The organism is Megasphaera vaginalis (ex Srinivasan et al. 2021), from assembly GCF_000478965.1.
Lineage (GTDB): Bacteria > Bacillota > Negativicutes > Veillonellales > Megasphaeraceae > Megasphaera > Megasphaera vaginalis.
The window spans coordinates 1-48,910 of record NZ_AWXA01000021.1 but is presented as its reverse complement, the minus strand read 5'-3'; the positions used below and the strand labels follow the sequence as shown (position 1 = coordinate 48,910).

Annotated in this window: 42 protein-coding genes, 1 other RNA gene and 1 pseudogene; 6 read left to right on the top strand and 38 right to left on the bottom strand. The window is 51.4% G+C overall.

The genetic code is table 11. The annotated features are described in order from the left end of the window. The 21 genes from HMPREF1250_RS04275 to uvrB all read right to left on the bottom strand — a co-directional run. Positions 1–3,601: TonB-dependent receptor domain-containing protein (locus HMPREF1250_RS04275; RefSeq protein ID WP_023053380.1), on the bottom strand; the 3,601-nt coding region annotated here is incomplete at its 3' end. Positions 3,602–4,040: 439 nt separating this feature from the next. Then, positions 4,041–5,129, bottom strand: a complete 1,089-nt coding sequence (locus tag HMPREF1250_RS04270; protein WP_023053373.1) for an LptF/LptG family permease — start codon at positions 5,127–5,129, stop codon at positions 4,041–4,043. A gap of 18 nt (positions 5,130–5,147) precedes the next feature. Further along, complete coding sequence (gene lptB, locus HMPREF1250_RS04265) at positions 5,148–5,867, bottom strand: LPS export ABC transporter ATP-binding protein (protein ID WP_023053371.1); 720 nt, start codon at positions 5,865–5,867, stop codon at positions 5,148–5,150. A gap of 15 nt (positions 5,868–5,882) precedes the next feature. After that, positions 5,883–6,611: an LPS ABC transporter substrate-binding protein LptA gene (locus HMPREF1250_RS04260; RefSeq protein WP_023053389.1), complete on the bottom strand. Its 729-nt coding sequence runs from the start codon at positions 6,609–6,611 to the stop codon at positions 5,883–5,885. Further along, complete coding sequence (lptC, locus tag HMPREF1250_RS04255) at positions 6,608–7,168, bottom strand: LPS export ABC transporter periplasmic protein LptC (RefSeq protein ID WP_023053374.1); 561 nt, start codon at positions 7,166–7,168, stop codon at positions 6,608–6,610. Before lptC ends, HMPREF1250_RS04260 begins: the two co-directional genes overlap by 4 nt. Continuing rightward, positions 7,169–8,083 carry a lysophospholipid acyltransferase family protein gene (locus HMPREF1250_RS04250; RefSeq protein ID WP_023053382.1) on the bottom strand — a complete coding sequence of 305 codons (915 nt, stop codon included), beginning with the start codon at positions 8,081–8,083 and terminating at the stop codon, positions 7,169–7,171. Positions 8,084–8,102: 19 nt separating this feature from the next. After that, positions 8,103–8,636, bottom strand: a complete 534-nt coding sequence (locus tag HMPREF1250_RS04245; protein WP_023053366.1) for a KdsC family phosphatase — start codon at positions 8,634–8,636, stop codon at positions 8,103–8,105. After that, positions 8,636–9,607 (bottom strand): KpsF/GutQ family sugar-phosphate isomerase, encoded by a 972-nt coding sequence (locus tag HMPREF1250_RS04240; RefSeq protein ID WP_023053392.1) that lies wholly within the window; start codon positions 9,605–9,607, stop codon positions 8,636–8,638. The genes HMPREF1250_RS04245 and HMPREF1250_RS04240 overlap by 1 nt, the downstream gene beginning before the upstream one ends. A 10-nt stretch (positions 9,608–9,617) precedes the next feature. Then, positions 9,618–10,457, bottom strand: coding sequence for a 3-deoxy-8-phosphooctulonate synthase (gene kdsA, locus HMPREF1250_RS04235; RefSeq protein ID WP_023053361.1), 840 nt, complete (start codon positions 10,455–10,457; stop codon positions 9,618–9,620). Next, complete coding sequence (gene kdsB / locus HMPREF1250_RS04230) at positions 10,454–11,194, bottom strand: 3-deoxy-manno-octulosonate cytidylyltransferase (protein ID WP_023053353.1); 741 nt, start codon at positions 11,192–11,194, stop codon at positions 10,454–10,456. Before kdsB ends, kdsA begins: the two co-directional genes overlap by 4 nt. After that, the gene (lpxK, locus tag HMPREF1250_RS04225) at positions 11,191–12,324 is read right to left on the bottom strand and encodes a tetraacyldisaccharide 4'-kinase (RefSeq protein WP_023053376.1); all 1,134 of its coding nucleotides are present in this window, start codon (positions 12,322–12,324) and stop codon (positions 11,191–11,193) included. Before lpxK ends, kdsB begins: the two co-directional genes overlap by 4 nt. A gap of 5 nt (positions 12,325–12,329) precedes the next feature. Beyond that, positions 12,330–13,670, bottom strand: a complete 1,341-nt coding sequence (locus tag HMPREF1250_RS04220) for a 3-deoxy-D-manno-octulosonic acid transferase (RefSeq protein ID WP_023053372.1) — start codon at positions 13,668–13,670, stop codon at positions 12,330–12,332. Continuing rightward, the gene (locus tag HMPREF1250_RS04215; protein WP_023053369.1) at positions 13,667–15,424 is read right to left on the bottom strand and encodes an ABC transporter ATP-binding protein; all 1,758 of its coding nucleotides are present in this window, start codon (positions 15,422–15,424) and stop codon (positions 13,667–13,669) included. Before HMPREF1250_RS04215 ends, HMPREF1250_RS04220 begins: the two co-directional genes overlap by 4 nt. Next, entirely contained in the window at positions 15,411–16,562 is a 1,152-nt protein-coding gene (gene lpxB, locus HMPREF1250_RS04210) for a lipid-A-disaccharide synthase (RefSeq protein ID WP_023053379.1), read from the bottom strand. The genes HMPREF1250_RS04215 and lpxB overlap by 14 nt, the downstream gene beginning before the upstream one ends. Before the next feature lie 11 nt (positions 16,563–16,573). Further along, positions 16,574–17,386 carry an LpxI family protein gene (locus HMPREF1250_RS04205; RefSeq protein WP_023053388.1) on the bottom strand — a complete coding sequence of 271 codons (813 nt, stop codon included), beginning with the start codon at positions 17,384–17,386 and terminating at the stop codon, positions 16,574–16,576. A 133-nt stretch (positions 17,387–17,519) separates the two neighbouring features. Then, positions 17,520–18,326, bottom strand: a complete 807-nt coding sequence (gene lpxA, locus HMPREF1250_RS04200) for an acyl-ACP--UDP-N-acetylglucosamine O-acyltransferase (RefSeq protein WP_023053396.1) — start codon at positions 18,324–18,326, stop codon at positions 17,520–17,522. Positions 18,327–18,506: 180 nt separating this feature from the next. Beyond that, positions 18,507–18,953, bottom strand: a complete 447-nt coding sequence (gene fabZ / locus HMPREF1250_RS04195; protein WP_023053385.1) for a 3-hydroxyacyl-ACP dehydratase FabZ — start codon at positions 18,951–18,953, stop codon at positions 18,507–18,509. Then, complete coding sequence (gene lpxC, locus HMPREF1250_RS04190; RefSeq protein ID WP_023053394.1) at positions 18,950–19,798, bottom strand: UDP-3-O-acyl-N-acetylglucosamine deacetylase; 849 nt, start codon at positions 19,796–19,798, stop codon at positions 18,950–18,952. The genes fabZ and lpxC overlap by 4 nt, the downstream gene beginning before the upstream one ends. Positions 19,799–19,881: 83 nt before the next feature. Next, positions 19,882–21,711 (bottom strand): excinuclease ABC subunit UvrC, encoded by a 1,830-nt coding sequence (gene uvrC, locus HMPREF1250_RS04185; RefSeq protein ID WP_023053360.1) that lies wholly within the window; start codon positions 21,709–21,711, stop codon positions 19,882–19,884. After that, complete coding sequence (uvrA, locus tag HMPREF1250_RS04180; RefSeq protein WP_023053368.1) at positions 21,701–24,565, bottom strand: excinuclease ABC subunit UvrA; 2,865 nt, start codon at positions 24,563–24,565, stop codon at positions 21,701–21,703. Before uvrA ends, uvrC begins: the two co-directional genes overlap by 11 nt. Continuing rightward, positions 24,565–26,718: an excinuclease ABC subunit UvrB gene (gene uvrB / locus HMPREF1250_RS04175; protein WP_023053381.1), complete on the bottom strand. Its 2,154-nt coding sequence runs from the start codon at positions 26,716–26,718 to the stop codon at positions 24,565–24,567. Before uvrB ends, uvrA begins: the two co-directional genes overlap by 1 nt. 212 nt (positions 26,719–26,930) lie before the next feature. On the opposite strand from uvrB, the gene HMPREF1250_RS04170 reads away from it, so the two are divergent. Then, positions 26,931–28,397 (top strand): ArnT family glycosyltransferase, encoded by a 1,467-nt coding sequence (locus tag HMPREF1250_RS04170; RefSeq protein WP_023053354.1) that lies wholly within the window; start codon positions 26,931–26,933, stop codon positions 28,395–28,397. Between the two features lie 112 nt (positions 28,398–28,509). Here the strand turns inward: HMPREF1250_RS04170 and htpG are convergent, their stop codons facing one another. The 11 genes and pseudogenes from htpG to HMPREF1250_RS04120 all read right to left on the bottom strand — a co-directional run bounded on the left by htpG (position 28,510) and on the right by HMPREF1250_RS04120 (position 39,079). Beyond that, the gene (gene htpG, locus HMPREF1250_RS04165) at positions 28,510–30,465 is read right to left on the bottom strand and encodes a molecular chaperone HtpG (protein WP_023053387.1); all 1,956 of its coding nucleotides are present in this window, start codon (positions 30,463–30,465) and stop codon (positions 28,510–28,512) included. A 179-nt stretch (positions 30,466–30,644) separates the two neighbouring features. Continuing rightward, positions 30,645–30,962, bottom strand: a complete 318-nt coding sequence (locus tag HMPREF1250_RS12135; RefSeq protein ID WP_269208540.1) for a hypothetical protein — start codon at positions 30,960–30,962, stop codon at positions 30,645–30,647. 186 nt (positions 30,963–31,148) lie between these two features. Then, positions 31,149–31,621, bottom strand: a pseudogene (locus HMPREF1250_RS12130) (PTS sorbitol transporter subunit IIB); the annotation flags it as partial. A gap of 10 nt (positions 31,622–31,631) precedes the next feature. Then, on the bottom strand, positions 31,632–32,159 hold the full coding sequence (locus tag HMPREF1250_RS04155) for a PTS glucitol/sorbitol transporter subunit IIC (RefSeq protein ID WP_023053367.1): 528 nt from the start codon (positions 32,157–32,159) through the stop codon (positions 31,632–31,634). A 49-nt stretch (positions 32,160–32,208) separates the two neighbouring features. Next, entirely contained in the window at positions 32,209–32,598 is a 390-nt protein-coding gene (locus HMPREF1250_RS04150) for a transcriptional regulator GutM (RefSeq protein ID WP_023053383.1), read from the bottom strand. Between the two features lie 237 nt (positions 32,599–32,835). After that, positions 32,836–34,347: a phosphoglucomutase/phosphomannomutase alpha/beta/alpha domain I gene (locus HMPREF1250_RS04145; protein ID WP_023053364.1), complete on the bottom strand. Its 1,512-nt coding sequence runs from the start codon at positions 34,345–34,347 to the stop codon at positions 32,836–32,838. 111 nt (positions 34,348–34,458) lie between these two features. After that, positions 34,459–35,379, bottom strand: coding sequence for a transketolase family protein (locus HMPREF1250_RS04140; RefSeq protein ID WP_023053362.1), 921 nt, complete (start codon positions 35,377–35,379; stop codon positions 34,459–34,461). Further along, a complete protein-coding gene (locus HMPREF1250_RS04135) occupies positions 35,379–36,197 on the bottom strand; it encodes a transketolase (RefSeq protein WP_023053355.1) in 819 nt (272 codons plus the stop codon). Before HMPREF1250_RS04135 ends, HMPREF1250_RS04140 begins: the two co-directional genes overlap by 1 nt. A 111-nt stretch (positions 36,198–36,308) precedes the next feature. Then, complete coding sequence (locus HMPREF1250_RS04130; protein ID WP_231391280.1) at positions 36,309–37,628, bottom strand: NAD(P)H-dependent oxidoreductase; 1,320 nt, start codon at positions 37,626–37,628, stop codon at positions 36,309–36,311. 72 nt (positions 37,629–37,700) lie between these two features. After that, a complete protein-coding gene (locus HMPREF1250_RS04125; protein WP_023053384.1) occupies positions 37,701–38,072 on the bottom strand; it encodes a PTS glucitol/sorbitol transporter subunit IIA in 372 nt (123 codons plus the stop codon). A gap of 17 nt (positions 38,073–38,089) precedes the next feature. Continuing rightward, positions 38,090–39,079, bottom strand: a complete 990-nt coding sequence (locus HMPREF1250_RS04120; protein WP_036242629.1) for a sugar-binding transcriptional regulator — start codon at positions 39,077–39,079, stop codon at positions 38,090–38,092. A 148-nt stretch (positions 39,080–39,227) separates the two neighbouring features. On the opposite strand from HMPREF1250_RS04120, the gene HMPREF1250_RS04115 reads away from it, so the two are divergent. The 4 genes from HMPREF1250_RS04115 to HMPREF1250_RS04110 all read left to right on the top strand — a co-directional run bounded on the left by HMPREF1250_RS04115 (position 39,228) and on the right by HMPREF1250_RS04110 (position 41,288). Then, complete coding sequence (locus tag HMPREF1250_RS04115; RefSeq protein WP_023053359.1) at positions 39,228–39,977, top strand: HAD-IIB family hydrolase; 750 nt, start codon at positions 39,228–39,230, stop codon at positions 39,975–39,977. Between the two features lie 165 nt (positions 39,978–40,142). Continuing rightward, positions 40,143–40,304, top strand: coding sequence for a hypothetical protein (locus HMPREF1250_RS11535; RefSeq protein WP_023053393.1), 162 nt, complete (start codon positions 40,143–40,145; stop codon positions 40,302–40,304). A gap of 82 nt (positions 40,305–40,386) precedes the next feature. Beyond that, positions 40,387–40,734, top strand: a transfer-messenger RNA (tmRNA) gene (gene ssrA / locus HMPREF1250_RS11060). An 83-nt stretch (positions 40,735–40,817) separates the two neighbouring features. Beyond that, the gene (locus HMPREF1250_RS04110) at positions 40,818–41,288 is read left to right on the top strand and encodes a GNAT family N-acetyltransferase (RefSeq protein ID WP_231391279.1); all 471 of its coding nucleotides are present in this window, start codon (positions 40,818–40,820) and stop codon (positions 41,286–41,288) included. 89 nt (positions 41,289–41,377) lie between these two features. Here the strand turns inward: HMPREF1250_RS04110 and HMPREF1250_RS04105 are convergent, their stop codons facing one another. From HMPREF1250_RS04105 to ispE, 6 genes are all read right to left on the bottom strand, one after another. After that, positions 41,378–42,775, bottom strand: a complete 1,398-nt coding sequence (locus tag HMPREF1250_RS04105) for a GntP family permease (RefSeq protein WP_023053357.1) — start codon at positions 42,773–42,775, stop codon at positions 41,378–41,380. A 318-nt stretch (positions 42,776–43,093) separates the two neighbouring features. Next, a complete protein-coding gene (locus tag HMPREF1250_RS04100) occupies positions 43,094–44,494 on the bottom strand; it encodes an FAD-binding oxidoreductase (RefSeq protein WP_023053365.1) in 1,401 nt (466 codons plus the stop codon). Between the two features lie 201 nt (positions 44,495–44,695). After that, entirely contained in the window at positions 44,696–45,991 is a 1,296-nt protein-coding gene (larA, locus tag HMPREF1250_RS04095) for a nickel-dependent lactate racemase (RefSeq protein WP_023053378.1), read from the bottom strand. Positions 45,992–46,006: 15 nt separating this feature from the next. Beyond that, positions 46,007–46,159, bottom strand: coding sequence for a hypothetical protein (locus tag HMPREF1250_RS11760; RefSeq protein WP_023053375.1), 153 nt, complete (start codon positions 46,157–46,159; stop codon positions 46,007–46,009). 17 nt (positions 46,160–46,176) lie between these two features. Then, positions 46,177–46,905, bottom strand: coding sequence for a GntR family transcriptional regulator (locus tag HMPREF1250_RS04090; protein ID WP_023053386.1), 729 nt, complete (start codon positions 46,903–46,905; stop codon positions 46,177–46,179). Further along, positions 46,895–47,767, bottom strand: a complete 873-nt coding sequence (gene ispE, locus HMPREF1250_RS04085; protein WP_023053390.1) for a 4-(cytidine 5'-diphospho)-2-C-methyl-D-erythritol kinase — start codon at positions 47,765–47,767, stop codon at positions 46,895–46,897. The genes HMPREF1250_RS04090 and ispE overlap by 11 nt, the downstream gene beginning before the upstream one ends. 184 nt (positions 47,768–47,951) lie before the next feature. Here ispE and HMPREF1250_RS04080 point away from each other — a divergent pair, with 184 nt between their 5' ends. Then, complete coding sequence (locus tag HMPREF1250_RS04080) at positions 47,952–48,887, top strand: YitT family protein (RefSeq protein WP_023053391.1); 936 nt, start codon at positions 47,952–47,954, stop codon at positions 48,885–48,887. Positions 48,888–48,910: the final 23 nt, after the last annotated feature.

The following is a 48,910-nucleotide window of genomic DNA, read 5'->3' as shown; positions in this document are numbered from 1 at the left end:
TCGCGTCACGTTGAAGAACCGTGCCGGTTACCTTTACAACTTGTCCGGTCACACGTCCCAGTTTTTCCCTGGGAAGTTCGCTGTGTTGATCCGAAAATTCCAAAGCCATTTTCACTGCATACCAATAAGACGATACGCGATTACTGGTCTTGACCATTTCCGAATGATATTTGCCGTGTTCATCTTGAACGGTTTGTCCAATCACAGCCACGTTTTCCGACATCGGAGTTGCCTCCGGCATAGCGGCCATCCGGTCCCGAACAAAGGCTTTCCAATCTGTTACCTCGCCTCCGTCCGGCTGTACCTGCGTTGCCCCTTTTTTCTCTAAGCGGGCCTTGATCGATTCCCAATGGGCTTGATACAGCTTAGCTGCTTTTTCCAAATTCCCATCCTTGGCCATCCATTCTCGCAAATAGGCCTTTTCCGACGGCGCGCCGATATAGCTTGTATCCAAAATACTTGTCTTATCTACCGTTGTATACACGTCTTGCTGCTGTTTCACATGATTTTTATCCACGTATGAATAGGTAAAAACAGGTCCGCTTACACCTATGTCCTTCAAATAGGGCCTCAGTTCTTCCCCATACGCCTGCTGCACAAGTTCTGTCATCCGTTTGACAATAGCCGCTTGCTCCGCTTCCGTCTTTGCCTTTTCCAATTGCTGATAAAAATTAATTGTCGGGCCGGCATCTTTAACAATAACGAAAGTTGGCCGTCCCATCTGCCCATCTTTGGTTCCTAAAAATTCCGCAACCGTAGGCACGCGGTAAAAGGGTTCTTGAACGGCACGGGTATAAGCAGAATCGGTAATCCCCGTACTGTGTTTAAAAGTGCCATAGCCGAAACGAACTTGTGATTTTTCACCGGTCCAAACAGCCCTTGCTCCATCAAATTCCTTGCCAAACCAATACCCCGTCACCCCCATAGGCTCGGTTAGACGACCTGCGGAAAAATCCCATTTTTTCACATGCCCGGTCACATCAGCAATATCAAGGCGCCGTCGATTCAAGCCTCTGCTTTCCGTCACGTCATGAGCGGCGTCGACACCGCTCATGCCGGATGCGCTGCCGAGGACGGTGACATTCATGTTTTCACCGATCCGGACATCCACACCGAGCCGAAGCCGCTGTTCAAAACCATGGTTTCCTTTGTCCAATATATTTTTAACAACGTCCCCTACGTGAGATCCCGCCGTTACCGTAGCAGAAGGCCGACTCATCCCGGTATAAGCGTTCCATCGGCTGCGATAATCTCCCAAGACCTTGATCCCTTCTTTCTTATCCGAATCAAACGGCCGGGTAATGAAGAAATCTCCCTGTCCGGCAACCGTATCCGCCAGGGGATCGCGGGCGCTCATATCTTTACGCAGGATGATATTTTCTCCATCAGCCTGTATCGGCTGACTACGTTGCGCCCCCTTCCGCGACGGATCGGCAGGATGATAGCCGAATTTTATATTGACACCGAATTTATAGACTCTTTCCTGCAGCGCTCTCTCATAATCGTGATGATTGAAAATGTTATCGATACCGAAATAAACGAGAGAGTCTTTATCGATCTTCTTCTGAATCAAAATGTTCCACAAACCAAATGTCTTCTTTTCATACCGTTGCGTGCCGCCTTCGGCAAAATGATATTTAATGACAGAACGCTGCTTATTATCCGGATCGGAATAGGAAACCATATAATTTCCTTTGCCGGCCACAGAATTGCTGTCGAGCATATGAATATAGTAATCGCCCCAGACAGAACCGCTCCAACCGCTTTTATCATTGGTATAGGTCAAGCCGATATCAACCTTATGCTGCGGCTTATCGAGCAGTTGTCGCGGCATCGTGGGATCGCTCTTATTGACGGCGTGCAAATACGTGTACCCCAGCTTAGCTTTCCAATGACTGCCCATCTTGTGTTCCGCTTCGGCTTCAATACCGAAAATCTCCGCCTTGCCTATATTTTTAAAGCTATAAATCATATCGGGCGGATTTAAAACCTTCCATGCGCCCGCCGGATTGGACTCATTGATTTCAGGATGGAAATCGAGCAAATTTCCTGTAAAATAGGTTGTCATATAGTCGTGTATACGATTATAAAAGAGTCCCGCTTTTGCATAGGTATGCTTATTCTCCCCTTCAACGGACAGATCTATATTGAAAGATTTTTCCGGCTTTAAACCGGGATTTCCCGTCCAATACCAGCCCAACCGTCCTGCAGACAACCCCATGGGACTGCCGCCGTACATTTCCCAGTTATAATAGAGTTCGCCCATGCCGGGCTCTGTATAACCTGTACCGGCGTTCATTTTAAGGCGACGTTTGCCGACACCATCAAGATTGTAGGTCATGCCCATATTGGCAGTTATATTGGTCCCAAAGAGATTACTATGATCAAGACGTAAAACAGGCGTCAAGATCATGCGATCTGTCATTTGCCAGGTATCCTGTAAAAAGAAGCTTTCCTTACGGATCTTGGCTTCACCGATTGTCTGTTCATTTGCGCGGTTGCGATATTCTTCTTTAAATTCCTTTCCGTTCAGCTTGGTTCCATAATATCCGCGATAATATCGCACCGGTAATACGGGGTCCTTATCGGCCCAGGGAGACTGGTTGGCCGGATCTGCCAACAGTTGCTTGCGAAAGGCCTCATATTTGGCATAGTCCTCCGGATTTTGCTGCACAGCAATCCAAGGCCCATAGGTACTGCCGTCGGCATATCGCAAATAATCGGCATAGGTAAATGCCGGCGCTACGGTCGTAGGATCTGCTTTATCATACCCGTAATACTCATAATCCGAATCCCAGCGGGGAATTCCGTCATCACCTTTAACAAACCGATGGTTATGAACAGTCGAAGACGGCTCTCCCGTCTCTGCATGAACGCCTAGGCTTTTGTCGTAATCCCAAGGATCAATGCGGCGTACATGCGTATCCGGCGCATTCTTCAGCCGACTTCCCCGTCCCCGTTCATCGGTATAGCTGAAACCATAGGTAAGCAAATGTTCATCACTCACCTGCGTATTGGCCGACGCTTTAAAATTATATTCACGGTGATCAATATCGTCTATGTAATTGAGCGTATTTTTGCCTTCATAAATGGACTTGTTATCATCGCTGGTAATAGTAATATCGTCTTCATTCATGCGGGAATAATTCATTTCCACATTCCAGTCGGTCTTCCCCTTATTTTTCCCTTTCCAGGAGAGGCCATACGTGTTCCTGTCTGCTGTCCGTTTAAATTTCTGATACGGTTCGAAAATAATATTCGTATGCTTGATGTCCCGTTTCAGATCTTCCTTATAATGATCGGCGTGTAATCCCAGCGTATTGTTTTCATCGAGGTCATATTCCGCACTTACGCCGACATTGGCAGCCGTCCCAAAATACCGGAGCGAATTTTTATACGTCCCCAGATCGGCCGTAATAATGCTCTCTGGCAAAAGGTGCAAACCAGCATTGTCATAGATCGGCATGATGTCTCGCTTGCCGCCATAAGCGGTAAAACGCATTTTACCGATCTGGCCGGAATCGGCGCGAAGGAAAAAACTCGGATACGGCAACAAATCGCCGTCACCGCGGACACGCCGCCCTTCGACATTGACCTGCATTCCCGCCGATTTTGCCGGTTTGCGCGTAATGACGTTGACGACGCCGCCGACAGCGTCGGCGCCGTACTTGGCCGAGGCAGCGCCGCGTCCGCCTGCACCTGGATATCGCGCGTCGTAACGCCGACACTCTCTGCAGGACTATCTGCCCCGTAGGCAGGCAGCGACATCCACAGTAAGACGGCACAGATAAGCGCCGTTTGTTTCCGGGCTATGCCGTATCGGTTCCTCATTCGTTGCTCCTTTCATTCTTTTGATTTTTATTATCATTTATCAATATGATTGTATTATAAATTTCTCCTAATTATTTTTCTACTCCATTTAGTTCTAAAAAGCTCCATTCAGTTCTAAAATTCAATGTTTTATGAAACTCCGCTTCCATTATCCCGTATAAAAAAAAACTATACTGCTTTCATCAAGCAGTATAGCCTTCATATATCCTTTATTTTGACTTTTTATATACCAAATAAATACCGGCAATGCCGCAGATGATATCCGGCAGAAAAGCCGCTATCCCGGCAGGTATTTTTCCGCCGTTTCCCAAAGCATTCCCCAGGGTCATGATCGTATAATAAATAAAAATGACGACAACGCTGATACCAAATCCGATCGATGAGCTGCCGCGCTGCTTCTGAAGTCCCAGCGGCGCGCCGACAAAAGCGCAGACCAAACTGGCAAGGGGCATGGAAAAACGATTGTACATTTCCACCTTCATTTTATTCGTATTGACGTCATTTTCTTCCAACAACCTGATCTGTTCCTGCAATTCACGAATTGTCAATTCATCGGGAGACTGCTGCGCGGCGTTGATTTTATTGGGCTTCTGCGAAATCGGCAGGGTCTGATTCCGGAACTTCATCGTCCGCGCCGCCTCCTGGCCGACGGAAACGTCATAAATGACACCTTCATGCATGACCCACTTTTCGCCGTCCCAATCGGCCCGATCTGCCTTTTCAACACGCATGAGCACGTCATTTTCAAATTCTTGAATCGTAATGTCCCGCAATTCCTTTGACTCGGCATTATATTGTCGGGCATACATCAGGCTGGAAATATCGGAACCCTTGATATTTTTCAAGATAATGTGGTCTTGCGTCGCCGGCGCTACGCTTTTTGTAATCTCTTCGTTAATGATCGTATTATACGCATTATTGGCTTTCGGCACAACATATTCATTAAACGCCGTCGTTCCCAGCGAGATGATAAGCGCCGCAATAAAAACGGGCATGGCCAACCGAATAAAATTCTGTCCTCCCGAACGCATTACGATGATTTCACTGGATCCGGAAAGCCTGCCGAAGGCCATCAATGAGCCCAGTAACACGGACATGGGAAAAGTCACGACGACGATGGACGGCAAGGCTAAGATCAGCACCCGCGCCGCGGCCCAAAGAGACGCGCCGTATTGGTTAATCAAATTGGCGATCCTGTATAGCGTCCCCGTACCGACAAAAACGCTGGTAAACGCACAGACGCCAAACAAAAAAGGACCGATAAATTCTTTTAATATGTATTTGTCTAATATGCGCATATTACCATCCTGTCTGCATTACATCGTAAATTTTTCACCTAAATAAAATTTTCTTGCCAACGGATTTTCGGCGATCATCTGCGGATCGCCTTCCAGAAGGATCTTTCCTTCACTCAGAATATACGCCTTATCGACAATACTTAATGTTTCCCGCACGTTATGATCCGTAATCAAAACACCGATTCCCCGTTTTTTTAAATGGCCGATAACACCTTGGATGTCATTGACCGCCAACGGGTCGATCCCGGCAAACGGTTCATCAAGGAGAATAAACGCGGGATCCATGACGAGACACCGGGCAATTTCCACGCGTCTTCTTTCACCGCCGGAAAGTTGGATTCCCAGTCGGTCACGCAGCCTGGTAATCGTAAACTCTTCCATCAGCGCCGCCGCTTTTTCGCGCTGCTCTTTTTCACTCAGTTCCGTCGTCTGTAACATGGCCAACAGATTTTCTTCCACCGTCAGCTTGCGAAAAATAGAGGCTTCCTGCGGCAAATACCCGATCCCGTAGGCAGCCCGTTTGTGGATAGGCAGACCGGTAATATCATGGCCGTCAATCGTGATCGTTCCCTTGCTGGGATGTTCGATGCCGACGATCATGTAAAAAGTGGTTGTTTTACCGGCTCCGTTCGGCCCCAGCAGACCGACGACCTGCCCTTGTTCGACGCGCAGACTGACGCCGTCTACAACATGCCGTTCTTTATACGTTTTTACGAGTTGGTCGGTCTGAATAAACATGACGGCTCCTCCGATTTACGATTCATTAGGAACGATGACGATCGTAGAACGGCTCATGGTCTGTGCAGAGTGGTCTGCCAGCCGAATCTGCACCTTATCGCCAACTAGGGAACTGCCGTTCTGACTTGCCTGCACATTCCCCTGTAAATAGATAACGCCATCATTAACACCCGGCGTCTGCGTATACGTCGCCTGATCGCTGTATGCCGACAGCCGTTCTTGCGGCGATTCGATATGAACATTGCCGGTACCGACGGCTTTAATGCTCTTGAACCAGCCGTCAATATGATCCGCCCACATCTGTGAGCCTTGCGCTTCCAAATATCCGTTCCCCGTAACGACACTGCGGTCCTGGTCCAAGTAATATTCCACTTGATCGCCGTTTACTTTTTTATCTTGGTAAACGCCTTTCACGTCCCCCGTCGCAACGACGTAGTTGCGATTCGTCGAATGCAGCTTATTGGCCGTCAAATGCATGTCCGGCTGCTCTACCGCAACGTTTCCTTCTACGTCCGCTTCAGCCGTTTTCAGGTGATAAACGGCCGTATCCCCCGTCATTGTCGTCTGATCGCGAACGATGACGACATTGCCCGACGCCGTAGCGACTTGCGTCTTACCGTCATAGGAAAGCCTGTCGGCCGTAACCGAAATAGACGGTCCCGCCGCCCAAGCGGCTACCAAAGGCACCGTCAGGAACGCGGCAGCCGTTACTGCCTTGTAAATATCGCGCAGCTTTCTTTTCATGTTGTCCCTTCTTCCTTCGTTACCTTGGCATGACCTGTCAAGGTGACGTTATCAAGTGCCGCATTCGTTTCAAACGCATCGCCGGCCAACGTTGTCCCGTCGTGACGGTTGATCGTAACCTTGCCGCCTGAAATTAAACGTGTGCTCATATTATAATATACGGCGCCATCTGTCTGCAATGCATCATTGGCGTCAGTTGTCGCCGCAACGGGCGGTTTGATTTCAATAACCTGCTCATTCCGTCTGACAATGCCCGTTTCGGCATGAATGTGGATTTCCGTCCCATCCGCATCGACAATAACAGCCTGCGGCTTCGTCAAATAAACAGTATTCGTGTCCGTATCAATCTGAATTTTTTCTGCCGTCAAACGCCATACCAGTTGGCCTGCCTGCTGTTCTTCCAGTTCCGATCCCTGAAACTCAACGAGGTGATCCGGTTTCTTTGCATTTCCGTCCGACGACGGCGTCACCAGCAGAAAATACCAAGCAAGTCCCAACAAAATGATTGTACAGCCGAAAAGAAGGGGCATCTTATTTTTTTTCATGTACGCAATCATTCAGTTCTGTTCCTCCGCTTTCTTCTGCAGCGCGACGATCTCTTCCGGAGCCGTGCTCCAACGATGCTGGAACCAAAGCCATTCCGTCGGATGATCCGTAATAAAGGACTCCGTCAAAACCGCCAGCTGCCTCGTAAATGCCGCAATATCGGCTTCTTTGTCGCCTGTATCGCGGTAATACAGCGCTTCACCGATAATGACGCGGTGACGGTGCGATTCATCGTGAATGACAAAGACGGGGACCACAGGAGACTTGAACTGTTTGGCAAACATGGCCGGCCCACGCGGTGTCGAAGCCATTTTGCCGAGAAACACCTGCGGAACGCCATAGAAGCCGCCGTCCTGATCCGCCAAAAAGCCGAGCAGTTTTTTCCGCTTCAGCGCCCTGGCGGCAATGATCATTTCATTGCCGCCGCGAGCAAAGACCTCCAATCCCATGCGCTCCCTGTTTTCATTTAAAAACCGCGTTACCTGGTCATTGGGTTGTTTTTTTACGATCGTCGTCGTCGGATAGCCGTACAACGCCAAAGCGGCACCCATCCATTCCCAATTACCAATGTGTCCGGTCAATACGATAACGCCTTTATTCTCGGCCAGCGCCGCCTCTAATCGTTCAGGATGATCGAGAACGACGTAATCCGAAATAGTTTCCCTTGTCAATCGGGGCGTATACAATATTTCCATCAACGATTGTCCCAGGTTACGGAATAACTCGTCAATGATTTCATTAGCCCGCTCCTCGCTGCAGCGCAACCCGCGCATGATATGAAAAACGCCGCGCTTCCGCTGCTTTTTCAGGACCTTGCCGATGAGCGGCCCCAACGCTCTGCCCCAGGAGATAATCGTTGAATACGAAAAGAGACAAACAAATTTTCCTACGGCTCGAACGGTATGATATTGCCAACCATTTGACACGATAGCGCTTCCCCTTCCATTACTGCCGCAACGGTGAAAATCCCGAACGGTATCGCTCCAGCACGGCATCCCACTGCGCTTGCTTTTTTAAGATATATTCGACAAACTCCCGTAACGCTCCGTGCCCGCCGGTACGGGTCGAAACCAGTTGCGCCGCTGCCCTTGCCTCAGCGCAGGCGTCGGCAGGCGCACCGGAAAAGGCAACGCCCGACAAAAGCGATAAATCATTCAGATCGTCACCCATATAAGCGACGTCATTGAACGACAACCGTTCTTTTACCAGTATCTTCGCCAACGCACCGTACTTGTCGCCGGCTGCCTGAACGAGATAATCAATATGCAGATCTGCCGCCCGGCGTTCCACCATCGGCGATTTCCGCCCCGTAAGAAAAACAACTTTCAAACCGGCGGCACGGGCCAAGGAAATCCCCATGCCGTCTCTGGCGGAAAACCCTTTCAAGACATCTCCTTCGGGACCGTAATAAATCGTTCCGTCCGTCAATACGCCATCCACATCAAGGGCCAACAAAGAAATATGCCGCCACGTTTCCATCAGACGACTCCCTGACGAAGCAAATCGGTTACATGTACCATACCGACCGCCTTACCGTCATCATCGACAACGGGCAGAACCGTAATCGGTCGCGGCTGATTTTTTTCCATGATATGCAGTGCTTCGGCGGCTAATTTCCCCTGCGTGATGCACCGCGGATTTTTTGTCATCATCGCATCGACAGGCCATTGCAAGAAATTCGACCCCGTTTCCAGACCGCGACGCACATCGCCGTCCGTTACGAGACCGGCCAGACGGCCGTCGTCATCAATGACGGAAACGGCGCCAAGCCCTTTTTCCGTCATCATGAAAAGGGCATCCTTGACGGTACTGTCTGCTGAAATCAACGGATTGTCCTTGCCCTGGTGCATGACTTTATCGACAGTGAGCAGGAGCTTACGCCCCAATGCGCCGCCCGGATGAAAGACGGCGAACTGATCCTTCGTAAAATGGTGCCTCGTAAGCAGAACGACAGCCAAAGCGTCACCCAACGCCAGGGCAACGGTCGTACTTGTCGTCGGCGCCAATCCCAAGGGGCAGGCTTCCTTTTCAACGGATGCGTCGAGAACGACATCGGCATTTTTGGCCAATGTCGAATTGTGGCTCCCTACGACGGCAATCAGTCTTGCCCCGATCCGCTTGAGCGACGGCAGAATATTCAAAATTTCCATCGTTTCACCGCTGTTGGAAAAAGCGATGACAATATCTTGCCCCGTAACCATCCCCAGATCGCCGTGAATGCCTTCACCGGGATGAAGGAAAAGAGCCGGCGTGCCGGTACTGGATAACGTCGCCGAAACCTTTCTCGCAATATGACCGGACTTGCCCATTCCGGTGACAATGACACGCCCTTGTGCTTCGAGAATCAGATTGACTGCATTGACAAAGCTTTGGTTCAGCGTCGGAATCAATGCTTCAATCCCCTTGGCTTCCTGGCGCAGAACCTCTTTTGCTTCTTCTAATATATCCACTACTTCCACCTCATTCTTCAGCCGTTTCTTTACTTTGTTGCGCAATTGCATGGATGGCCATGACATCACGCAGCAAATCCTCCACCTGTGTCAGATAGAGCATGTTCGGCCCGTCGCTGAGCGCTTCCTGCGGATTATCATGAACCTCCATAAAAATACCGTCTATGCCGGCGCCGGCAGCAGCTCTCGCCAAAGTTCCTACATACTGGCGCTGCCCTGCCGATTTCGTACCGGCGCCGCCGGGCAGCTGCACGCTGTGCGTGGCGTCGAAAACGACGGGATAGCCGAAAGAACGCATGATCGGAAAACTGCGCATGTCGACGACCAGGTTATGGTACCCCATCGTCACGCCTCGTTCCGTGAGCAGAATATTTTCATTGCCGCCATGCCTTATTTTTTCGACAACATTTTTCATATCTTCCGGCGCCAGGAATTGCCCTTTTTTAACGTTTACACATTTTCCCGTTGCAGCCGCCGCTTCCAAGAGATCGGTCTGGCGGCATAAAAAAGCGGGAATCTGAATAATATCAAGCACCGCCGCCGCCGGCTTGGCCTGTTCCGCTCCGTGAATGTCGCTGACGACGGGAACCTGCAATTCCTCTTTGATTTCTTGCAGTATGCTTAACCCTTCAGCCAGTCCGGGGCCCCTGTATGACGTGTGCGAAGAGCGGTTCGCCTTGTCGAAAGAAGCTTTAAACACATAGGTCAATCCCAAATTTTCACAAATCGCTTTCATCGCCTTGCCGATCTTCAACGTACGTTCACGGCCTTCAATGACGCAGGGCCCGGCCATTACGAACAGCTTGCCGTCATGGCCGACGTTTATACGGCCTATATGTACACCTTTCATGCCTTTTTCTCCTTTGCAAAATACGCTCGAATCCGCTGTAAGTCTTCCGGCGTATCAATACCGATAAACCGATGCGCCGTTTTGATCACTTTAATCTTATAACCATTTTCGAGAACCCGCAACTGTTCCAGCGATTCAGCTGATTCTAACGGCGTTGGCGCCATGTTTGCATATTTCAGCAAAAAATCGCGTCCATAGGCATAAATACCGATATGCTTACATGGTCTGCTTCCCGCCGTATAGGGGTTCCTGCCGTAGGGAATCAGCGATCGGGAAAAGTAGAGAGCTTCTCCGCAACAGTTGGTGACAACTTTGACGGCGCCGACATCGTCATACTCCTCTTCGGCCAGCGGTGTCGCTACCGTTGCCATCGTAAGGGACGCATCCTCTTCAAAAGCACGGCACAATGAAGAGATTACATCAGCCGTGATCAGCGGCTCGTCACCCTGAACGTTGACGATGACGTCGGCGTCCGGAAAGTGTCCGATCGCCTCTGCCAGACGATCGGTTCCGTTCGTATGGTCTTCGCGCGTCATGACAGCCTTGCCGCCGAATGAGACGACGCAATCATAGACGGACGGAGCATCTGTCGCGATGATGACGTCCGAAAGACACGCCGCCTGTTTCGCCTGTTCATAGACACGCTGAATCATCGGTTTGCCGGCAATGTCCAGCAACGGCTTTCCCGGCAGGCGCGTCGATGCGTAACGTGCCGGAATGATGCAGATAAATTTCATGACATATCCTCCATCGTACGTTTCAATAGTTTTTCCAATTCCTTACGGCCGGCGATGATCTCGATTTCAATGCCGAGCACGTACAGCTCGATTTCGTGTTCCATAATGAAGGTTCCGTCCATCTTTACGGCATCTTTCTCCGTCGTTACCAGGACGGCTTTTTTTTCGGCAGCAACAGCGGCGGCCTGCAGCAGGTCGTCGGACCCGTACCGATGATGGTCGGGGAAACGCACGGTATGGCGCACTTCATACTCCATTTCCCGAAGCGTTTCTTCAAAGGATGTCGGATTTCCCAAAGCCGACAACGCCACGACGCCGCTATCTTCGGAAAGCGAGCCGGCTGCGTTGCCCTGCAGCCAATCCGCAAAGGGCACGCACCACTTCGGTTTATGCACGGCCTCGGCAATGGGGGCCTCCTGATTGTAATGACGCAAAAGGGTATAAATTTTTTCTTTATCTTCCTCGTCGGCAATATCGGCTTTCGTGATGATGAAAATATCGGCGCGCTCCAATCCTTCCAACGGTTCCCGCAGGCTGCCGCGCGGCAGCACTTCCCCGTTACCGACAGGATCGGTGCCGTCTATCAGAACGATGTCCAAATTCCGGCCGAGCTGCCAATGCTGATATCCGTCGTCAAGCAACAGAACCTGTGCATGAAAATCGCGAATCGCCTTGCTGCCGGTTCGCCCTCGGTTTTTACCGACCAGGACGGGTACGCCGGGCAGACTTCTCGCCAACAGGCAGGCTTCATCACCGCCATCTTCAGGCGTAAGGAAAACTTGCCTGCCGTCTGAGACGACGGCGCCTTTTTTTTCGCCGGCAGATCGATATCCCCGATTCAGAACGGCGAGGCAGTACCGTTCCCGTTGCAACCATTTGGCGATCCAGCAGGCCATCGGCGTTTTTCCTGTGCCGCCCATCGTAATATTGCCGATACTGATAACCGGAACAGGCAGAGACTGCGTTGTCCGTTTTCCCGAGACATAGGCGGCATACCGCTTCCGAACACCGTGCTCATATACCTTGGAAACGAACTCCAGCAGTGTTAACACCGCTTTTTCCGGTATCGTATGATTTGCCCCGTTGATCAGGGACAGATACCAATCCGCTATTGATTGCTGCACAGACATTTTTTTCATCTCCACAATTGCAGATCACTTAACAACCGTTGTAGCTCTTGTAAATTGCGCGCCGTCGCACCTTGATTCTCACTGACGACGGAGAGACAGCTGGCCTTCATCCGGTCAGCCCGCTTCCTGTCAGTCAGGATATCAATACAGGTTGCGATAAATTCCGTTTCATTCTGCACCATGACACAGGCGCCGCGACTGCTCAACAGTTCGAATATTTCAACAAAATTGAACATATTCGGACCGACGACGATCGGTTTGCCGTGCGCTGCCGGTTCCAAAATATTATGACCGCCGACACGAACCAAGCTGCCGCCGACAAAAATCAGATCGCCTAAACTGTACACACGTCCCAACTCGCCGATCGTATCGAGCAGGATACCGTCATACGGTCCGGACGGAAGCTTTCCCTTCTGCATATCGCTCCGCTTGGCCATGGAAATACCATACCGCAATCCTTCATCATGGATGATATCGGCCTGATATACGTACCGCGGCGCAATAATCAGGCGCGCTTCAGGGAAATTCTCGCGCACGCGGCTGAAAGCTTTGTATACAGCGCCGTTCTCTCCTTTGTGCGTACTACCGGCAATCATGATCGGATACGGGTTGTCGGGAAACCCGAATTCGCGCAACAGTTTTTTCTTTTCTTCTGCCGTCACAATACCGTAGGTCTGATCATATTTCGTATTCCCCGTGATAACAACCTTTTCCGCCGCCGCGCCGATAGAAATGATATAGTCGGCATCGATCCGGCTCTGCATGCAAAAAACGCGGATCGTAGACAAAACACGGCGCGTAAAAAACGTGATGATGCGATATCGTTTGGCGCTCCGCACGCTGATGCGGCCGTTCATCATCATGACGGGAATATGCTTGTGCGCCGCAATGCGCAGAAAATTGGGCCATATCTCCGTCTCCACCAAAACGATAACCTTCGGTTTGACGATATTCAATATTCTGTTGGTAAAATACGGCAAATCGAGAGGAAAGTACAAAATCCCGTCAGCGCTGTCTATGATTTGGTGTGCCATGCGGAACCCCGTCGCCGTAACGACGGATACGATGAGAATCTCCTCCGGGTGATCGCGCCGAATCTCCCGGACAATCGGGCTGGCAGCCACTATCTCGCCGACAGAAGCCGCATGAATCCAGATCGCCTGACGATTGGCGATTTTCTGTTTCAAATCGGCGGGCAAATAACCGATGCTCTGTTTGATACGCTGATAAAAGCCTTCTTCCTTGACCAGTCTGTAAATCAGTACCGGTATCAACGAGGCCCAATACATGACCAACAGAATATTATAAAGCCAGTAAAGAGACTTTGCTTTCAAATTAGATATCATACTGCTTCCTCTGTACTTTTGTTGAACTGGACGGCATACAGGCTGGCGTACAGCCCTTGCCGCGCCAGCAAATCATCATGCGTTCCCATTTCCGCAATACGGCCATGATCGATAACGACAATTTTGTCGGCATTGCGAACCGTACTCAGGCGATGCGCGATGACAACGGCTGTACGCCCTTGCATCAGTCGATCTAAAGCTGCCTGAACGATTTTTTCGCTTTCCGTATCTAGCGCCGACGTCGCTTCGTCCAGAATCAGGATCCGCGGATTCTTTAAAATGGCTCTGGCAATAGCGATACGCTGCCGCTGGCCGCCGGAAAGAGCGCTGCCGCGGTCGCCGACAACGGCGTCATAACCGCCGGGCAACTCCATAATGAACTCATGCGCATTAGCAGCTTTTGCCGCGGCGACGACCTCCGCAGCGTCAGCGTCAAGCCGTCCGTAAAGGATGTTTTCCCGTATCGTGGCGTTGAAAAGCATCGTCTCCTGCGGCACCAGACCAATCTGATTGCGCAGCGATGAAAACGTGACGTCTCTGACGTCGATACCGTCGATCCGCAAGGCTCCGGCCGTGACATCATAAAAGCGCGGCAGCAAATTGGCTACCGTCGACTTGCCGGCGCCGCTGGGACCGACCAGGGCAACCACTTCACCCGGTGCGACGGACAGATCGAAATGATTCAGCGCCAAGTGCTCCTGATCATAAGCGAAAGATACGCAATCGAACTCGATTCGCCCCTGTACAGTTGCCAGCGTGACGGCATTTTCCTTCTCCTTGACGTCGGCAGTCGTATCCAACGTTGCAAAGACTCTGTCGGCAGCTGCCAGGGATTTCTGGATATCACCGTAAATCTCACTGATTCGCCGCACCGGATTCGCTAAATTAATGGCATAAATCAAAAAAGCAATCAACGCGCCTGCCGTCATTTTCCCTTCAATAACGCTCATGCCGCCGTACCAGATGATACCGGTGACGGCAATGGCGGCAAAAAATTGGATGAACGGTGTCAGCATGGAAGTCAGCTTCGTCGTTTTCATCAGGGCCCAGAAATTATTGTCATTCTGCACCATAAAACGCCTGATCTCAAAATCTTCACGATTGAAGGAGCGGATAATCCGAATGCCCGAAATCGCTTCTTCCAACAGCGACGTAATATCCGCCATCTTGCCCTGCACCTCGTGGCCAGCCCGGCGCAGACGGCCGCCGAAAAAATTGATCGTCACGACGACGAGGGGAACAATGACCAAGGTCAGCAGTGTCAACTTCCAGTACAAATAAACCATGGAGATCAGCGAGCCGATGAGAATGACTGCTTCCTGAACGAAAGAGATCAAATTCCCGGCAATCGCCGTCTGCAGCGCCGTGACATCATTCGTCAAATTGCTCATGATATCGCCCGTCTTGCGCCTGTCATAGTAGGATAACGACAGGGTTTGCAGGTGACGGTACAGTTTTTCGCGGATATCATTGACAATTTTCTGCCCAACATAGCTCATTAAATACCGCTGTCCGAAATAGAAGAAACCGCGCAGGAAAAAAAGAATCAAAATACCGATGACGATCAGGTTCAGCGTATATACATCTTTGTTTGCCAGGACCTTGTCAATAACATCCTTGATCAGCCACGGCACGACGACGTTGCTCAAGCCGGAAAAAGCCATACAGACAACGGCGATAGTCAGCCGTTTGGTATATGGTTTAACAAAGGCCAACAGCCTTTTGTAGCTTTGCCAGCTGTTATATTGTTCCATCCAGAGATTTCTCCTTTATGAATCGTAAAATGGCGGCAGCAGTTCGTTCCATCGAGCCGCCTTCCCCCATTTCCGCTCTGACTGCGGCCAAAGCCTTGACGGCAGTCTGCCGCTGCGTCTCATGCTGCAATAGCGGAACGACGGCGGCGGCAATATTCTCACCGGTCACTTCGTCCTGCCAGAGCTCCGGTATAATGCGGCGGCCCATAATAATATTGGGCAAACCGATACTTTCGATGTGCACCAGTATCTTGGACAAAGCATATGACAAGGCTCCGATCCGGTAAACCAACAATGTCGGCACTGCCATCAAGGCCGTCTCCAAGGTCGCCGTTCCGGAAGCCACGACAGCGGCGCTACTGATCTGCATCATGTCATACGTATGATCCTCTCCGATATGTACCGCCAGACCGCTCGCCGCAACGAGGTCCCGCAAAATACCGCCGTCAATCGTCGAAGCCCGCGGCATGATAAACTGGACCTCCGGGATAGCTTCGGCGATCAGCTTCGCTCCTTCCAACATCGTCGGCAACAGCCCCGTCACCTCCTGCATCCGGCTGCCCGGCATGAGGAGAACGACGGGCTTGTCCGCAGAAAGACCGAAATACGCATAAGACGCCGCTTTTGTCAGCGCAGGGCGGACGGTGTCTAAAAGCGGATGCCCCGTATAGATAACGTTGGCTCCGATGGCCCGATACAGATCCGCTTCAAAAGGAAAAAGGGATACGGCCAGATCCGTATATTTGGCAATAACGGGTCCGCGGCCCTTCTGCCAGGCCCAAATCGTCGGTAAGATGTAATAAATGACCGGTATACCGGCGGCTTTCGCCTTCTTGATCAGGCGCATGTTAAAACCGGGATAATCGATACAGACCAAGGCATCCGGTCTTTCTTCCGCCATCAATTTGACGAGGAAGGAACGGAGCCGAAAGAAAAAGGGGATTTTTTTGATAATTTCACCGATACCGATAAAACCGAGATTCTTGATATCGTAACGGATATCGACACCGGCCGCAGCCATCTGACTGCCGCCCATGCCGATCAATTCAACCGACGGCTCCAGTTTTTTTAAAGCGCTGGCCAGATTGGCGCCATGAAGATCGCCGGAAGCTTCTCCGGCAGAGAGCATAATTTTCATCTGCGCCGCTCCTACGTCCCGTCGACGGCACAGATGCAGACGCCTTTTTCATTCGCCAGAGATAGCACCGCTTCCTGTTCGACGAAAAGAGTTCGCCCCGCCTCCATTGCCAAAACGGTACAACCGCTTTCCAACATTGACTGCAATGTCGTCCTGCCGACAGCCGGCACATCAAAACGCCAGTCCTGATTCGGCTTGGCGACTTTGACGACGACGGCTCTGCCTCGTCCCAGTTCGCCGCCGCGGCGGATGCAGGCGTCAGTCCCTTCAATCGCCTCGACAGCCATAACGGCCTTCTGCTTAACGACGACGGTCTGACCGATATCGAGTCCGCCGATAGCTTTAGCCGCCGCAAAGCCGAAACGGATATCTTCAGCTTCTTCGGCTGTCGGCCGGCGTTTCGTCAATACTCCGACCGGCGGCAACAACGGTTTCAGATAGGCCGTCTGATCGACGATTTCAATCCCGTCTTTGGCCAGTTCATCAACAATGGCCAACATAATCGTATCGTCCTTGCGATTGTGCAGAGCCGCCAATAATTTGATCGCCCGAAAATCGGGAAATTTCAGACCTCGGAACAGTATTTCCTTCGTCACCTTGCCGATCATCGTGACTTTGGAAACGCCTTCGCCTTTCATGGTCTTAATGATCTTGTCCAATTTGGCCACATTGATCTTATAATATATATTCGCTTCCCTTTCCAGTTCCGGCGCCGTCCCTTCGACAACGGCAATGACGACTACTTCATGCCCCGTCGTCTGGGCTGCGCGCATAAATTCGACGGGAAGGTTGCCGATACCGGCTAAAAGACCGAGCTTTTCCATTTTATCACCTTATGTAATAAAGTTTGCATTTACTTTTACATTATACAAAAAAACTGCGTATCTGTCAGTATCGGCAACCTTCCTTAGCAAAAAAAGACCGGCAAGACAATGCCTTGCCAGCCTTCTGCTCCGCTCATTTTGTGCCGCGGCAAATACCTCGTTCGGCATTGCGCAAAAAGCGCAGAAAATGCTCCACTTCTTCATAACTGTCCAGTTCCTGCTCCATCTCGGTGATAGCTTGCCCCAGATTCAACCCGGAACGATACAAAATGCGGAATGCTTTTTTCAATTCACGCCGCACCGTTTCGGATATGCCGGCGCGAGAAAGGCCGACACTGTTCAAGCCGATGCAACGAGCCGGCTGCCCATCGGCAATGACAAAAGGAGGAATATCCTGAACGACTTTCGCCAAACCGCCGATCATGCAATTGCGGCCTGCTTTGACAAACTGATGAACGCCTGCCATACCGCCGATTACGACACGATCTTCGACGATAACGTGTCCTGCCAGACCGGCGCAATTGCTCATGATGACATGATTGCCGACATTACAGTTATGCGCAATATGCGTACATGCCTGAAAGAGACAGTCGCTGCCGATCCGCGTTTCTTCGCCTTCACCGGTCGCACTGCTGACCGTCACAAACTCACGAAATACCGATCTGTCCCCGATGATGACAAAGCTTTTCTCGCCATGATATTTCAGATCCTGCGGCTCGGAGCCAATAGATGCCGACGGAAAAAAGCGGCACTCCTCACCAATCGTCGTCCAGCCGTCGATCGTCACATGGGCCATAATCTCCGTACCCCTGCCTATCTTCACATGAGGTCCGATAACGGCATAAGGTCCGATCTTGACGCCCGGACCGATTTCCGCCTGCGGATCGATAACAGCCGTCGGATGTATGCACTGCACCAGGCTTTCCTTTTCCTCGGTCATTAAAGTCACTCCTCGTTTACTTTTTGTTTCCATGGGAAAGAACAAAAATTTCCATTTCGTATATACTTATACTCCCTGCAAGCTGTTCATTTATGCCTGCCAGGAGATCGCAAAATCAGATTATTATACCATATATACGTCAAGATCAGCCGAATTTCACAAAAATACGGCTTAATACTTCTATTCTTCCGAATCCTGTCCAGGCATCAGCGCAAAAAGATATTCCCCTTCGGCACAAACCGTATCGCCGACCTTACCTATCGCTTTGACTTTTCCCATCATGCCCTTTATCTTAACAATATCGGCACGCATGACGACTTGGTCGCCAGGCCGCACGGGGTGACGGAAACGCAACTTGTCGATCCCCGTAAAGAAAGGGATGAGACCGCGGTTCTCTTCAGGATATAGCAAGGCTACGCCGCCGACCTGCGCCATGGCTTCGGCCAGAAGGACGCCGGGCATGACGGGCTTGCCGGGAAAGTGGCCTTGAAAGAAGAGCTCGTTAAAAGTCGCATTTTTGATGCCGACGGCATATTTCATCGGTTCCAATTCGACGATCCGATCGACTAAGAGCATGGGATAGCGATGCGGCAAAATTTCCATAATATCGGTTACTTCCAAAATCATTTCAATACCTCCTGATCAAGTTCTTCATCAATGGCCTGCGCCAGCAAATTATTCAATTTATGACTTGATTTGACGGCAATGACATGCCCTTTGAGCGGTCTGCCGAGCAACGCCAAATCGCCGATGACATCCAATACTTTATGTCGCACGAGTTCATCGCCGCTACGCACGCGGGAGAGACATGTCGTCGCATCGTACACGACGACGTTCTCAATTGTGCCGCCTTTGCCGAGCCCCATTTTCCGGAGCATTTCCAATTCCTGCGTGAATGCGATCGTACGGGCAAAGGCGATTTCCCTGATATAGGATTCTTCCGTGACTTCTGCGTCAAAAAACTGGAGCCCCAGCAAGGGATGCGGATTGATAGATGTAAAGGTAATCCGAAATCCGTCATACGGAATAACGGCGACAAATTTGTCCTCTTCCTGGATGATATGCTGCTGCCGTACGACGGCGTACCGTTTTGGCTCCGTCAGGGAGGCAATGCCCGCCCGTCGAATGAGCTCAACGAAATCCCGGCTGCTGCCATCGCCGACCGGCGGCTCGGCGGAATCCATTTCCACGATGCAGTTATCAATTCCCAATCCCTGCAAGGCCGACAGGAGATGTTCCACTGTAAACACCTTCGCCGCTCCCCGTTCCAAGGTCGTCGCCCGCATCGTGTTCGTTACACAGGCAAGCCGTGCCGGTACAGATGGCTTGCCGGGCAAGTCGGTACGGACGAAACAAATGCCCGTATCCGCCGCCGCAGGACGCAGCACCATATGCACGTCCGCTGCCGCATGAAGACCGATGCCGTCATAAGCAACGGAATCAGCTAATGTCGTTTGGACTGAACCAGACATGTAAATCCCTCCTTTCCCCGTTTATGGAATAGATTTAGCTATACTTTTTAATTATACCTTATTTATCATTACCTTGACAAACGTTACTTTTGATTTGTCGCTTTTCGTTTCTCATCGGTACCGAGGCGAAAAAAGTAATACACATTTTCCGCTGCAAGCCGATTCATGCCGTCTACGGCAGCCAATTCTTCGAGCGAAGCGGCTTTCATTTCGTCAAGACTCCCAAAAGCCTGCCACAATGCCTTGCGCCGTTTCGGCCCTATGCCGGCGACGTGATCCAGGACGGAAACGAGATTCCGTTTACCGCGCAGTTTGCGGTGATAGGTAATGGCGAAACGATGCGCTTCATCCCGGATAGCTTGAAGCAACTGCAATTCCGGTGCGTGGTGATCAAAGATAATCGCATCGGAACGGCCTTCAACAAAGACCTCTTCAATCCGCTTGGCCAAGCTGATGACAGGCGCCGCCGCACCGGCGCCGCGGATGACCGGCAAGGCCGCATGCAGCTGTCCCTTGCCGCCGTCAATGACGATCAGATCCGGTTCGGGCCAATCCGTTTCGTTGTAACGCCGCGCCATGATCTCCGCCATAGCGGCGAAGTCGTCCGGTTTTCCCTGCACCGTTTTCAGCTTAAAACGGCGATATTCACTTTTGGCCGGCCTGCCGCCTTCAAAGACGACCATGGAAGCCACCGTCTCGCTGCCCTGAATATGCGAAATATCAAAACACTCCATCCGTTCCGGCAGTTGCGGCAGATCAAGAGCGCGAGCCAACGCTTCAACGGCGCCGCTCGTCTTATCGAGGTCGTGTTGCCACTGAAGCCGCCGCTGTTCCATCAGCACAGCGGCATTGTTCTCCGCCATTTCCAGTAATCTTCGCTTCATGCCCCGCTGCGGCACGACGAGTGTGACATGCTGCCCCTTTTGTCCGATCAGCCGATGTTCGTAAGCCGCCTGTTCCCGGACGGCAGGAACGATGATTTCCTTCGGTACAAAAACGCCGGCAACATAGTACTGGTCCAAAATCGCTTCCGTCAATGCGGCGTCGGTTTCATCCAGGCTGTTTTCCAGACTGAACGTTTCCCGTCCCATGAGCTTGCCGCCACGTATCGTATAAATCTGCACACAAGTCTGTCCCGCCGAGCGGGCAAACCCGATAACATCCGTATCCCCGCCTTGCGTGACGATATCCTGCTGGGATTGAATAACCTTCAATGCCGTCGCCTGATCGCGATACATGGCGGCTTTCTCAAATTCCATTTTTTCGGCGGCCTCTTCCATTTGCCGCTGCAACTGCAGCAGCAATTCCGTACTGCGTCCTTCCAACGCGTCCACAGCCCGCAGGGCAAGCTTGCGATAAGCTTCTTTGGAAATATACCCGACGCAAGGCGCATCGCAGTGCCCCAAATGATATTGCAAACACGGCCGCTGCACGCGCATGGAACGGCAGGTCCGGAGGCGAAGCGCCGCCTGCATCGCCTTCAAGACGCGATGGACGGCGCCGGCATCGGCGTAAGGTCCGAAATACCGAGCGCCGTCGCGCATGACGCGGCGCGTCATGAACATGCGGGGAAAATCTTCTTGCAGCGTCACCTTGATATATGGATAGGTCTTGTCGTCGCGCAGCATGATATTATAGCGGGGGTGGTGCTTTTTGATCAGCGTATTCTCGAGAATCAGCGCCTCCATCTCGTTCGCCACGACGATCGTTTCCAAATCGACGGCGTGGCTGAGCATGGCCGCAACCTTCACAGCCCTGTTGGTATCGTTGTGAACATAGCTCTTGACGCGGTTGCGCAAATTGATCGCTTTACCGACGTACAGGATACGTCCCCGTCCGTCTTTCCACAGGTAAACGCCGGGTTCGGTCGTCAAATTCCGTACCTTTTCCAGTACGCCTTCACTAAACGCCATGGCGCGCCTCTTCGGTCATCAACCGTCGCGTCCGCTCCAGGACGGGTTGCAGAAACTTTCCCGTATACGATGCCGCCGCCTGGCAGATCTGTTCAGGCGTACCGACGGCCACGACCGTACCGCCGCCGTCGCCGCCTTCAGGCCCCAAATCGATAATATAATCGGCCGTTTTAATGACATCAAGGTTATGCTCAATAACGACGACCGTGTCGCCGCCGTCAACAAGCAGCCGGAGTACCGTCATCAGCCGGTGGATATCCGCCGCGTGCAGCCCCGTTGTCGGTTCATCAAGAATATAGAGCGTCCGTCCCGTACTCCGTTTCGACAGCTCCGTCGCCAACTTGACACGCTGCGCCTCGCCGCCTGACAACGTCGTCGCAGGCTGACCTAACCGAATATAGCCGAGCCCCACTTCCTGCAAGGTCTGCAACTTGTTCAGGATACGTGGCAAATTGGCGAAAAACTCGCAAGCGTCATCAACGGTCATATTCAACACGTCGGCAATCGTTTTCCCCTTGTATTTCACTTCCAGCGTTTCCCTGTTGTAGCGCGCGCCGCGGCAAACTTCGCAAGGCACATAAACATCAGGCAAAAAATTCATTTCTATGCGAATAATGCCGTCGCCGTGACAGGCTTCACAGCGGCCGCCTTTGATATTAAAACTGAAACGACCGGCCTTGTATCCCCTGATCTTGGCTTCTGCCGTCTGACTGTAAAGTTGGCGAATAAAATCGAAGACACCCGTATACGTGGCCGGATTCGACCGAGGCGTCCTGCCGATCGGCGACTGATCGATATTAATGAGTTTGTCAATATGTTCCGTTCCCTGCAAGGATTTGAACTTACCGGGACGGTGAGGCGTCCCGTAGACGGCCTCCGCCATGCCCTTGTACAGGATTTCATTGACAAGGGTCGATTTCCCCGAGCCGGAAACGCCCGTAACGACAGTCAGCGTACCGAGAGGAAAAGAAACGTCAATATTTTTCAGGTTATGCTCTGCGGCGCCGATAATATCGATTGTCATCCCGTTGCCGGGACAACGCCGCTGCGGCAACGGCACATATTTCGCGCCGGAAAGATACTGGCCTGTCAGGGACTCCCGGCAGGCCATGATGTCGTCAGCCGTACCTTGAGCAACGATCTGGCCGCCATGTTCACCGGCTGCGGGACCGATATCCAAAATATAGTCGGCAGCGCGCATCGTATCTTCATCATGTTCGACGACAATCAGCGTATTGCCGATATCGCGCAGATGCCGCAAGGCCTGAAGCAGTTTTTCATTATCCCGCTGGTGCAGACCGATTGACGGTTCATCGAGAATGTACAGAACGCCGACGAGACCCGAACCGATTTGTGTGGCCAGCCGTATACGCTGCGCTTCCCCGCCGGACAAGGTGCCTGCCGTCCGGGACAGCGTCAAGTACTCCAAACCGACAGTTTGCAGAAATTGCAGACGCCCCCTGATCTCCTTTAAAACCTGCTTGGCAATGAGTTGTTGTCTTTCCGTCAGCTGTACCGTCTCAAAAAATGCGATCATTTCACGGACAGTCATGTCCGTCAGTTGCTGAATATTGATACCGCCGATCTTGATAGCCAGCGCTTCCGGTTTAAGCCGGGCGCCGTGGCAGACCGAACAGGGCTTCACCGTCATGAACTGCTCGAATTGATCACGCATCATATCGGAGGACGCCTCCCGGTAACGCCGTCTGATCATCGGCATGACACCTTCAAAGGGCGTCGTAAATGTTTTCACTTCACCGCGCATGTTTTCATATTCAAATACGCAGGGATCGTCAGAACCCCAAAGGACCTTTTCCTGCAACGCACCGGGTAAATCGGCAAAGGAATTGTCCAGACCGAATCCCTGCGGCTTCAGCAGGCCGCCGAGCTGCCTCATGAACCAGGCGTTGGGGTTACTGCTCAACGCCGCCACGGCCCCCTCTGCAAAGGTCTTGTTCCGGTCAGGAATGACAAGGGATTCGTCGACTTCTCTCGTGCTGCCGATGCCGGAACAGGCGGGGCAGGCGCCGAAGGGACTGTTGAAAGAAAAAAGGTGCGGCTCGATTTCGGGCAGGCTGATATGGCAGTCAGGGCAGGCAAAATGCTGACTGTACGTCAGTACCTCCTGCGTTTCCAACCGATAGACGCGCACAATACCGTCGCCCAACCTGGCCGCCGTCTCCAGGGAGTCCGTAAGGCGCGATACGATTTGTTCTTTGACGACCAGACGGTCCACGACGACTTCTATCGTATGCTTCTTGTTCTTTTCCATCGGAATGTCGTCGGAAAGCAGATACATGGCGCCGTCAACGCGGACACGGACATAGCCGTCTTTGACCAGCCGGGACAGCACCTTCTGGTGCGTCCCCTTGCGGCCATCTACAACGGGCGCCATAATCATGACCTTCTCTCCGTCGCCGAGCGCCAGGACGGCATCGGCCATCTGCTCAATCGACTGCTGCCGGATCGGCTTGCCGCAGTGCGGACAAAAGGCTTCGCCGGCACGGGCGTAAAGAAGCCGCAAGTAGTCGTAAATCTCCGTCACCGTGCCGACTGTCGAACGGGGATTGCGGCTCGTTGTCTTCTGGTCAATGGAAATCGCCGGCGACAACCCTTCAATATAATCGACGTCAGGTTTATCCATTTGCCCCAAAAACTGCCTGGCATAGGCGGAAAGGGATTCGACGTAGCGTCGCTGCCCTTCGGCGTAAATCGTATCGAAAGCCAGCGACGATTTCCCCGATCCCGACAATCCCGTAAAAACGACAAAACTATCGCGCGGCAATTTGACATCTATGTTTTTTAAATTATGCTGTCTGGCGCCTTTTATCTCAATATATTTATCAGTTGGCATCACTGTTGTCTACTCCCTTTTCCGCCTTTATCGGCAGTCGTCTTCAGGCGCCTGCGGTCGGGACGGCGTACTTTACGGACAAACTTCGCCTGCGGCATATCTTCACCTTGCAATTCCTTCGGCAGCGTATCGTCACAAGCCAGCGCCGAAAGCTGTTGTCGCAGTTCTCCCAAGCGGTCGCGCAGCTGCGCGGCCTTTTCAAATTCCAGAGTTTTCGAAGCCTGCTTCATCTGTTCCGTCAAGGTATGGATAACTTTATGGAGCGCCTCTTTCGTCAATCCCTCGCCTTCCCCTTCATAGGCGCTTCTGTCTTCCGCTACCTTTGTCAGTTCGATCAGATCAACGACGTCTTTGCGAATAGACTGCGGCGTAATGCCGTGCGCTTCGTTATACGCCGCCTGCACTTCACGCCGCCGCTGCGTCTCTTCCATGGCACGCGCCATCGATCCCGTAACGACGTCGGCGTACATAATAACCTGACCGTTGGCATTACGCGCGGCGCGCCCCATCGTCTGAATCAGCGACGTGTCGGAACGCAAAAAACCTTCTTTATCGGCATCGAGAATGGCGACGAGAGAAACTTCCGGCATATCGAGCCCTTCACGCAGTAAATTGATGCCGACGAGAACATCGAAAACACCGGCGCGCAGATCGCGGATGATCTCGGCCCGTTCAATCGTCGCAATATCGGAATGAAGATAGCGGACGAGAATTCCCATTTCCTTTAAATAATCGGTCAAATCTTCTGCCATCTTTTTGGTCAGCGTCGTTACCAGGACCCGTTCATGGCGTTCCATCCGCCGGTGTATCTCGCCGAGTAAATCATCCATCTGGCCGGCAATCGGTCGCACTTCCACCAAGGGATCCAACAGCCCCGTAGGTCGGATAATCTGCTGTGCCAAATTCGTCTGCACGTCCATTTCGTAGTCGCCGGGCGTGGCGCTGACATAGATAATCTGATTGATCCGTTCGACAAATTCATCGAAATTCAGCGGCCTGTTATCGAGAGCCGACGGCAGGCGAAATCCGTATTCAATCAACGACGTCTTGCGGGAACGGTCACCGGCGTACATAGCCCGCAACTGCGGCAGCGTCACATGCGATTCGTCAATCATGATCAGGAAATCGTCGGGAAAGTAATCGAGCAACGTATAAGGCGCTTCTCCGGCCTGACGGCCCGACAAATGGCGTGAATAATTTTCGATTCCCGAACAATATCCCATTTCTTCCATCATTTCCATATCGTACCGCGTCCGCTGTTCCAGCCGCTGCGCTTCCAGCAGACGGCCGGCCTCTTTCAGCAGTTTCAGCTGCTCTTCCAATTCACGGCTGATCGTGCCGATGGCCCTCTCCATCTTTTCCTTTGTCGTCACATAATGACTGGCCGGATAAATGGCGACGTGCTTGCGTTCCGCCAATACCTCTCCGGTCAACACGTCGACTTCCGTCAGCCTGTCGATTTCATCGCCGAACATTTCGACGCGAATGACGGAACTGTCAAACGCGGCCGGAAAAATCTCGATCGTGTCGCCGTGAACGCGAAACGTGCCGCGGCGCAGTTCCATGTCATTCCGCGTGTATTGAATATCGACGAGCTTACGAAGAATCTCTGCTTGTCCCTTTTCCTGTCCCAGGCGAAGCGACACGACGAGATCACTGTAATCTTCCGGGTCACCTAAGCCATAGATGCAGGAAACGGAAGCGACGATAATGACGTCGCGCCGTTCAAAGAGGCTCATTGTCGCCGAATGGCGCAGCTTATCAATCTCATCATTAATGGACGCATCTTTTTCAATATAGGTATCCGTCGTGGCAATATACGCCTCCGGCTGATAGTAGTCATAATAGCTGACAAAATATCCGACCTCGTTGTCGGGAAAGAAAGCTTTGAATTCACTGCAAAGCTGCGCCGCCAGCGTTTTGTTATGCGCAATGACCAGCGTCGGCTTCTGAACAGCTTCAATAACCTTGGCCATCGTAAACGTCTTCCCCGTACCTGTAGCGCCGAGCAAGACCTGCGCCCATTGCCCGGTTGCCACGCCCCGGGCCAGCGACCGGACGGCTTCCGGCTGGTCTCCCATCGCCTCATACGGCGCGACGACGCGAAAACGGCGGCTGTCGTCGTAATCTTTATTATGCCCTGCTACATCCATTTTTACCCCTGCTATAAAAAATAATAATTATCAATGAAATGTACCTGTATCATACCATAAGAGCGAACATATGTACACCTCCTCCTTTTCGGCGTATGCGCGAATCTGTCCGGCTGCGGAAAGATAGTTTAAAGTTTATTTAACTTTTCGTACACCTTTCTTTAATGAGGCCAGGTATGCTCATTACATCACGCAGTGAAAGAAGGTTTCCCATGAAGCGTTTACGACAAGAACATCCTTATCTCGTTTTGCTCTTTTTCGCTCTTTTTTTGTATCTGCTGGGCAACAATCTGCTAGCTGTCACCGACACGTCAGAATCGAATTACGCCTTAACGGCAAAAGAAATGGTCCAGTCAGGCGATTGGATTTCTCCACAAATTTTTGGCCGTTACTGGTATGATAAACCGATTTTTTACTACTGGGAGTTGGCATTGTCCTTCAAGCTCTTCGGCTTCAATGAATTCGCCGCCCGTTTTCCTTCAGCCGTCATGGGAACGCTTTCCCTTCTGTTCACATATTGGTTCGCCAATCGCGCCTACGACGCAAAGACCGCTTGGCGGGCCGCCGTTATCTTGGGCACGAGTACGGAATTTTTTCTGCTTTCCAAAGCCGTCATTACAGACGCCTCTCTTTTCCTCTTCACGAGTGCCGCCATCGCCTTTTTTTACTTGGGCTATAAGGAAAACGCCCGTTACTACTACGGCTGTTATCTGTTCGCCGCCTTGGCGACCTTGACCAAGGACCCGATCGGCCTTTTTCTGCCCGGCTTCGCCGCCCTGGTCTTCCTCTTTCTCAAAAAGGACCTGCACGAATTCATGCGCCTTCATTTCTTTTCGGGCATGATGCTCTTTTTCAGCCTCACCGGTCTCTGGTACGGCACGATGTATTGCCTGCACGGCGCCGATTTTCTGATAAACTTCCTGGGTGTGCACAACGTCCTCAGGGCGACCGTCTCGGAGCATCCCGGACAAAATAAGTGGTACTTTTACCTGATCGTTTATGCCGTCGGGTTTTTGCCGTGGAGCTTTATTCTGCCCGTTTCGTTATATAAAAAATGGAAACGCCATGACCTGCAGTTCCGGAAAGCCGCCGATATTACCCGACTGCTCCTAATCTATATGGCAGTCATATTGATCTTTTTCGAATTAGTCGCCACCAAATATTCTACGTATACTTTTCCGGCCCTGTTCTCCTTCGCCATCTTGTCCGCCGTCCTCTGGAAAGATGCCGCCGTGCCGGTCAAGGCGGTCGGCGCCTCCTGCTTTGCAATCTACATCGCCTTGACCTTACTGTTCGCTCCGACGATCATGCTGCGCCAATCGGGCAAAGAAATCGGCACGCAACTGCGCGTCATGGACACAACGGCCGGGCCGATCTGCTTTGACGGCTTTTATCGGACATCAGCCGTCTTTTACAGCGACAAAAAAATTTATGCAACGGCACCGGCCGCGGACCTCGAAAAGCTGAAACCACACGGGCTGAGTTGGAATGCAAAAAACGTCATGCCCATGATGGCTATTGAAGGAGCAACGACAACGCCGGGCAGCACCCTTGTCAGAGAGGCGCAAAAGCCGATAACACCGGCCTTATTCCTGCAACAATGGGGAATAACGACGGCAGGACCGGGCGACACGTCCGAGGAAACAGTAAATAAGTATACGATTTTACAAAAGAAATAGAACTTGTCATACTACTACATTCAACTGTTTGCCAAAAATCCCCGACAGAAATACTGCTACCGTATTTCTGTCGGGGATTTTTCTATGTTATAGAAAAGAGGGTGCGCGTTTATTATTGAGCCATCATGGCCGCCACCTTGTTGGCGAAGGCAACGGGATCATCGGGCATGATCCCTTCCAGGAGCAGGGCCTGATCGTAAAGGAGACCACAGTAATCGCGGAAACCGTCGGTATCTTTACCGCCTTCATGCAAATACTGCAAGCGGCTGAAAAGATCATGGTGCGGATTGATTTCTAAAATCCGCCGTGCCTTAAGCATCGGATTATCGGCAGCGGCAAAAGCCTGCTCCATTGCGATGGAGGGACCTGCCGCATCAGCTACAAGGCAAACGGCGCCGGTCTTCAGGCGGTTCGAGAGACGGACGTCGACGACCTTGCCGTCCAAAACCGACTTCATATCGCTGAGAAGAGCTTCATTCGACTTGGCCATATCTTCATTTTTCTTCTTTTCCGCCTTGAACGCCTCGTCTTCCAAATCCAGATCGCCGCGGCTGATAGAATGAAATTTCTTTCCTGCATATTCGCCAACGGCTTCAACGGCAAATTCGTCGACAGGGTCAAGCATGTACAACACTTCCAGATCCCGTTCGCGAAGCAATTCCATTTGCGGCAACCCGTCGATGGCCGCCTTATCCTTGCCTGTCGCATAATAGATCTTTTCCTGACCGTCTTTCATGCGCGCCGTATATTCCTTTAAGGAGCAAAGCTTGCCGTCTTTAGACGACATGAACAGAAGCAGATCCTTTAACTTATCCACCTTGTTCTCGCCGCTCATCATGCCGCTGTAAATACCTATTTTCAACGATTTTCCGTATTCGGCCCAGAACTTTTCATAGCTTTCGCGTTCCTTATCCATTTTTCTCGTCAACGTCTTGAGAATATTCTTTTCCAGATTTCTGCCGATAAGTTTTAATTCGCGGCTCTGCTGCAATAATTCACGGGAAATATTCAAAGACAGATCCGGCGAATCGACGAGCCCCTTTACAAACCGGAGATAGTCTGGCAACAGGTCCTTACATTTGTCCATAATGAATACGTGTCGGGAATACAGCTGGATGCCCGGTTCATAATCACTGTAATACAGATTGAACGGAGCACTGCCGGGAATGAAGAGAAGCGACGTATATTCGACGGCGCCTTCCGCCTTCGTATGGAAAATCTCCATCGGTTCATCCCATTCGTAGAATTGGTGTTGGAAAAAGTCCTTATACTCTTCCGGCTTGATGTCCGATTTGCTGCGGGTCCACAAAGGCTGCATCGAATTCAATGTCCGCAACTCGTTTCGTTTTTCCGCCGCAGCCCCTTCCACCGGTTTGCCTTCGGCATCTTTCGGAACTTCTTCAATGACGAAATTCATCGTAATCGGATAACGGATGTAATCCGAATACTTTTTGACCAGACGCTGCAACGTATACGTATCCGTATAGTTTTCATCGCTGCCGGCAGCGCAAAAAGCATCCTGCAAGGTCACGATGATTTCGGTGCCGTGTTTTTCTTTTTCGCATTCTTCCAACGTATAGGCGCCGTCACCGCTCGATTCCCAACGGTACGCCTGCGATTGGCCGGCTTTCCGCGTAACGACGGCAACGGATCGGGCCACCATAAAGGCCGAGTAGAAGCCGACGCCGAATTGGCCGATCAGCTCCTTATCGGAAACATGTTCATCCTTGTCCTTAGCCTGGCGCAGCTGTTCCAGAAAGGCCTTCGTCCCCGATTGCGCGATCGTACCTAAATTGGCAATCAATTCTTCACGGTCCATACCGATCCCGTTGTCGGACAAGGTCAACGTCTTCTGCTCCGCATCAGGTGTCAAATGAATGACGAAATCCGTATCGCCTTCCAGCAGTTCGCCGTTCGTCAGTGATTGATAATGCAGCTTATCAATCGCATCGGAAGCATTGGAAATCAATTCCCGCAGAAAAATCTCGTGATTCGTATAAATGGAATGGATCATAAGATCCAACAGTTGTTTCGTTTCCGCTTGAAACTCATACGTTTCTTTTGCCATAATACCAGCTCCTTTTCTTGAATTAGCACTCTATACCACAGAGTGCCAACATCTACGTATCTATCATACAATAAAAAGACAAATAGTCAAGGCCAAAAACGCAATGCGTCATCAACCATCTGGAAAGAAACGAAAAAAAACGCTCTGCCTTTGACGGGCAGAGCGTTCAACAGTTGCACTCAATACAAACCGATGCTGGCTGCATAAGCGATCAAGACGGCCAGCGGCCCCGTAATGACACGGGAATACAAAACGGCAGGCACGCCCAGCTCGATCGTTTCCGGCTCAGCCTCCCCCAAGCTGAGACCGACCGGCACGAAATCGGCGCCGACCTGCGCGTTGATCGCAAACAACGCCGGCAGCGCATATTGTGGCGGAATATGCCCCAAGCCGATCTCCGCCCCCAAAAGCGTGCCGACTACTTGGGCGATAACGGCACCCGGTCCGAGAATAGGCGAAACGAACGGAATCGCGCAAATAAACGAAATGACAAGCATTCCCGGCAGCGTACCGGCTACAGGCGAGATGGTATTGGCAATGATGCCGCCGATGCCGGAAGCGCTGATAATGCCCAAAATCATGCTGACAAAAGCCATGAACGGCAAGATGCTTTTGATGGTAATGTCAATGCTTTCCCTGCCGGCGGCATAAAAGATATTGACGATTCGGCCAATCGAAATGCCGATGCGCGTAACGATATTGCGCTTCTGCGCCGTTTGAGCGGCGCCAATCGCTTCGCCGCTTATCGCCCGCCCCTCCCGAGCACGGATAGGCGCCGCCTGCGCCGCATCGGCCTGACGGGAAATACAGTCTGAAGTCACGCCCGATACATACAGATCTGCCGTAATAAAACGTGCCAACGGCCCGATCTTTCCTACCGGAACCGTATTGATCGTAAGGATATTTTTTTCGGGTACACGCCGCAGCGGGCTGTGCCGCCACAATCGATGACGACGGCTAAAATTTCTCCGTCAGGAACGCCTGTCGTAAATCCGTCAACAGCTTCACATCCGGTCAATTCGGCCAGCTCCGCGGCCAACGGGTGAATACCGCCGCCGGTGATGCTGACAATCTTATGCTTGTGTTCCGTCGGCGTGATGGTCAGCGGTCCGCCCCAACCGCCTGCGCCGTTTCTGACAACTGCTGTACAATACATTACGTTCCTCCTATACCTTGCGGCCGGTTTTACGGCACATATACGCATAAATCTGCTCCGTAACGATACCGCGCAGCAAAATGACGACGATACCGACTAAAAAATACCGAACAGCCAGTTCACCGAGTTGGAACCCCAAGGTTTGGATCCCTGCGGCAATCCCCATATAGACGAAGAGTTCACTGCCGTTGGCATGAGGAAAGATCCCCGTCACAGGATGAACGAAGCTGACTGCCGCGTCATAAAAAGCCGGTTTATATTTTTCCTCCACAAATCGCCCGAAAGAAAAGCACATAGGGCTGCCCAGAAAAATAATCGACAACACGGGAACGACAGTGTATCTCGTGATCCGGTACCGCGTCGCTCTTTGGGCGAACGAAAAAAAACGGTCTTCGCCAATCAGTTTGATAACGGAATTGACTGCCGTCATTAAAACGATAATCAGCGGAATAATGGCCGTGACAAAGCCGGTAAACGTAACTGCGCCGGCTTTGAATAAGTCCATGAAGCCATTGGCACAGGAAGCAATAATTTCCATTGTAGTCCACCTTCACTCTCTTCTCGTTATGAGTATCATCCTTCGCCCCTTACTGTCCGCCTGTCTCCAGTCTACTAACCAAGGCCTGCACCGCTTGCAGGTGTCCGGCGTAAAGGTGACGCGCTCTTCGACCTGCCGCCGAATAACGTCGTTCCATTTCATAAATTGATTTGCCTGAAATATCGGGGATCTCCTGGAAACGGCTGAAAACGGTCATACCGCTCATCATTTCTCCGCCCGTAATGGCGCCACGGCCGTCGCAGGCTATGATTACGATTTGACCGGGCCCGAAGCGAGAACGTTTACCGCCAATTCCGATATGCCCCTTTTTATGAAGGCGATGAATTGCCCTTCGATACGCTTTTATCTGAAAATGAGTTCCGATCACCTGCATGATCATCAAGGCAAAAAGAATAATAAAAAATAATTCCAGCGACATGATACCGTCCTTTCCAGCAAAAAAATAAAACCTGAAAATACAAGTAATGTATTTTCAGGTTCAATTAACGTCAGAGACGATAACATATGGAAACAGTCTGCATCCATATTCCTGTCATTACCCTGACATAGCGTACCACGATATCATTATTTTTTCAATATTTTTATATAGAACAAACGTAAATGTTGATATTTTAGCATCAACAATCGATGATTAATAACTCTATGGAATTAATCGTCATTCCTGCAAGACCTCCGTATCCAGACCGGCCAAACCGGTGAGCAGAGGCCTCAGCTGGCGGCGTATTAATGCACAGCCGCCGCGTTCTTTACTTTCCACATTCAAAGGCATATTGGGATCGTGCAGAGACATGCGCAGCAACGCCCATCCCTTGGGAAAAACGAGGCGCACGCCTTCATAAGACGGTTCGGCCAACGTAATACCTGCAGCTGTCGCTCTGGCGGCAAAAATCCGCAAGACTTCCTGTCCGTAAGCCTGCACCCCTTCCCTTGTCGTAATCCGTAATCTGTATTCGGCAGACTCTGCCGGCTCCTTTAGCGCCGCAATGATTTCATCCAGAGAACTCCCGGCACGTTTGGCCTGCGTCGCCGCCACCAAGAGTTTGACGGCCAAATAAGCGCCGTCGTCGAGATAATAGTTTTCACGCAATGCGCCATGGCCAGAAGTTTCAATCGCCAGCGGCGAGACGATCCCCTGCCCGTTCAACCGCCGGCATTCATTGATCACATTCTTATAACCGCGCATATACCGATGGTGCTTCAACCCCAAATGAGTTTCCAGGAACACAGTCAACTCATCGGACGTAACGGAATCGGTAACGATCGTACTGCCCGGATAAAGAGGCGCTAAAATGGCCGCCATCATGGCAATCAACGCATTGCGGTTTATTTCTCTGCCGTCCGACAGGACAGCGCTCATGCGGTCGACATCCGTATCAAAAATAAGGCCCAAATCGCCTTGCGCCTCACGAACGGCACGACTGACGGATGCCATGGCCTCCTTATTTTCAGGATTGGGAACATGATTGGGAAAAGTTCCGTCCGGATCAAGAAACTGACTGCCGGCAATATCGGCGCCGAGAGGAGCCAAAACAGCTGTCGCAAAAAAGCCGCCGGCGCCATTACCGGCATCGACAACGACGTGCATGCCGGCAAGCGGTTCCGCCGCTTCATCGAGACCAAGTGCGCCGCTGATCAGCCGGCGCAGGTGCGCGGCATATAGATCGAGAATCGCCAACTGCGGCACAGACGACGTATCTGCAACGCCTGCCGACAAGTCCGAAGCCCGGCGCAGAACTTCTGTAATCTCGTCTTTTTCCAGGCCGCCGTCAGCGGTAAAAAATTTCAGCCCGTTACGGTTAAAGGGCAAATGACTTGCCGTAATCATAACGGCACCATCCATTGCCGTCTCAGCAAACACGATGGACATGAACATGGCCGGCGTCGACGCCAAGCCGCAATCAAAAGGCTGTACACCCTGTGCCGCCAGCCCGCTCAAAACGCCGTGTTTCATCGTTGCCGCCGAAACGCGCGAGTCATGACCGACGGCGATCTTTAACGCACTGCCGGCTTTACCCGTTTTTGCTGCCAAAAAAGCTGCAAAACCGGCGGCTATCCGGTTGACTGCATCAGCCGTCAAATTTACGTCTTCGCCGGTAACGCCGGCGACGGCAATGCCGCGCACATCACTACCGTTCTGTAAACTCATCAGATCAACTTTTTTTTCCATTTTCCGCCTCCTAACACCGGTTCAAGTTGCTTTTAGTATACCTTACTTCCACCGGACACCAAAGACCTCTGCCGCAAAGCGGCAGAGGTCTTCCCCAATTTTCCCGGACAATTATAAACTTTTTACGGCTTTGACGATCTCATCGGCCGTAAGACCGTATTTTTCCAACAAGTCCTTCGGCGAACCGGATTCACCGAACGTATCTTGAACACCCACGAAAGCCTGTTTTGTCGGTGCGTATCTGGCCAGTACTTCGGCGACGGCGGAACCGAGGCCGCCGATAACGCTGTGTTCTTCAGCAGTAACCACTTTCCCCGTTTTCTGCGCCGAGGCGATAACTAATTCGGCGTCGATCGGCTTGATCGTATGAATATTGACGACACGAATCTGCATTCCTTCGGCAGCCAATGCATCTGCCGCCGCTAAAGCCTTGCCGACCATGATGCCCGTAGCGAAAACGACGGCGTCGTCACCGTCACGCAGGATCTCCCCTTTACCCCAGCGGAAGGTATAGTCGGCGCCATGAATATCTTCCACTTCCGCTCTGCCGAGACGGACGTAAACAGGGCCGTCATACGCGACAATCGCTTTAACGGCTTCTTCCGCTTCTTTGGCATCGGCAGGATTGATGACAGTCATATTCGGCAAGCTGCGCATCAGAGAAATATCTTCCACCGCCTGATGCGTCCCGCCGTCTTCGCCGACAGTAAGTCCCGCATGGGTAGCGCAGATCTTGACGTTGAGTTTCGGATAGCAGATGGAATTGCGAATCTGCTCAAACGCACGCCCTGCCGCGAAGATGGCAAACGTGCTGGCCACCGGAATCTTGCCTGCAGCGGCCAGTCCGGCAGCCGTCCCCATCATATCCTGTTCGGAAATTCCCATATCGAAATACCGTTCCGGCGCGACTTCCTTAAAGCTGATCGATTTCGTTGCATTGCCGAGATCGGCATCCAGGACGACAACGTCCGGATTTTTATAGAGTTCCGTTTTCAGCATCTTGCCATATGCCGCACGTGTAGCTGTCCCCATTATGCTTCGCCTCCCAATTCCTTAACCGCCTGCGCACATTGTTCCCCGTTCGGAGCTTTACCGTGCCAGCCTACTTCATTTTCCATGAACGACACGCCTTTGCCCTTCACCGTTTCGGCAACAATGGCTGTCGGGCGACCTTTCGTATTTTTTGCCAAGGCGAGAGCGCTGCGAATAGCGTCAAAATCATGACCGGAAATTTCCAGCACATGCCAACCGAAGGCGCGGAATTTTTCAGCTATCGGCATGACCGACATGACGTCTTCATTAGCGCCGTCGATCTGCAGCTTGTTGTGGTCAATGAAAACGGTAAGGTTATCCAGCTGATAATGAGCCGACGACATGGCCGCTTCCCAGATCTGCCCTTCCTGGATCTCCCCGTCACCGCAGATAGCATAAACGCGCCAGTCCGCTTTATCCAATTTCGCAGCCAGTGCCATGCCGTTGGCCGCGGACAACCCTTGGCCGAGAGAACCTGTCGACATATCGATGCCGGGCGTATGCTTCATATCGGGGTGCCCTTGAAGCATGGCGTTGCACTTGCGGAGCTTCCATAATTCGTCTTCCGGGAAAAAGCCTCGTTCAACCAAAGTCGCATAGAGACCGGGAGCGCTATGCCCTTTGGAAAGGACAAAACGATCGCGATCAGCCATTTTCGGATTTTTCGGATCGATATGCATCGTTTCAAAATATAATACTTGCAGTATATCGACGATGGAAAGGGATCCGCCGGGATGCCCCGATTTTGCTTCGGTCAGCATCTTGACAACGTTTGTACGTACGTGTGCGGCATGCTGCGCCAGTTGTTCATTGATCATTGTAGTCTCTCCCTCTTTTATGTAAAATGGCTATACCTTGCCTCTGTATAGCAGTCCATCTACAGGATAATACAAATTCGGCAGCGAGTAAAGCGCTTCTACCATCCTACCTTACTCCTGCCGTAAAAGCGTCCCCTTGCCGTAAAAACGATCTTGAGCCAGGCGCGTTTGATAAAGCTGCGTTGTCCTGTCAAGCCGAACCATATCCATGGTCAGCAGCGTCCCCTTTTTGACCGGTCGCGTAACGACTGCGTTCTTGTTGACCAGGCCGTAAAGGACATAGCCGCTGCGGTACGTTTCCGCCGCCGTCGCGATCGACCCGTACGTTGTCCAGCCGCCGATGCCGTCAAGATGTTCGCCGACACGCAGATCTTTCTTGGCCACAGTAACGACTTCACTGACGGGCCCGTCCATCGGAACGAGTGTCGCTTCGCCGTCAATAACCGCCTTAGCCACGGTCAGGGGCGTTTCCAAATTGCAGAGATGATACGGCCGATAAAAGGTCCAGAGCGGACCGGGACCTACTTTCAAATAATCCAGTTCAAAGGCGATCTCTTGATTTGCCGTTGACACCGTTACAAAAACGCCCGGCGCGATGCCGTTGACATATTCGACGACACCGTGGCGGTTTAAAATACCGCCGTCTTTTTTCAGCCTGAAGAGCCGATTCAAATCGGCGCAGCAATTCGCAGCCGACGCCTGCGGTCCGTGACCGCCGATAACATCGGGTACCAGCCCTGTCGCATTGGACATGGCCGTCATTTCCACCATCGTCTTCGTCCCGTCCTTGAAAGAACAGAGCATACGGGGACTCATTTTGCGCTGCGTCGCCTCCGCACGAACCGTGTCGGGATTGCATTCATAATCAATCACATTGTTTTTGCCCTTGCCTATAACCTTGACTTCCATCCCCATCGCGCGGGCAAAACTGTATAATTCCATGACCGCTCCCGGCTCATCGCCGGCGGACCCGGTGTAAATAACACCGTTGCGATCACCGAGGCGTTTCAAATACGGGCCGACAATAACGTCCGTTTCAACATCCATCATAACGACATGTTTGCCGTTGTTCATGGAATCAACGGCGATCTTTACACCCGCTTCAGGTACACCGGTAACATCGACGACGCAGTCGATGCCGTCAGCTTGAGAAACAATTTCGCTGTCTTCAACGGCAACATAACGACCTTGTTCCAAGTAGCGGTTGGCTTCCGCTACGGTGCCGGCAACGACAATATCGCCGTCATCAATGCCGGCAAGATGAAAGGCGCCGATGATTTTCTCCAAGCTGTGATCGGCGACCAGCGACGGTCTGATCCCTTTCATCAAGGTCATCTGCGAAACCATGCCGCGCCCCATCTGACCGGCGCCGACAATGCCGGTCCTGATAATTTGACCGCTCTCTTCCCGGCGCAGCAGTTTTATATCCATATTCAGCACAATAAATACGTTCTCCTTCCCGATTCTGCAAATCTTCTCCGTAAATCGCCAAGCGGCGACAGGTCAATAAAATTCGATCGTTTTTCCCGCCGCCAAATCGGCTCGGAGCAATCGTTCATCGCCTTCCAACATAATACAGCCCGGCCGCTCCGGCACCTTGCCGCCTTTAAAGCAGAGCGTACAATGCCCCAACTCCTGCAGCGTATGCATGGCCTCACTGCCGACGGCCGTAACGGAGAAGGCTTTATCACCGATAACGGCCGTATCGCCGACAGCAATGGGAGCGAAAAGTCCGGCCGGCCGGTGCAAAACGGAGATCTCCGCCAATTCAGTCGGAGCCGAAGCGCCGAAAAGAATCAGCGAACGCGTGTCCTGATCGGTGAAGAGATCCCAGGCTTCCGTGCCGGTAGTCGTGATTTCAGTATAATATTTCATATAAAAATCCTTTCTTGTCATGCTTCGCGACGACAGTTCGCCGCTGCCTGTAAAATCGCTTCAGCGCAAGCCGCGTCGGTAATCAACGTGTTAACATACCCGCCGCGAACAGCCCCGAGAACGGCGCCGGCTTTCTGCGTGCCGGCCACGATCCCGATGCGGCGCGGCACTTTTTTCAACGCCGCCAGTTCCATTCCCGCCACCCGTTCATTATACGGCCGAAAAGCCGCCGTGCCGCCGACGGCGTCATAGTACTGCAAGCAAATATCACCGACGGCACCTTGCGCCGAAAACGCTTCCAACATATCCTGCGCGACATAGTCCATGTAAAAGACGGTGGAATAGGTGCTGCTCGGCACACCGATCCCGACGAGGACAACATCCAGACGATCAAAAACGGCAAAGATACTGCGTATCGATTGTTCCCGTTTAAATCCTTCCAGAACCGTTTTGTCGGAAAAGAGGGCCGGCGAAAAAAACTGTAAACACGAAGCACCGTACAATTCGGCGAATTTAGTGACCAGATAATTGGAATGCATTTCCAGCTGGTTTTCGCCGACGCCGCCGATGATCGGCACAAAGGTACAATGAATGGGATTGCCGCCGTTATACGGCGACGTTACGACATTCTGCAGCGACCTCCCCATCGTCACACCGATGTACTGCCCGTCTTCCAAAATGCGATTCAAATAGGTGAGAACAGCGCTTCCTATAGCGCGGCTGATATGATCGCCGGCCGCTTCCAGACGGCTGTTGCCGACGACAATGGCTTCTTGCAGGCAGAATGTTTTCTCCAACTGTCGCTCAAGATCACCGTATTCCACAGCAGCGGGGTTGATAACTTCGATCTTGACGATTCCCCGCTCTCGGCCAAGCTTCAGCATCCGCGATACCGTAGGCCGGGAGACGCCCAGTAAGCGACAAATTTCCTGCTGCCCCAGGCGATCTTCATAATACAGGGTGCAGCACTTAAAGATCAACCTCGCATCATCGACTATTCGTTTCATATGTTGTTCCCTCTCTCCGCATAACCTTCCGCTTTTCATTATACGCCAAAGGGCCCCTGTAAATCCATACGGAGTTAGCGACGACTTTCTTTACGGCCGTATCGTTTCATGCTAGACTTAACAATAACTAACCAAAAAGGAGCAAATCATGACCGCTTATCAAATTATCGCTTGCGACATGGATGAAACCTTGTTGTCCAGCGACGCCACCATTTGCCGGCGCAACATCGAAGCCATTGCCGCAGCCCGCCGTGCCGGCGTCAAATTCGTTCCGGCCACAGGACGGGGCTATGCATCGTTAGAAGGCGTCCTGAAAAGCACGGGACTTTGGCAGCAGGAAAAAGAATATGTCATTTCGTTCAACGGCGGCTGCATTACGGAAAACAAAAGCAACAGACGTCTATATTGGAATCCTCTGCCGTTTACAACGGCGGCGGCTCTCTATGAAAAAGGGATAGCATACGGTCTTTGCCTGCATGCGTATACGGCGGATACTGTCTATATCTATCGGCCCAGTGCCGCTGAAATCCACTTTTTAAACGGCCGCATGGCCTTTACGGAAACAACGGAAAGAAACCTGGATTTTCTGGCAGGACAGGATATTGTAAAATTGATTTACATGCATCCCGACATGACTTACTTGCAAAACCTGCAAAAAGAACTGCAACCCCTTCTGCGTTCCGTCTGTGTCAGCTTTTCCAGTAACCGTTATCTGGAGTTCGCCAATGAAGGCGTTACCAAAGCCGCCGCGCCCTATAAACTGGCTGATCTTCTCCATGTTCCGTATGCGGAAACGCTGGCCATCGGCGATAATATCAATGACGCCGCCATGCTCCGCGCCGCCGGATTGGGCGTCGGTGTCGCCAACCTCCATGAAGCAATTCCGCGAAGACTGTGACGTCGTGACGGCGGCAACCAATAACGAAGGAGCCGTCGCGGAAGCAATTACCCGTTTTGTACTTAATCATACGTAAAAAGAATTATCTTTCTTTCCTGATTTCCCGTATACTATAGTCAGAGAGTCGGTTATGCTCTCTGCAAGAAGAAAGAGGGGGGTAACATTATGCTGGATAAAGCCAAAGAAGTTCACAACGCCTTGAAGAAGGTATGCAGCGGTTTTGTAAATTCCACATCAGGCGGCTGCTGCGGTCTTGCCTTACCGCCTGAAGAGCAGGGAAAATTACGTGACTTGAAACAGGGCAAACAAAGCGAATCTGCAAAATAAATACAATAACGGACGGTGCAGTATTGCAGCTGCACCGTCCGTTATGCTATACTGATTTCGTACCGATGTATCCCTTTTTCATGGGGATGTAAAGGTTTCGACGTATATGGTTGTATCACGAATAGCGAGCCGGGGTTTCATCTGCCCGAAAATCGGTGAACCGTTTAAATTAAACGCAAAAGAAAACTTTGCATTAGCTGCCTAAGGGCAACTACGTCACTAGCCGCTGATCCTGCGGGCAGTTAGCTGACGTCACTTAGCGGGATACCAATCGGCATCGCCTGGCTGCCGATTCGGGAAATTCACAGGCTATGACAGTCCAGTTTGTCCTTGTACGACCGCTGTCAGACATACCAAACAAGGTCTGCGCTCGGAGAAATTCGTGGGGCGGCATGTACGGACAGGAGTTCGACTCTCCTCATCTCCACCATAAACACGATACGGTCAGACCGTATAAGAAAAACAAGGCATCGACATTCCGTCACATGCCTTGTTTTTTTTACAAAGGAGGCAATGATGATGAAAATTATTGACGGCTCATCCCGACAGCAGGACGTAAAGGAACTGATTATGGAGTACACGGAAGGATTGCATCTGGATCTGACCTTTCAAGGCCTTGCAGAGGAACTGCGGACGCTGGCAAAATATCTGCCGCCTAAAGGGCGCATGCTCCTGGCAATCGACGACACCGGCGCACCGCTCGGCACCGTGTCTTATACGGGACACAGCACGCATCGCTGCGAAATGAAGCGCCTTTACGTCAAACCGGCATATCGCAAAGAGCAGATCGGAAAAAAATTGGCAGTCGAAATCATTCACCTCGCTCAAGGGGACGGCTATTCGGAAATGGTATTGGACACTTTACACACCATGCCGGCGGCAATTCATTTATATCGTGCCTTAGGGTTCAGCGAAATGTCTCCATATTATGATAATCCGCTGGAAGGTGTTATCTTTATGAAAAAAACGTTAAACGATATATGAGATATTTTTCACGTTCTTTTTTTCGTTTTTCTTTCTAACAATACAAAGAACCCGGAATCCGAGCGGATTCCGGGTTCTTTGTATATTACTCAGGCAATACCGGTTGCCATATAGAGGAAAACTGCAAAAAATGCGAAGATTACTTTTAAAACCGTAATTGCAAACATATCCTTATAGGACTCGCGATGTGTCAAGCCGCAAATGGGCAACGTCGTAATGACGGCGCCGTTATGAGGCAAACTGTCCATACCGCCGGAAGCCATGGCGACGATACGATGAAGTACTTCCGCCGGAATCCCCTGTGCCGCCGTCGTTTCCAGAAAATGCTGGCCGAACAGATCAAGAGCAATACTCAAACCGCCCGATGCGGAACCGGTAATACCGGCAAGAATATTGACCATCAACGCGGCGTTGAAAAGAGGCATACTGGCGCCGACACCGAGAAGCGCATCAGCAACATGAATGAAGCCCGGCAAAGAGGAAATGACATTTCCGTAACCGACTTCTGATGCCGTATTCATAATCGCCAGCAGCGAACCCAGCGCGCCGGCATTAAGAGCGGCTTTAACGCTCGTGTTCTTGGACATGAACTTACGTCCCGTAACGCAGGCCACAATAATGGCGACCAAAAGACCGATAACGAGGGCCCAGATCGCAACGACGTTGTGCGTGCTCTTGGCCAGCAAAGGCAGATTCATGGCCCGGAAAGGAGCCAACAAGCTTTCATCCCACGCAAAAACCATGGAGAAATAGAAGTTCAAGGCCAAAACAACGATCGGCGGAATAATGGATAACGCGAAGGGAGGCAAAGAAGTCTCCGGATCGATTACCGTTTCATTAAGCGTATGCACGCCATACCCTTCGCCGGCCTTCTCAGCGGCCTTACGGCGCCATTCAATATACGCCAGGCTTGAAGCGACAAGCAGAGTACCGCAGATAATACCGAGAATAGGCGCCGAGAACGTCGTCGTTCCCAAGTAAATCGTCGGAATAATATTTTGAATCTGCGGCGAGCCGGGATAGCAGTCCATCGTTGCCGTAAAGACGCCGGCAATAAAGCAGGCCGGAATCAGCCGTTTAGGAATATCCGCTTCCTTGAACAACGCCGCGGCGAAAGGATAAACGGCAAAGGCACAGACGAACATGGAAATGCCGCCGTAGCAAAGAATCATACAGGTAAAAACAACGGCAAATACGGCTTTGTCACGACCGATAACCTGAATCGTTTTGGTGGCAATGCTGCGAGCCATCCCCGTCTCTTCCATTACCTTACCAAATACGGCGCCTAACAGAAAGACCGGGAAAAACGATTTGATATAGGTTACGGCTTTAGCCATAAACAATTCGGTGTAACCGGGCAAAATCGGCAAATTGGAAACACCGGCAGCAAACAGTGCAAATACCGGGGCAAAGAGGATGACGGAAAAACCGCGGTAGGCAAAGGTTACCAATAAAAACAAACTAAGAACAATTGCAATAATCTCCATATGCTTACTCTCCTTTTTTTATTTTGAGATTAGTAAACTTCGCTCCGAACAATATTTTGCCTGATAAAGAAAATGATTCTTTTCACAAAGTCTCGTAAAATACTACAGACGATACGCCTCGAGCGCAATTATCGGAAACGGTGTTCATCTATCTCGATTCGATACGTACATATTAGCCGATATCAAACTTGAATAAAAGACTAGCCGCGTGCCATACGTTGACGCATTTGACCGGTTTTCAGTCAACGAGCGGTCAATACTTTCCCGAAAATCAAAAAAAGAAGAGTGATTCGCACAGAATCACTCTTTTCTGATGCCCTATTGCGGTCCCATAACTTTGCCGGGATTCAAAATCCACTGCGGATCCAGCGCCGTTTTGATCGTTCTCATCACGTCCAATTCTACCGGATCCGTATACCGTTCCATATATTCCAGCCGTTTCAGACCGATACCGTGCTCGCCCGAAAGGCGTCCTCCCAATTGATAAACATACGGATACGCAACGGCACGGAAAGCTTCAACTTGCCTTTTCCACTCGTCATCGCTCAAATCGCATTGCAAAATCTGAAAATGCAGATTGCCGTCTCCGGCATGGGCCAGACAAAAAACGCGGAAATCATAGTTTTTGCTCTCTTCCACCAAATGTTGTATGCAATCGGCAATCTTTGTAACAGGGACAACCAGGTCTTCCGAAGTCGCAACTTTGGAAAATACGCGCGTACTTTCCAGACAATTCCGACGAACCTTCCAGACGCGGTCATCAGCTTCAACGATATCGGTAGCGCCGCATTGTTCACAAATAGCCGCCAGCTTTTCCATTTTTTCATCCAATTCCGTCTCATTGAAGGTTTCAATTGAAATGATATCGTAAAAACCGTCTTCGTAGTGCGGCAGCCGCAATTCACTGTAATCGCTGGCGCTGCGGACAAAATTATTGTCCATAAATTCGACGGATGTAGGATTCAATCCGGCCTTGACAAGCTGCGGCACCAGCGCCGTCGCCTTGGCAAGATCGGTAAACACGGCGAGAACATCCAACTTATACGGACTGAGCGGCACAAGTTTCAGCGTCGCTTTCGTAATGATTCCCAGCGTTCCTTCCGAGCCGATAATCAGCTGATCGAGACAAAAACCGGTGGAACACTTCTTCAGCGGCGCTCCCAAATTGGCAATTTTACCGTTCGGTAACACCACTTCGATAGCATACACCTGATGCCGCGTCGTCCCGTAACGAACCGCCTTATTGCCGCCGGCATTCGTGGCCAGGTTACCGCCGATCAGACAACTGTCGGAGCTGCAGGGATCGCCGGCGTACATGAGCTGCTTGGAGCGGGCCAAATTCTGGATGTCAATCGTCCGTACACCGGCCTCGACAACCATGTACATCCCTTCTTCATTGACTTCAAGAATCCGATTCATCCGCTCCATGAGAAGAACGATTCCCCCGTATGCCGGAACGGCGCCGCAGCTGACACTCGTACCGGCACTGCGCGGCGTCACGGGAACAGCAAAGGCATTGGCTACTTTCATGACGGCGGCGACTTCCTGCGTATTGGCAGGCAACACGACGACTTCCGGCGCCCGCCAGAAAGACGGCGCCAAACTCTCATCCGATTTGTATACATCCAACACGGCGGCGTCCGTTTTGACATATTTTTCACCGACAATACGGCGCAAAGCCTGAATAACCTCTTCTGTTACGGGCTGATATTGTTTCATCGCTCTCCATCTCCTTACGAGTAAGACAACAAGACTTGCAACGATAATTCCCTTCTTCGCAACGGGAATATCGTCATTTATTATAGTACACGTTTGCGGTTTTGTCTTGTCTATTTTTACTTTTTTATGTATTTCTTAGAAATCGAAAAAAAAGACAAACTGCCCGTCAAGAATCAGCTTGCTTTTTTTCGTATTGCCTGCTCAGGTTTCGGTCAAAACCGGGAAAGTAGCCGCGGCATGACCCATAATCGTCACAGTATAATCGGTTTTGCCGATCTCTTTGACGGCATCTTCCCAGGCTTCCTGCAATGAATGCGCCGGAATCTGTCCGCTCTGCCGGATAATGTCATGGTTTTCAGGTCGCGTGACGACGTATACACGCTTCATCGAATTGATAATACTGCGGCTCTTGAAAGCGACAAAGGCGGGAATCGTGAAGTCGGCACGCAAATCCCGCTCAAAAGCATCCATATCGCTGCGGAAAAACCAATCGGTAAAAATAGCCGGTTCTTTAATATCGGGACAGTCGAGCGTAAAGATCATAATTCCGCCCGGTTTTGCCGCAAAAACAGCATTCATATGCGCTTTCATGCTCTGATAGAGGTTCATGTCCTTCGGATAGCCGCCGGCGGAGCCGATGATGATATCCGCCTGCTGCGTAATCGGCACGCTGGAAATAGCCAACAAATCGTCGCAGCCTTTTTTCCAGGCTTCATGCCAATGACCGCCAACCACTTCGTAAAGGTCGCCGTCTGCAGTGAACACGGTATTGACCAGAAATGTCGGTTCCAGAAGAGCTGCCGCTTCATACATATCCTGATGAAGCGGATTACAGGTCAACAGACTCGTCTCGCAGGCCGGATTGCAGCCGCCGCCGACAGTTTCCGTCAAGGCCAGCGAATGGTTATACATGATCGTATCATAGCCGGCCACCCCCGGCAACAAGGCTTTGCGGCCGCCGCCGAAACCGGCCATAGGATGGAAAGACACGGCGCCGGTCAAAATAACCTTGTCGGCAGCGACGACGGCGCGGTCGAAGTACACGTCATTGCCGCAACTCGTCTTGCCGACGTAGGACTGGTTTTCTTTATGGAAACAGTCATGCTGCACAATACGCAGCCGGCGAACCATTTCTTCGCCGCAAACGATCACATCCTCTTCAGGTGTATGCGCCCTGTGCGTCCCTTGCGCAACGACAACGGTAATATCGCGGTCAGCTACGCCGGCAGCGTTTAATTCGTCTACAATGACCGGCAGCATCTGCGCCGTATGAACCAAGCGGGTAATATCACTGACGACGATGGCGACTGTCTCTCCTGGACGCACCAATTCACGCAGCGGCGCACTGCCGACAGGCGCTCGCAACGCCTGCCGGATAGCGGCCGTTTCATCTGTCACGGCCGCCGTCTTACGGCCGTGCAGATCATAGAGAACATGTGTTTCATCTAATGTAACCGTTTCTGTCTCTTTACCGCAAGGCAAAGCATATGTCTTCATAAACCGATCGACTCCTTAAAATAAATTCCAGCGTCCCATAATCAGCGCGACTAAAACGCGAACAAAGAGCAGGCCGAATAAAATCGTTGCCAGTACAAAAAGAAATTCTTCAAATTCATCCATCGTTTCCGTTTTTTTGTGAAATAACGAAAAAATTTGTGTCAACATAGCAGACCCCTTCCCCCTCAATGCGGAAATAATTCATGAACAATACGGGCTGATGCCTCGTCTTTGCTGATCCCCTTCAATAATGTTTTTTCCGAATTTTCCATGTGTTTCTTAGCCACTTTTCGGGCCATGGAGCTGTTTTTGTCGGCAATGAATTCAACCAGGCGGCGATGCTCTTCCCAGGTTGCGGCCAACCGCCCCGGATAGTGCATGGAAATGGAACGGAAACGCAGCATTTGTTCCCGCAAATTATGCAGGATATCAACTAGCCGGTCATTGCGGCTGGCCTGATAAAGTATCTCGTGAAAACGAATATCGGCATCGACGATCTTGTCAAATTCATCGTGGGCAATGAATTCATTAATCTCTACCAGAATCCGTTCCAACTGTTCCAATTCATCAGGCGTGATCCGTTCTGCCGCCAATCCTGCCGCCAACTCTTCCAGAGCGCTGCGAATTTCGAAAACTTGCGCAATATCTTTTAAGGAAATATCGGCGACATAGGTACCGCGCCGCGGTACCATGACAATAAAGCCTTCCTGTTCGAGTATCCGTATGGCTTCGCGTATCGGCGTCCGGCTGACGCCCAATTCTTCTGCCAACTGAATCTCCATCAATCGTTCGCCGGGCAACAGAACCCCGTCTTTAATCGCCTGCCGCAACGCCTGGCTGACAACTTCACGCAACGGCTTATAGGCATCCAGTTTAATGGGTTCCAAGGTCCGATGTCTCACATTACTCTTCATATGAAGTTCCGTCTCCTTTAGCTAAGGTGGTCAAAAATATATCGGCATCGCCGCAAAGCGTTCCAAAGCGCTCCTGCATATTTTCATGTTGATGCTCAGGCGATAATAAGGCAAAAAAGGTCGGCCCGCTTCCCGACAATAAGGCGGCGAAACCGGCCGCCTTCAGTATCCTCTTCAATTCGATAAGAACCGCGTGCTGCGGCACGACAAGGTCCTCAAAGGTATTGTTTATTGCCGCCAGGAGATTTCGGAAATTTCGCTGCCGCACAGCAGCAACAACCGCTTCGACGCTAATCTCCCGAATATCGTCTCTTTTATCGTAAAGGGCATAGGCCTGATTCGTGTGCACCTCCAAGCGGGGATGAACGAGCAGGACCTGCCAAGGCGGCAGCGGCGGCAACGCCTCCAATCGTTCCCCAATGCCGCGGCCATGCATCGTGCCGCCGTAAACACAAAAAGGAACATCAGCACCGAGACCGGTGCCGATACGAGCCAACGCGTCCGACGAAAGCCCCAGCTCCCAAAGCCTGTTCAATCCACGCAGGACAGCGGCGCAATCCGCACTTCCTCCGGCCAGCCCTGCGGCAACGGGAAGCCGCTTTTCAATGTGGATATGAACCCCCCGGTCGCCCGAGCGGTAAGGCAGCAGGGCTTGATAAGCAAGATAAGCCAAATTTTCTTCATTGCAAGGAAGCGTTTTATCCGAACAGGTGAGCGTGAACCGTTCGGCTTCCGTTAAGCGTATCGTATCATGAAGCGCAATCGATTGGAACACCGTATCGATTTCATGATACCCGTCAGGTCGTCGCCCCGTAATGGCCAAGGCCAGGTTGATCTTGCCGCAGCCTGTTTCTTCAATCATCGTTATCTCCCATCTCATTGCCGCCGCAGTGCTTTCTATGTCATAAGGGTTCATGCTATAATAATAAGCAGGCGACGATCTTTCGGATTTTCAATAATCCTTTTCACAGTACATACTTTTTCATTATAGCTACATTTTACACTATTTTCAATCATTTGTAATTGGCAGAAAAGGCGGTAACATCATGAGTAATTCCGAACCGTTTTCCTGGAAAGCCGCGGCGATTCCCTACGTCGCAACCACTGTCGGCAGTCTCCTGTCCGCAATCAGTATCAATGCGTTCTTTTTACCTCACCACCTGCTCAGCAGCGGCATCAGCGGCGTGGCAATCATGCTGTATTACGCCCTGGGATTTCCCATCGGCATCAGCAACCTGCTGATCAACGTCCCCATCATGATCGGCTGTTATAAATACATGGGGCGCAGCTATACCTTGTTAAGTATTATCGGCACCTTTATTTACTCTGCCATGATCGACGCCATGTCCTTCACGAGCCAAACGCAGTTGATACAGGAGCCGATCATTGCCGCCATCGCCGGCGGTATCCTAAACGGGATCGCCATGGGAATCATCTACAAGTATAACGGCAACACAGGCGGATTGGATGTTCTTGGCGCCATTATCAAAAAATTCTATTCGCTGGAAATGGGCAATGCCGTAATGGCTTTAAATACGGTCATCCTGCTGTTTGCAGCCTACATGTTCTCCTTGGAACTCGCAGTGCTCACCTTCTCCGCCACCTTTATTTCCACGTACATAACCAATAAAGTCGTCGTCGGGTTGCAGCAACGCAAATCGGTGCTGATCATTTCCAATCAATCCGAAACGATTGCCAAAATCCTCATGCGTTACATCGGCCACGGCGCTACGTACTTGGCCGGCAAAGGCGCTTACACGATGCAGGAAAAGGAAATTATCTACGCCGTTATCAAGTTGACAGAGGTTTCCAAGGTCAAAGAGCTGGTAAATAAGATAGATCCGCAGGCATTCATCATTATCAGCGATGCCAGTGAAGTCGTCGGCAAAGGCTTTACCGCACCGCCTGTGAAATATCACGAATCTCCCGGTGAATCACTCTCCCTGCCGCGTACAAAGAAATCAATGCCTCCGGAATATTAATAAAAAAAAGACAGATATCGACT

What these genes read in the sequence shown, in the direction of transcription:
- kdsA (WP_023053361.1), bottom strand. Translation starts at nt 10,457, where the DNA reads ATGAAAGGTGTACATATAGGCCGTATAAACGTCGGCCATGACGGCAAG.
- HMPREF1250_RS04120 (WP_036242629.1), bottom strand. Translation starts at nt 39,079, where the DNA reads ATGAAACGAATAGTCGATGATGCGAGGTTGATCTTTAAGTGCTGCACC.
- lpxA (WP_023053396.1), bottom strand. Translation starts at nt 18,326, where the DNA reads ATGACCGAGGAAAAGGAAAGCCTGGTGCAGTGCATACATCCGACGGCT.
- HMPREF1250_RS04140 (WP_023053362.1), bottom strand. Translation starts at nt 35,379, where the DNA reads ATGGGGACAGCTACACGTGCGGCATATGGCAAGATGCTGAAAACGGAA.
- lptC (WP_023053374.1), bottom strand. Translation starts at nt 7,168, where the DNA reads ATGATTGCGTACATGAAAAAAAATAAGATGCCCCTTCTTTTCGGCTGT.
- ispE (WP_023053390.1), bottom strand. Translation starts at nt 47,767, where the DNA reads ATGATTGAAGAAACAGGCTGCGGCAAGATCAACCTGGCCTTGGCCATT.
- HMPREF1250_RS04170 (WP_023053354.1), top strand. Translation starts at nt 26,931, where the DNA reads ATGAAGCGTTTACGACAAGAACATCCTTATCTCGTTTTGCTCTTTTTC.
- HMPREF1250_RS04145 (WP_023053364.1), bottom strand. Translation starts at nt 34,347, where the DNA reads ATGGAAAAAAAAGTTGATCTGATGAGTTTACAGAACGGTAGTGATGTG.
- uvrB (WP_023053381.1), bottom strand. Translation starts at nt 26,718, where the DNA reads ATGGATGTAGCAGGGCATAATAAAGATTACGACGACAGCCGCCGTTTT.
- HMPREF1250_RS04125 (WP_023053384.1), bottom strand. Translation starts at nt 38,072, where the DNA reads ATGAAATATTATACTGAAATCACGACTACCGGCACGGAAGCCTGGGAT.
- lpxB (WP_023053379.1), bottom strand. Translation starts at nt 16,562, where the DNA reads ATGAAAATTATGCTCTCTGCCGGAGAAGCTTCCGGCGATCTTCATGGC.
- HMPREF1250_RS04155 (WP_023053367.1), bottom strand. Translation starts at nt 32,159, where the DNA reads ATGGAAATTATTGCTTCCTGTGCCAATGGCTTCATGGACTTATTCAAA.
- kdsB (WP_023053353.1), bottom strand. Translation starts at nt 11,194, where the DNA reads ATGAAATTTATCTGCATCATTCCGGCACGTTACGCATCGACGCGCCTG.
- HMPREF1250_RS04100 (WP_023053365.1), bottom strand. Translation starts at nt 44,494, where the DNA reads ATGAAACAATATCAGCCCGTAACAGAAGAGGTTATTCAGGCTTTGCGC.
- uvrC (WP_023053360.1), bottom strand. Translation starts at nt 21,711, where the DNA reads ATGGCGTTTAGTGAAGGCGTACTGGAAAAGGTACGGAATTTGACGACC.
- uvrA (WP_023053368.1), bottom strand. Translation starts at nt 24,565, where the DNA reads ATGCCAACTGATAAATATATTGAGATAAAAGGCGCCAGACAGCATAAT.
- HMPREF1250_RS04270 (WP_023053373.1), bottom strand. Translation starts at nt 5,129, where the DNA reads ATGCGCATATTAGACAAATACATATTAAAAGAATTTATCGGTCCTTTT.
- HMPREF1250_RS04130 (WP_231391280.1), bottom strand. Translation starts at nt 37,628, where the DNA reads ATGGATATAAAACTGCTGCGCCGGGAAGAGAGCGGTCAAATTATCAGG.
- htpG (WP_023053387.1), bottom strand. Translation starts at nt 30,465, where the DNA reads ATGGCAAAAGAAACGTATGAGTTTCAAGCGGAAACGAAACAACTGTTG.
- HMPREF1250_RS11535 (WP_023053393.1), top strand. Translation starts at nt 40,143, where the DNA reads ATGCTGGATAAAGCCAAAGAAGTTCACAACGCCTTGAAGAAGGTATGC.
- HMPREF1250_RS04115 (WP_023053359.1), top strand. Translation starts at nt 39,228, where the DNA reads ATGACCGCTTATCAAATTATCGCTTGCGACATGGATGAAACCTTGTTG.
- HMPREF1250_RS12135 (WP_269208540.1), bottom strand. Translation starts at nt 30,962, where the DNA reads ATGCTTGTCATTTCGTTTATTTGCGCGATTCCGTTCGTTTCGCCTATT.
- HMPREF1250_RS04245 (WP_023053366.1), bottom strand. Translation starts at nt 8,636, where the DNA reads ATGGAAACGTGGCGGCATATTTCTTTGTTGGCCCTTGATGTGGATGGC.
- HMPREF1250_RS04260 (WP_023053389.1), bottom strand. Translation starts at nt 6,611, where the DNA reads ATGAAAAGAAAGCTGCGCGATATTTACAAGGCAGTAACGGCTGCCGCG.
- lpxC (WP_023053394.1), bottom strand. Translation starts at nt 19,798, where the DNA reads ATGTCTGGTTCAGTCCAAACGACATTAGCTGATTCCGTTGCTTATGAC.
- lpxK (WP_023053376.1), bottom strand. Translation starts at nt 12,324, where the DNA reads ATGTCTGTGCAGCAATCAATAGCGGATTGGTATCTGTCCCTGATCAAC.
- HMPREF1250_RS04135 (WP_023053355.1), bottom strand. Translation starts at nt 36,197, where the DNA reads ATGATCAATGAACAACTGGCGCAGCATGCCGCACACGTACGTACAAAC.
- lptB (WP_023053371.1), bottom strand. Translation starts at nt 5,867, where the DNA reads ATGTTTATTCAGACCGACCAACTCGTAAAAACGTATAAAGAACGGCAT.
- larA (WP_023053378.1), bottom strand. Translation starts at nt 45,991, where the DNA reads ATGAAGACATATGCTTTGCCTTGCGGTAAAGAGACAGAAACGGTTACA.
- HMPREF1250_RS11760 (WP_023053375.1), bottom strand. Translation starts at nt 46,159, where the DNA reads ATGTTGACACAAATTTTTTCGTTATTTCACAAAAAAACGGAAACGATG.
- HMPREF1250_RS04220 (WP_023053372.1), bottom strand. Translation starts at nt 13,670, where the DNA reads ATGATATCTAATTTGAAAGCAAAGTCTCTTTACTGGCTTTATAATATT.
- HMPREF1250_RS04105 (WP_023053357.1), bottom strand. Translation starts at nt 42,775, where the DNA reads ATGGAGATTATTGCAATTGTTCTTAGTTTGTTTTTATTGGTAACCTTT.
- fabZ (WP_023053385.1), bottom strand. Translation starts at nt 18,953, where the DNA reads ATGATTTTGGAAGTAACCGATATTATGGAAATTTTGCCGCATCGCTAT.
- HMPREF1250_RS04090 (WP_023053386.1), bottom strand. Translation starts at nt 46,905, where the DNA reads ATGAAGAGTAATGTGAGACATCGGACCTTGGAACCCATTAAACTGGAT.
- HMPREF1250_RS04215 (WP_023053369.1), bottom strand. Translation starts at nt 15,424, where the DNA reads ATGGAACAATATAACAGCTGGCAAAGCTACAAAAGGCTGTTGGCCTTT.
- HMPREF1250_RS04080 (WP_023053391.1), top strand. Translation starts at nt 47,952, where the DNA reads ATGAGTAATTCCGAACCGTTTTCCTGGAAAGCCGCGGCGATTCCCTAC.
- HMPREF1250_RS04205 (WP_023053388.1), bottom strand. Translation starts at nt 17,386, where the DNA reads ATGGAAAAGCTCGGTCTTTTAGCCGGTATCGGCAACCTTCCCGTCGAA.
- HMPREF1250_RS04110 (WP_231391279.1), top strand. Translation starts at nt 40,818, where the DNA reads ATGATGATGAAAATTATTGACGGCTCATCCCGACAGCAGGACGTAAAG.
- HMPREF1250_RS04150 (WP_023053383.1), bottom strand. Translation starts at nt 32,598, where the DNA reads ATGTCGCTGGAATTATTTTTTATTATTCTTTTTGCCTTGATGATCATG.